Below are 57671 nucleotides of genomic sequence, written 5' to 3' on the forward strand. Positions count from 1 at the left end.
ATACGGTGTTGTATTTGGCGCACATGCTTTTGAGCATCGCGAAGCCGTGCAGGGAATGGGATTCCGGCAAGTACCGCTGCAAACCGGCGTCTTTCTTGAGCGCTTCGAACACTTCCGACTTGTCGAGAAACTTCTCGTTAAACACTTGTGCGCCGAAACGGCGCTTGATCTCTCCCATGAATTGCTGGACGATCGGACGATTTTCCAGCTTGCGGGAGGTGAGACGGTTGTTGACGACGTCCGGCGCCGGAAGCGTCATCCTGTGCCAGCCTTTGGCGTACACCCAGCCTTCCACGGAGGACATGCTCGATCCGATGGCGTTCGGAGTGAAAAAATACACATACGCGCCCTGGCTCCGACAAGCATCGGTCAACTCGCGGCAGAACATCGTGATGTCCCCGAACGGCCGATCCGGCTGATTGACGTGATCCCGGCTGACCAGCACGCCGATCAACGGACCGAGTGCGAGCGCTCGGGAGGCCGCCTGATAATGCAGGCGCAGCGGTGTGCCGGAGTAGATGCCCATTCGGCGCGCCAACGTCTGGCTGATGCGCAGCCCGTCGTACCGCGGGACCGGGACGACGGTAACGGAGTGACGGAAAGAACCGAATTGCAGGGCAAGATGCTGCTGGGCGGGTATCCTCAGCTGCTTCATCAGGGATTCCCCCAGCATCAGGACGTCGTCGGACAGAATGCCGGAGCTGACGACATGGACGTCGATTTTCGGGGTGGACATGATTCGTGCTCCTTCCACCTTTGCGAATGTCGTGGAGAAGGTTTCTAGGCTCCTTCCCGGGGGCTAGCGAGAATACTCCATCATATGAGGACATCTATCTATCGGTGATTGCCCCGATCGGATTAGGACTTGCGCGCAGGGGATGTTATGATGAAAACGTCGAACGATGAACAGGCTGGGGAGATGCGAGTTATGAACGAACGGATCGTGGAGTTGGACGAGGGTTGGCTGCAGGTGAAAGTTCCGCTCCCGTATTCGTTAAAATGGGTGAACGCCTACGTGCTGCCGGAGGCCGGCGGGCGCTGGACGGTGATCGATCCGGGGCTGCGGCTGGAGGAGACGGAAGCGTTCTGGGAAGAGGTCGCGCGAAGCCGGAGCCTGGCATGGGACCGCGTGGCGAACATCGTCGTCACCCATCACCATCCCGATCATTACGGGCTTGCCGGATGGTTCCAGGAGCGCACGGGCGCCCCGGTCTGGATGTCTCCAGTCGCGCTGGACAACGCGAACAGGCTGTGGGGGGACGGAGAGACGTTTTCGGACGAGCTGACGGCGGCATTCCTGCGCCACGGATTGGACGACCGGCTGGAGCAGCCGATGCGGATGCATCTGGGCGGGTTCAGGGATAAAGTGTCGCCGCGTCCAAGCGGCGTGCGGCTGATCACGCCGGGAGAGACGTTCGCGATGGGGGGCGTCGAATGGGAAGTGCACGGGGGAGAAGGCCACGCTCCGGGGCATCTGCTCTTCTACGATCGCCCGAGCGGCCGGCTGCTTGCCGGTGATCAGGCGCTGCCCGACATTACGCCCAACGTCGGGTGGATGCCGGGAGGGGACCCCGATCCGCTGCTGTCGTTCCTGGACAGCCTGCGGCGGCTTAGAGCCTTGGAGGCGAGCCAAGTGTTTCCGGGGCATCGGGCTCCGTACGCCCGCTTCCGCGAGCGAATCGACGAAATTGTCGACCATCACGCACGCCGATTAAAGAAGATGGCGGAGTTGATCGGCGATCGGGAGCCGACCGCCTTCGAGGTGTGCGAGTGGACGTTCGGAACGAGGCTGCGGGACAATACGCACAATTTGCGCTTTGCGCTGGCCGAGACGATCGCCCATCTCGTCCGGATGGAGGCCGAAGGGAAGCTCGCCCGATTCGAGCGAACGGCCGCATCGGGCGAAACGATCGTGCGTTGGCGTCTGCAGGAAAACGGCTGATCTCTCGCGGGATCTGCGCATAACGCTCCGTCGTTCCATATAAAAGAAGGGCCTGACCCCTAAGCAAGGGCGTACATCGTACTGTACGACTCTTTGTACTTAGGGGACAGGCCCTAGCTTTTGGAATTATTCGTCGTTATGCGAAGCGTTCTGCTCGGACTCCTCGCGTTCCGCCTGCTTGCGATGCGCGATGCGGCTCGAGGCGGATGCCGCGATCGCTCCGACGATATCGTCCAGGAAGGTGTGGGTTTCCCCGCTGCTCTTGTCGTTGAGCTTCTTCAGCACCCCGGGCTTCAGCTTGTCGACGTAGCCGAAATTGGTCAGGCCGATGCTGCCGTAGACGTTCACAATGCTCAAAGCCAATATTTCATCGCATCCGTACAGGCCTTCGTCGTAGGCGATCATATCCTGCAGCGGCGGCAGCAGCTTGCCCTCCTCGGCAAGCATGTCCAGCTGAATGCCGGTCAATACCGCGTTCTGAACCTCCCTTTTGGACAATACCGCCTCCACGTTGAGCACGCATTCCGCAAGCGTCAAGTCCGGAAAGTAATCTTTTTGCAGCAGCATGACAAGTTGACCGATTTGCTCCTTGGTCACTCCGCGCTTCGTCAACCATTCTTCGGTCGCTCTGGCGACCTCTTTGCTGTTAAGCCGATAAATATGCGGCTGGGACATCAACAACACCTCTTTCCGAAGCCTGCCGGCCTCCGTCTGAACTCGATTGGGACAAACTAACATATTTAGATCGAGGGCTCGTATACATAGTACTACAAATAAAGTTTCGGTGGAACGGCGGCCTATTCGACGGACCCGATTATGAGGGAGGATTAATTTTATGAAGACGTACCCGCATGGCCTGGCAAAGCTGAGCAAATGGGCGCTGCTGCTGGCGCTCGTTCCCCTGATGTCCGCCTGCAGCGTATGGGGCGGAAGCAAGGAGGACAAAGCTTCGACGACGAGCATCGACCCTCCGCCGAGAAATCTGGAAGAGGTCTGGATACAGGGCGCGGAGGAGCCCGCCGCGGCGGACCAGGGCGAGATGATTACGGTCTATCTGCTGGACCGCAACGAATACTTGGCCCCGATGTCTCTGCGGGTCGATCGGGAACCGGCCTCCCCGACGGCCGGCGCGGAGACGGCGCTTGCCTGGATGACGGCCAACCGGCAGCTTGCCGACCAACTGCCGCCCGGCTTCGCGGCCGTGCTGCCGGAAGGGACGAAGGTGAATACGGTAACCGAAAATGCCGAGGAGCGGACGATATCCGTCGACTTTGCGGCGCCGTTCCCGGGAATCCCCGCCTCGCGGGAGCGCACGGTGATCGAAGCGCTCGTCTGGACGCTGACGGAGCTGCCCGGCATCGACAAGGTCAAGCTGTCGATCGCCGGCAAACCGATCCGCTCGATGCCTTCCTCGGGTCTTCCGGTCGACACCGTCTTGACGCGAGGGCTCGGCATTAATCTGGAGAAAATCAAGGATGTCCAACCGACCTACGCGATGGGCGTGACGCTGTATTTTGCCTCTCAGACCGCCGAGGGAGAGGGTTATTTTGTCCCCGTTACGCGGCTCGTCCATCGTCAGGAAGACGCCGCCAAAGCGGCGCTCGAGCAGCTGATCGCCGGCCCGCAGGATACGAAGTCGCTGCAGGCGGTGCTGGAGCCCGACATATCGGTCGAGAAGCTTGTGCGGATGGCCGATACCGTTAACGTCGCATTGAAGGACGCCGACGGAATGCCCAAGCCGGAAGTGCCGTCCCGCATGATGGAAGCCCTTGTGCTGACGCTGACCGAAGCGGCCGGTCTGCCACAGGTAAGCGTGGTTATGAACGGCGACGACTCTTTCCTGGACTCGGAGCAGCGGTCTTACGACCGACCGGTTGCCCGCCCGCTGCATATCAACGCGCTGCCTCAATAACGGCGCGAGGGCTTTCGTAAAGGATGGCGGCCGCGGATTCGTTTGGCGGATAGGTGGAAAAGCTGCGTCTCCCAGAGTAGGGGGAACGCAGCTTTTGCTTGCGCAGGCATGGCCATCCTAAACCCGTTGAACGACCGGCGCACAGTCGACTTGATCGTTCCTTGATTTTCCATCCTCCTCTGTATGTTGCCCGTCGGCCTTCCGTTCATACGCTTGTTTCCAACTGCCATGGGGGATGCGATTAAGGCGGGATCGGGCTTTCTCGACGTTTCAGAAATTCGTTATCCTTGTCTGAATCGTTTCCGGCAAAAATGCGTTCGCCGTCCTATGGTTGGCGCAGGCGTTTTTGCTTGGACGGTTTTGGGCGCATTTGTTCCGGGCGTTCGGATGCTTTTGCGTGCAACCTCTGGTAAAATAGGTGAGATTGAGTAGTTGGGAGGTTGTTCAATGAGATCCGATGGCAGACAAGAAGGCGATTTGAGACCGTTCTCGGTCGTGCTTCACCCGAATAAATACGCGGAGGGCTCCGTGCTCATCGAAGTCGGGAATACGAGGGTGTTATGTACGGCATCCGTGGAAGAGAGAGTGCCTCCGTTTCTGAAAAATCAGGGCAAAGGCTGGGTAACGGCGGAATACGCCATGCTTCCCCGGGCGACGCATACCCGCAACCAGCGGGAATCGGCCAAGGGCAAGCTGACGGGACGGACAATGGAAATTCAGCGCCTGATCGGGCGGGCTCTGCGCTCCGTCGTCGACCTGCACGCGCTCGGCGAGCGGACGATTACGCTCGATTGCGACGTGCTGCAAGCGGACGGAGGAACGAGAACGACCTCCATTACGGGCGCTTACATTGCGCTTGCACTGGCGATACATAAGCTGTCGGGCACGGTCGCTTTCGAGAAATATCCGTTAACGGACTACCTGGCCTCGGTCAGCGTCGGAGTTATTCATAATCAGCCCGTCGTCGATCTGAACTACGAGGAAGACTCGAAGGCCAAGGTCGACATGAACGTCGTGATGACCGGAGCGGGCGCTTTCGTCGAGGTTCAAGGCACGGGCGAGGAAGCTCCTTTCACGAGGCAGGAGCTGGATCGGATGCTGGGTCTGGCGGAAGCGGGCATTCGGCGGCTGATCGAGCTGCAGAAGGAAGCGCTGGGAGAGGCCGGCGCCCGGATCGGCGGAGGAAAGCTATGATTCGCGTAGGAGATACGCTGCTGATCGCGACGAGAAACCGGGGCAAAACGAAGGAGTTTCGCGAGGCGTTTCAGCAGCTTGGAATAGCCGTGAAGGACTTGAACGAGATCGAAGGCATTCCCGATATCGAGGAGACGGGAACGACCTTCGAGGAGAACGCGACGATCAAGGCGCAGGAGGTCGCCGCGCTTGTCGGATTGCCGGTGCTCGCCGACGATTCCGGCCTGTGCGTGGACGCTCTGGACGGAGCTCCCGGCGTCTACTCCGCGCGTTACGCCGGCGAGCCCGCGAACGATGACGCCAACAACGAGAAGTTGCTGCGCGAGCTGGAGCGGATCGGAGCGCCGTCCGTCCTTTTGCCGGAAGCCGGCGAAGGGTTCGCGGCGCTGAGCGGCGCCCGGTTCGCCTGCTCGCTCGTGCTGTACGATCCGACGGACGGAAGCAAGCTGGCGGCCGAAGGCTACGTCGAGGGGCGCATATTGAACCGGCCTCGCGGCGACGGCGGATTCGGCTACGATCCGCTGTTCTGGCTGCCGTCGCTGCGGCGCGGCATGGCCGAGCTGACGCCGGAGGAGAAAAACGCGATCAGCCACCGCGGCCAAGCGCTGAAGAAGCTGCTGGCGCTGCTCGGAACCGGGGCGTAAATAATAGGAGCCAATCTTCCGGATGTCGGAGATTGGCTCCTATTTTTGATAGAGCCCCATTAGAGCGCCGATGTACGAATTTTTCGAGTATCGTGACCCGTTAGAGCCCCATCGGAGTGCCAATGTGCGATTTTTTCGAGTATCGTGGCCCGTTAGAGCCCCATCGGAGCGCCAATGTACGATTTTTTCGAGTATCGTGGCCCGTTAGAGCCCCATCGGAGCGCCAATGTACGATTTTTTCGAGTATCGCCGCCCGCTAGAGCCCGATTGGAGCGCCAATGTACGATTTTTTCGAGTATCGCCGCCCGCTAGAGCTCCATCGGAGCGCCAATGTACGATTCGCCCGCGCCCCATCCCCGCTACAAAACCAATTTTACCTTATAGTGTCTCAGCCAGAAGTCGACTTGCAGCAGGTAGGCGAACAGTTGAGGGCCGGACATGAGCTGGCCGAACCACGGGATGTGGGAGCTGGCGTCGCTCGCCGCGGCGAGCTCGCGGATGCGCGCGGCGTCGACGAGCGGAAGCAGCGGGGAGGACGGATCGTCCAGCCTCTCCAGCAGCCGGCCGCGCACAGCCGCCAAGTAGTTCGGATTGTGCGTTTTCGGATACGGACTCTTTTTGCGGTAGAGCACGTCGCTGGGCAGGACGTCCTCGAGCGACTTGCGGAGGATGCCTTTTTCGCGCATGCCCGCCGTCTTGATTTCCCAAGGGATGTTGAACACGTACTGAACGAGCCGATGATCGCAAAACGGCACCCGAACCTCGAGGCCGACGGCCATGCTCATTCGGTCTTTGCGGTCGAGCAGCGTCGGCATAAACCGGGTAATGTTCAAATAGGACATGCGCCGCATCCGACGGCGGTCCTCGTCCTCGCCGGGGAGCTGAGGTACCTCGGCCACGGCCTGTGCGTAGCGGTCGGCCAAGTAATCCTGCGGCCTGAGCTTCGTTCTGAGCTCCGGGGATAACAAGTCGGCCCGCAGGCCGGTGGCAAGCGACCAGGGGAACGTCTCCGCCCTCAGCGCGTCCTCGCGATGAAACCACGGATAACCTCCGAAAATTTCGTCCGCGGCCTCGCCGGAGATCGCCACCGTCGCTTCCTTCTTAATCTCCCGGCAAAACAAATACAAGGAGGCGTCGATATCCGCCATGCCGGGCAAATCCTTGGCCAGCACCGCGACGTCGAGTGCCTCCGCCAGCTCCGGCGTATCGAACTGCTTCGGATGATGGACCGTCGACAAGTAGTCGGTCATCCGCTTGATCCATGGCGCGTCCGCGTTCGGCTGAAAATCGTGCGCCTGAAAATGCTTGTCGTTATCGACGTAATCGACGGAGAACGTATGAACCTGCCCCTGCCCCGTCCGCTTGTAATAGTCGACCGCGAGCGCGGTCAAGGCGCTGGAGTCGAGGCCGCCGGACAGCAGCGTGCAGATCGGCACGTCGGAGACGAGCTGCCGCTCGACCGTGTCCGCGAGCAGCTCGCGAACCGCTTCGGCCGTTCCCGCGACATCCTGCTCATGTTCATGACTCTCAAGCTGCCAGTAGGCGTACGTCTTCATCCCGTTGCGGTCGTACAGCAGGCCGTGTCCCGGCTTTAATTCGTACATGTCCTTCCAGACGCCGTGCCCGGGCGTGCGGGCCGGGCCGATCACGAACAGCTCCGCCAGCCCTTCCGCATCGACCGCCGCCTCCACGTCGGGATGGGCCAGAATCGCCTTCGGCTCCGAGCCGAACAGCAGCCGGCCTTCCTCCCGGCGATAGAACAGCGGCTTGACGCCGAGCCGGTCTCTGGCCATGAACAATTTTTGCTCCGCCGTATGCCATACCGCGAATGCGAAAATGCCGTTGAGCCTGTCGACGCAGTCCGGCCCCCACTCCACGTACGCTTGAAGCAGCACCTCCGTGTCGCACGTCGTGCGAAAGCGATAGCCCAGCGATTCAAGCTCCTTGCGAAGCTCCGGCGCGTTGTACAGCTCTCCGTTATACACGAGCACGCAGTCGTGACTGTCCGAATCCTTGGCCGGGCGAATCATCGGCTGGGCTCCGCCCGCGGGGTCCATTACGGACAATCGGCGATGACCGAAAGCGCAGTGGCGGGACAGCCACGTGCCGCTCGCATCCGGTCCGCGCTGTTCGAGCGTCTCGGTCATTTTCTCAATCGTATCCGCCTGTTTCGTCGAATCCGCGTTCCAGTCCACCCATCCGGTAATACCGCACATCGTTTTCCCCTCTTTTCCCTAAAACAGATCATTTAAGATGGATATGCGAAAAAAGGCATAAGATGTATGTCCTTAGGGAGAAAATACGTGAAGACCAGGCCCGTCAGCGGGAGAAAGGAGTCCGATGCCGCGTGTATGACGCCGATGCTCCGGAAGAGAGAAGGACCTATTACATCTCGGTGGGACCCGGACAAATTTTGGAGGACTCCGAGGCGGCCGCCTTCGAGTTCGCGATTCACGCCACGGAAGCGGAGATCGACAAGCTCGAGGAGCTGTTCCAGGAAGCCCAGGATGCGGATACGGATGAAATTTTCAACTACAGCGGTTCTCCGCTCGTATCCGACTCCCCCGAGAACGAGACTTATGACGCGCTGTTTAAGGATATTTACCGTATGCTGCACGAGCTCGGCACCGACGAGACGAAGCGCCATATCGAATCGATGAACATTTTGTAGCGGGGAGGTGAACCAGCGGTGTCCGATCAATTCAAGAAAAACCTGGGCAATCAGATCGCCAAAAAAGGCGAGGAGTTTGTCGAAGAAACCCTTAAGAACAACATCGCCCATCCCGCCATGAACAATCCGGCAAGACCCAATCGCATCCGGCGAGGCTAATGAGATTGAAGCCGCTCCGCCCCCTCGGGCAGGGCGGTTTCTTTGCGTTTGGCGATTTACAGCCCTTGCCGAGTGATGTACGCTTTAAATAGCCTTAACGCCCGCGTTGTTGGACGGGAAGGAAAAGCTTGACGGATGGAGGGGAACCGATGTCATTGATTGGCGAAGAACGCAAAGCGTACATATTGCGGCAGTTGAATCTGGAAGGCAAGGTCAGAACGCACGATCTCGTTGCCGAGTTGAAGGTATCGTCGGAGACGATTCGCAAATATATGGAGGAATTGGAAGCCGAGAACAAGCTCAAGCGCGTGTACGGCGGAGCGATGAAGCCGGACGCGGCGAGGGAGGAGCCGGCTTATCTGAAACGGGAGACGATCCATTCCGAGGAGAAGCGCCGAATCGGACGGACGGCGGCGACGCTTGTCGAAGACGGAGACGTCGTGTTTATCGACGACGGCACGACGACGCTGGCCATGATCGAAGGCATACTGGGCAAAAAAAATATCACGGTGCTGACGATCTGCGTCGCCGGAATGTGCAAGCTGATCGACTATGCGAACCGGGGATTGTTCAGCGGTAAAATCTACTTTATCGGCGGCGAGATCGACGCCTCGCAATCTCGTTCGACAGGGACGGTGGCGGTGCAGATGGCAGAGCTGTTCTACTCCGACAAAGCGTTCATCTCCGTCGACGGCCTGACGGCGGAACGCGGGCTGACCGGCTTCGACGCTCCGAGAGGCGTGCTCGCCCGCAAAATCATCGAGCACGCCAAGCAAACGATCGTCGTCGCCGACAAGTCGAAATTCGGACAAGCCCAACTGTTCAAAATCGCCGACTTGCAGGAGGTCGATCTCGTCATCAGCGACGTCGCCGCGCCTCCGGAATGGAAAGCCGCTCTGAAGGCCAAACAGGTAACCTGGATCGAGGCGGAATAAAGGCGCGTCAGGCCAAGCTTTTTACCATGTGCCAGAACGGTTTGCGATGTATCGATATCTCTTTGTCCGCGAGGAACCCCAGTTTGGCATAGAGCGCACGCGCGTCCTCGTTCGTTAGATCGACGTTTAGCGCGATTTTGTCGCAGCCCAGCTCCCTGGCCCTGCTTTCGGCCGCCGCGATGAGCTGCTTGGCGTATCCTCTGCCTTGAGACGACGGATCGACGGCAAGAGCGTCTATGTAATACTCGTCCTCATCCGCTTCCTTGTCGATCGTCACGGTCGCATTTCCGCTTTTACGGCGAAGGTGCAGCAGAACGGGCTCGTACAACCGTTCGGCTTCGCTGCCCAGATAACACAGAATCATGCCGACGGGTCGTCCGTCCTCCTCCTTTACCAGAATGCACGATCGGCTGAATCGATTGCCCTCGGCGCCGATGAACTTCTCCAATCTTCTCAGGACGTCTCGCTCGTCCGTTGCTCCCGTGAGCTGGCAACCGATATCCCCAATCGCCAGCAATACAAGGCGGGCCACGGAGGACGTGTCGCGTTCCTCGGCTGGTCTGATTGTCATGTCTAATCACCTCGTTCAAAATGCGACTCTACTTGATCTTAGCCTGCAGGAGGAGCGAATTCAAATCGCGGACGAAAAACATATTGCGCGGCATCGCGTTATGTGCTAATATACTTTTTGCGTGTCTCAGTAGCTCAGCTGGATAGAGCAACGCCCTTCTAAGGCGTCGGTCGGGGGTTCGAATCCCTCCTGGGACGCCATTTAAACGAATGCATCCCTAATGGACGATAAACGAAAAAGCCCATTCTCCGCACATAGAGGAGGATGGGCTTTTGTCCGCAATTTGCTTGCATACCGGCAACCCGGCAGCCGGTTAATCTTTCATTCGATCCGGCTCGGACATGAACCAGGAGATGTGCGTGCATCGCTGGCATACGAGAATCGTGGCGTTGCGGTTCGCCCAGTCCAGTCCGAAGAAGGTCGCCCCTCTGGAGTTCAACTGCCGGTAATCTTTATCGAAGGTGTCGTTGCGGCAGCAAAGACAGACGATTGCCGCTCCTCCGGCGCTAAATCTCATATTCAACAGCTCCTTGTCGGGAATGTCGGTTACAAGTATGTACGAAAAGGCCGGCAAATAGTTCCGATACAGGAGCAAATCCCCGCCGCAGCCACTCGCCGCGACGGGGATTCCCAGTTAATCACATTCGCCATCTAGCCAAGATTTCGGGATTGTCGTCTGCTGCGAATAGGGAGGTGTGGTTTTTACCAGATGCCAGCGCCGGCACGCAAGATAATTACGAGCAGGATGAACAGAACCAGTGCGAATGCAGCTGCGCCCATTCCACCGCCGCCGCCATAGCAAGGGCCAACTCCTGCGCCTCCAACCGGATAACTCATGCAATCACCACCCAACTGCGAAGATTGAAGTCATGAGATAGCTTATGTAGAGGCCAATATACGGCCAGTGCATACGCACAGATTGCGAACAATCCGCGCCAGCCCACGCCAATTCGGCGGACTCGTCATATAGCGGACTGGGCGATTGATTTTCTGTGAATTTCCATGTTATGATAAATGCCGAGGCCGCGATAAAGCGATCCGGATTTGCGCGCTGCACGCCAGCCGTCCAAACTTCCAATACGCGGGTGTAGTTCAATGGCAGAACGCTAGCTTCCCAAGCTCGAGGCGAGGGTTCGATTCCCTTCACCCGCTCCATGATTGAATATGAAGAGGTTGAGTATTCCCTTCACCCACTCCATATGGTATCCAATTTCACCCTTATCGGTCGTTCCGGCGGCCGTTTTTTTATTTTGGAAGACGTTCATGCTATAATTTCACAGACGATATGCGATTCAAATGCCGGTACAGGTGGAGGGGAACTGCCCACATGACGGATCGACCGAAAGATAATCTGGTGCTGTTTCCGAAAACGCTGGATTATTATCAAATACAATTGACGAAAATGCTGGAGACGGAACGGTACGGCGAAGCCAAAGGCTTGCTTGCTTTCCTGCTGCAATGCGGAGGGGAGGCGGAGCGGCACCATACGGAGTGGCAGGCGCTGCTCGGCTGGCTGGACGCGGCGTTCCCTTCGGCCGAAGGGAATCTGGACTACGACTCGCTGCTGGGCGCCGACGACGGGGACGACGAGAACGAGGGAGATCTGTTCAAACGCAGATTATCCGAGCGCACCCAGTCCGACGCCAATTACATACCGGAGCTGCTGGCTTCCCTGCACAACGGCGACGATCCGGGACAGCAGATGCTTATTCTGGGGCAGCTGCAGCATCTGTTTCATCCCGATGTCGACAGCTCTCTCAGGCAATGGCTGGCCAGGGAGGAATATATTCCTCCGCTGCAGTTTCGCGCTTTGCAGGCGATCAGGAAGCAGGGAGGCAGCGGGCCGGTCTCGTTCTGGAGAGACGGGGAGAGCCTGACGGTGGAGGCGGCGGATACGCCGCTCAGCTTCTCGGAGTTTCCCCAGGGGGCGCATCAAGTGCTCGACAGGGTGCGGCAATCGGCGGAGGTGTCCGACCCGACGCTGTCGTATTTTGCGGAAGAGACGTGGAAGGATTGCGTCGAGCTGGCATATGGAACGCCGATGTACAAAAGCATGACCGAGGACGACGACGGCTCGTCGGACGTCTGGGCCGCGGCTCTTCATCAACTGCTGATGGAGAGGCTGCACGCCAAGCAAGGAGACGAAGGCGTCCGCGAGCAGTACGGCATTACGGAGGAGCTGCGTTTTCGCTACGAACAGGCGCTGCGATGGCTGAGAAGCTACGCGATTGAGCCGAGAATTTCCGATGCGTAGTCAGATTGCAACGATTTCGCCTTGAACCGGGCGAGATGTTGTTCTATAATGGAATGGTTTATGTGAATTGTCGCAGAGTGGCGGCAAGACGTTACGGAGGGGAAAGCATAAAATGACAGCAAACTGGGAAAAGATAGAGAAGAACCTTGGCGTTCTTGAAGTCGAAGTGGATGCGGAGCAAGTAGCCCACGCCCTGGACAAGGCATTCCGCAAGGTCGTTCAGAAAGTAAACGTTCCAGGCTTCCGCAAAGGCAAAGTGCCGCGCGCGATTTTCGAAGCGCGTTTCGGCGTGGAGAGCCTGTATCAGGACGCCATCGACATCCTGCTTCCGGAAGTGTACACGAAAGCGATCGACGAAACCGGCATCGAGCCGATCGATCGTCCCGAGATCGACGTGGAGCAGTTCGGCAAAGGCCAGTCCTTCAAGTTCAAAGCGAAGGTTTCGGTGAAGCCGGAAGTGAAGCTCGGCGAATACAAGGGCTTGGTCGTTCCCGCAGAAAGCGCGGAAGTGACGGAAGACGAAGTGAAGGCGGAGCTCGAGCGCCTGCAGCAGCGCCATGCGGAGCTGGTCGTCGTCGACGAAGGTCCGGCGCAGATGGGCGACTTCACCTCGATCGATTTCGAAGGCTTCCTGGACGGCGAGCCGTTCGAAGGCGGCAAGGGCGAGAAGCATTCTCTGGAGCTGGGCTCCGGCTCGTTCATTCCGGGCTTCGAGGACCAAGTCGTCGGCTTGAACATCGCCGAAGAGAAGGACATCAACGTTACGTTCCCGGAAAACTACCAAGCGGAGGACCTGGCCGGCAAAGCGGTCGTGTTCAAAGTGAAGCTGCACGAGATCAAGCGCAAAAACCTGCCTGAGCTCGACGACGAATTCGCGAAGGACGTCAGCGAGTTCGACACGCTCGACGAGTTCAAGGCCGATCTGTCGAAGAAGCTGGGCGAGCGCAAGGAGAAAGACGCCGAAGCCGCCCGCGAGACGGCGATCGTCGACAAAGCCGCGGAAGCGGCCGAGCTGGAGCTCCCGGAAGTGATGATCGAGACCGAGATCGACGCCATGCTGAAAGATTTCGAGAACCGTCTGCGCCAGCAAGGCATGACGCTGGACTTGTATTATCAATTCAGCGGCCAGGACGAAGCGGCTCTGAAGGGACAAATGCGCGGCGACGCCGAGAAGCGCGTACGCAGCAACCTTGTGCTGGAGGAAATCGCCAAAGCCGAGAATCTGGAAGTATCCGACGAGGACGTGAACGAGGAGCTCGAGAACCTGTCGAAGCTGTACAACCGTCCTGCCGAAGAGCTTCGCGGCATCTTCGCTGCGAACGGCTACTTGGAAAATCTCGGCGCGGATCTGAAAGTTCGCAAAGCCGTGAAATTCCTCGTAGAAAACAGCAAATCCGAGTAAGCTGCGCAACAAAGTCAAGGCACGTGTTATCCGCGTGCCTTATTTTTCACCCCGAATACATATGAAGCAGGACGAATCGCGCGCCAGACCCGCGATCGCCCGAAAACGGCTCGTCAACATGACATTCCGATTTGAACGTGTTAAACTATTACCGAGATTCGAACGTCTAATGAGAAAAGGGGTTGGTAACATGCTAGTACCTATGGTCGTCGAGCAAACGAATCGCGGAGAACGGTCGTACGACATTTACTCCAGGCTTTTGAAGGACCGCATCATATTTCTCGGAAGCGCGATTGACGACGATGTCGCCAATCTCATTATCGCTCAACTGCTGTTCCTGGCAGCGGAAGACCCGGAGAAGGATATTCATCTGTACATCAACTCCCCGGGCGGCTCGGTAACGGCCGGCATGGGAATTTTCGATACGATGCAGTACATCAAGCCGGACGTTTCCACGATCTGCGTGGGAATGGCCGCCAGCATGGGGTCTTTGCTCCTGACGGCGGGAGCGCCGGGCAAGCGCTTCGCGCTGCCGAACAGCGAGATCATGATTCACCAGCCGCTGGGCGGGGTAAGAGGTCAGGCATCGGATATTAAGATTCATGCCGACTGGATCGTCAAGACGAAGCAGAAGCTCAACCAGATTTACGTCGATCGTACGGGTCAGCCCTACGAGAAGATCGAACGGGACACCGACCGCGACAATTTCATGAGCGCGGAAGAGGCGGTCCAGTACGGTCTGGTCGATCGGGTGATTACTCACCCTACGGCGGTCGACAATCCGCAAGCTTAACAAGCAACAACGTCCCGCGACTAGAAGCGCAAGTTCAACCAAGTCCGGTTTGCAGCACCGAGGCCGACTTTTTGAACCAACCTCTAAAAGCGGTTGAATAAGGAGGGTTTATATGTTTAAGTTCAGCGACGAGAAGGGCCAACTGAAATGCTCGTTCTGCGGCAAGTCGCAGGATCAGGTCAGAAAGCTGGTTGCCGGTCCCGGCGTCTATATATGCGACGAGTGCATCGAGCTGTGCACGGAGATCGTGGAGGAGGAGCTCGGTCACGAGGAAGAGCTGGATCTGAAAGACATTCCGAAGCCGAAGGATATTCGCTCGATTCTGGATCAGTACGTCATCGGCCAGGAGCAGGCGAAGAAATCTTTGTCCGTTGCCGTATACAACCATTACAAGCGGATTAATTCGCAGACGAAGATCGAAGATGTCGAGCTGCAGAAGAGCAACATCATGCTGGTAGGCCCTACGGGCTCCGGCAAGACGCTGCTTGCGCAGACGATGGCCAAAATCCTGAACGTCCCGTTCGCGATCGCGGACGCGACTTCTCTGACGGAAGCCGGGTATGTGGGCGAGGACGTCGAAAATATTTTGCTTAAGCTGATTCAGGCTGCGGATTACGACGTGGAGAAGGCGGAGCGCGGCATTATCTACATCGACGAGATCGACAAGGTGGCGCGCAAATCCGAGAATCCTTCGATTACGCGCGACGTGTCCGGAGAAGGCGTGCAGCAGGCGCTGCTGAAAATTCTCGAAGGCACGGTCGCTTCCGTTCCTCCGCAAGGCGGACGCAAGCATCCGCATCAAGAGTTTATCCAGATCGACACGACGAACATTCTGTTCATTTGCGGCGGCGCGTTCGACGGTCTGGAGCAAATTATCAAACGCCGGATCGGCAAAAAAGTGATCGGTTTCAGCTCCGTGCTCGAAGGGCAGAAGGATATGAAGCCGGGCGAGTATTTGTCGCTCGCGCAGCCCGAGGATCTGCTGAAATTCGGCTTGATTCCCGAGTTCGTCGGCCGTCTGCCGGTTATCTCCACGCTTGAGCCGCTTGACGAGCCGGCGCTGGTCCGCATTCTGTCCGAGCCGAAGAACGCCCTTGTCAAGCAGTTCCAGAAGCTGCTGGAGATGGACAACGTCAAGCTCGAATTCGAGAGCGGCGCGCTGGAAGAGATCGCCCGCGAGGCGATCAAGCGGAACACGGGCGCGCGCGGACTTCGGGCGATCATCGAGAGCGTGATGCTCGACGTGATGTACGAAGTGCCTTCGCGCGACGACGTCGTCAACTGCGTCGTGACCGCCAAGGCGATCAAAGACAAGATGGCGCCGGAGCTCACGACCAAAAAAGGCAAGAAAAAAGAAGAAAGCGCGTAAACGGGAGCAGGACGGAAGCCGCCGCAAGGCCTTTCGGCCGCCGCGGAATTCGCCTAGTTTGCCGGTTCCACCCCGCGACCATGCGGGGTGGACTTTGGCGTATACAGGGGAGAAACCAATATGTATAAACGCACGGATACCGTTGCCGTCCAGGTCGGGAACCTGACGATCGGCGGCAATAACAAGGTGATACTGCAGAGCATGTGCACGACGAAAACCGCGGATGTCGAGGCCACCGTCGCCGAAATCAAACGGCTGGAGGAAGCGGGCTGCCAGCTCGTGCGCGTGACCGTCAACAACAAGGAAGCGGCGGAAGCGATCAAGGAGATCAAGAAGCGGATCAGCATTCCGCTGGTCGCCGATATTCATTTCGATTACCGGCTCGCCCTGCTGGCGATCGAGAACGGCATCGACAAAGTCCGGATCAACCCGGGCAACATCGGGCGGCGCGAGAAGGTCGAGGCGGTCGTCAAGGCATGCAAGGAGCGCAGCATTCCGATCCGGATCGGCGTAAACGCGGGCTCGCTGGAAAACCATCTGCTGGAGAAGTACGGTTACCCGACGGCTGACGCGATGGTCGAGAGCGCGCTGTTTCATATCGGCATTCTCGAAGAGCTCGATTTCCACGATATTATCGTTTCTCTTAAAGCCTCCGACGTGCCGATGGCGATCGAGGCGTATACGAAAGCGGCGGAAGCGATCCGTTACCCGCTGCACCTGGGCATCACGGAGGCCGGCACGCTGTTCTCCGGCACGATCAAGAGCTCGGCAGGGCTTGGTGTCCTGCTGAACCATGGCATCGGCAATACGATGAGAATTTCGCTCAGCGCGGACCCTGTCGAGGAGATCAAGGCGGCCAGGGAGCTGCTCAAGGTGTTCGGACTGATTACCGACGCGCCGACGCTTATTTCCTGCCCGACCTGCGGGCGTCTCGATATCGATTTGTTCGCGGTCGCGAACGAGGTCGAGGAGTATTTGTCCAAGCTTAAGGTGCCGATCAAGGTATCCGTTCTCGGGTGTGCCGTCAACGGCCCGGGGGAAGCGCGCGAAGCCGACATCGGCATCGCGGGCGCTCGCGGGGAAGGCATGCTGTTCCGCTACGGGGAGATGATCCGCAAGGTGCCGGAAGCGGAGCTGGTCAGCGAGCTGAAAAAAGAAATTGACCAGATCGCGGCGGCGTACGCCGAGACGGGAGTTATACCAGGACGGAGACATGGCTAAATTTGCACAACTATTCAACCGGACAGGCCAGGCCGCGGACGCGTCGTTGTCTGCGGCGGGAGCGGGCGACAGCGTCGCCCGTCCGGTTCAAAGGACGTGAAGGAATTCGTCTTCGATAAGCAAACGATCCGGGAAATGAGCGGCGAAGCGACGTATTTGCGCGGGGAAGCCTACTATCGATCGGGTCAGGTTCTGTCTCTCAGGACGGAAACGGGCAGCAGCGGCGCCGGCCATAGAGGCGTGGTCAAAGGGACGGGAGGCGAGCGATACGAAGTCGAGGTCGAGCTCGGCAAGGACGGAGAGCTGAGGGCGTCCTGCACCTGCGAAGCTTATTCGCCTTTATCGTATTGCGAGCACGTTGCCGCCGTTCTGCTGAAGCTGGCGGACGAACGGGAGGAGAGAGCGCCTGCGGCGGAGGAGGAGATGTCCGGGAAGGACGTCCATCTGACGAAGCAGGTGATCTTTTTATTCGACCGGGCCTTGAGCCGCAGGACGGAAAACGCGCTGCAGACGTTGGAAGAGGAGGCGTGGGAGAAGCGCCGGCTGGGGGTCGAGTTCGGCTTTAAGCTGGTGAAGAGCTTCGGCGGCCGCATGATGTTCGCCGTCTCGATGAAAATCGGACTCTCCCGCATGTACGTCGTCCAGAAAATCAAAGATTTCCTGCGGCATGTCGAGAACGGCACGCAGATGGCGTTCGCCAAGCATTTCTCGTACGATCCGTCCGAGCATGGGTTCGAGAAGCGCGACGAGGCGCTGATCGGGCTGCTGACGGAAGCGATGCACGCCGAGGATACGTACAAGGATTTGCTCCATTCCTTGTCTTCGTATTCCTACCGGGAAGAGAGAATACTGGCCGTCCCTCCCGACGTATGGGAGCGGATGCTTCCTCATCTGCAGCAGGCGAACGTCAGCTTCGAGGACAAGCACGGCGTACACCGGATGGAGCTGGTCGAAGGGGAGCTGCCGATCCGCGCCCGTCTGGACAAAGCGGGAAGCGGCGGCTATCAGCTCGTGTTCGAGGGGCTGAGCAGCGCCGTTTTTCTGGACAACTACGGCGTAGCCGTCACGGGAGGGCTGCTCTTCCGGGGCGATCCCGAGCAGCTGAGGCGCCTTGCAGAGCTGAAGGATATGTTCCAATACGAGTCGGGCACAAGGCTGCTGATTGCCGCGGACCAGCTCGAGACGTTTATCGATCGGGTCGTTCGCGAGCTGAGGACGATGATCCGGGTGGAAATTTCGCCGCATATCGCCGATCGGATCATCAGCCCGCCGCTGGACGCCCGGCTTTATTTGGACATGGAGAAGGACCGGCTGCTCGCGCGGCTGGAATACGTCTACGACGATATCGTCATTACGCCGCTGCCGCAGAAGGCGATCAAGAACGCCAGGGAAGACGTCCTGCTCATGCGCGACCTCGAACGGGAGAATCGCATCATGGCGCTGATCGAACGGGCCGCCTTCAAGTTTAACGGCAAAGAGGTGTATCTCGACCAGGAAGACGAGATGTACGATTTTCTGTACGGCATTCTTCCCCAACTCGGCGACGATGTGGAGGTCTATGCGACCGAAGCGGTCCGCGCGGTTATGCGGGACGCGGAATACGAGCCCCGGGCCCGTCTGGACGTCGACGCGGAAACGAATTGGCTGGAAGTGTCGTTCGACATGGAAGGGCTGGACGAAGACGAGATTCGCAGCCTGATGCGCAACCTGATGGAGCGGAAGAAATATTACCGGCTGCCGGACGGCCGCTTCCTGTCGCTGGAGCAGGAGAGCTTCCGCGACATTAGCCGGCTGTTCGAGGATCTCGATTTCCACAAAACCGAGATGAACGGCGCGCGCATGCGCCTGCCGGCCGTTCGCGGCTTCCAGCTCATGGATCGCTTCGGCGACGCCTCCCGGGGAGTTCAGGTCGGGAAGACGCTGCGCCGGCTGTGGGACAATCTTCGCCACCCCGACAATCTCGATTTCGAGATTCCTCCGGGGCTGGAGCCGATTTTGCGCGATTACCAGAAGTTCGGGTTTCACTGGCTGAAGACGTTGTCCTATTATCGGCTCGGCGGCATTCTGGCCGACGACATGGGCTTGGGCAAGACGATCCAGAGCATCGCGTATATCGTCTCCGAGACGGCGAGTCCCCCGGAAGAAGGGGCTTCCCCGCCGCCGGTGCTGATCGTCTGCCCGGCTTCGCTCATCTACAACTGGGAGAGGGAGATCAAACGGTTCGCGCCTTCGCTCAGAACGGTCGTCGCTGCAGGCGATCCGCAGGAGCGCGAAGGGCTGATGGACGACGGCTTGCAGGACACGGACGTGTGGATTACGTCCTATCCGCTGCTGCGGCGGGACATCGATTGGTACGAGAGGCGGACGTTCCGCGCGCTGTTCCTCGACGAGGCGCAGGCGGTCAAGAACCACGCCTCCCTGACCTCCCACGCGGTAAGACGGCTCCAGGCCGGCCAACGGTTCGCGCTGACGGGAACGCCGATCGAGAACTCGCTCGAAGAGCTGTGGTCGATCTTCGAAGCGGTGTTCCCCGGTCTCTTCGGAAGCCGCAAAGCTTTCGCTGAGCTGCCAAGGGACAAGGTCGCCAGAATGGTCCGCCCGTTCATTCTCCGCAGACTGAAAGGCGACGTGCTGAAGGAGCTTCCCGACAAGATCGAAAGCGTGCAGCCCTCCGAGCTGTCCGCCGATCAGAAGCGGCTGTATCTGGCTTATCTGCAGCGGCTGCAGTCGGACGTCGCCCGGGATCTGTCCGCGGACGGCGGCTTTCAGCGCAACCGGATGAAAATTTTGGCCGGCCTGACCCGCTTGCGGCAGCTCTGCTGCCATCCTTCGCTGTTTCTCGAAGGCTACGAAGGCGGCTCCGGCAAGCTGGAGCAGCTGCTCGAGCTGGTCGAGGAATGCCGGGGAAGCGGCAAGCGGATGCTGATTTTCTCCCAATTCACCTCGATGCTGGACATTATTCGCCAAGAGCTGGACGGCCGCGACGTTCCGTATTTCTACCTCGACGGGGCCACGCCTTCCGCTCGCAGGGTCGAGATGTGCGACGCGTTTAACGGAGGGGAACGGGATCTGTTTCTGATCTCGCTGAAGGCCGGGGGAACGGGGCTGAACCTGACCGGGGCGGATACGGTCGTTCTGTTCGATCTCTGGTGGAACCCGGCCGTGGAGCAGCAGGCGGCGGACCGGGCCCATCGCATCGGGCAGAAGAAGGTTGTTCAGGTGTTCCGGCTGGTGGCGCAAGGCACGATCGAAGAAAAAATGCTGCAGCTTCAGCAGCGCAAGAAGGATCTGATCGAAGAGATCGTGCGTCCGGGAGAAACTTCCCTGTCCGCGCTCACGGAAGAAGATATCCGCGAACTGCTGGAGATCACATGACTATAGGAGCCGACATTCGGGCAATACTACCAAGTATAGCCTGGGTGTCGGTTTTTTTGTTCTGTGGCCGAACGGGGATAACCGGGGTCCGAAGCAGGAACGGGAAGGATGATCGCAAATGAACTTAAGCATGATTCTGATGCTGATTCAAGTTTTTTTCGCCGTCGTGATCGGCGTTTATTTCTGGAACCTGCTGCGCAATCAGAAGAGCAACCGCAGCGCGGTGGACCGCGAATCGCGGAAGGAGATGGACAAGCTGCGGAAGCTGCGGTCGATCTCCTTGACCAAGCCGCTGGCGGAGAGAACGCGGCCGGTGTCGATCACCGACATCGTCGGCCAGAAGGAGGGGCTGCGGGCGCTTAAGGCCGCGCTGTGCAGCAGCAACCCGCAGCACGTGCTCGTCTACGGCCCCCCGGGGGTCGGCAAGACGGCGGCCGCGCGCGTTATTCTGGAGGAAGCGAAGAAGAACAAGCTGTCGCCGTTCCGGCTGGACGCGAAGTTCACCGAGATCGACGCCACGACGGCCCGTTTCGATGAGCGCGGCATTGCCGACCCGCTGATCGGATCGGTTCACGATCCGATCTACCAGGGCGCCGGTGCGATGGGTGTGGCCGGAATTCCGCAGCCCAAGCCGGGAGCGGTGACGAAGGCTCATGGCGGTATTCTGTTCATCGACGAGATCGGGGAGCTTCATCCGATTCAGCTGAACAAGCTGCTCAAGGTGCTGGAGGACCGCAAAGTGTTTCTGGAGAGCGCGTATTATCATGCGGAGGATACGAACATTCCGCTGTATATTCACGACATTTTCCAGAACGGGCTGCCCGCGGACTTCCGGCTTGTCGGAGCGACGACGAGATCGCCGGGAGAGCTTCCTCCGGCGCTGCGCAGCCGGTGCATGGAAGTGTATTTCCGCCCGCTGCTGCCGGGGGAAATCGCCGAGATTGCCGAGAACGCCATTCAGAAGATCGGCTTCGCTCCCCTGCCGGAAGCGCTAGACGTGGTCAAAAGGTACGCGACGAACGGACGCGAAGCGGTCAACATCGTACAGCTTGCGGCCGGGCTGGCGCTTTCCGAGAATCGCGAGCAGCTGACCGGAGCGGACATCGAATGGGTCGTCAACAGCAGCCAGCTGCCTCCCCGCCCCGACCGCAAAGTGCCTTCGAAGCCGCAGGTCGGCTTCGTTAACGGCTTGGCCGTATACGGACCGAGCATGGGCGCCCTGCTGGAGATCGAAGTGTCGGCGATCCCGGCGCAGCGCGGCAAAGGGCAATTCAACATCACCGGCGTCGTGGAGGAGGAAGAGCTTGGCGGCGGCCAGCGGACGCTTCGCCGCAAGAGCATGGCGAAGGGTTCGCTGGACAACGTGCTGACCGTGCTGCGCAGCCACGGCTTCCAGCCGGAGAACTACGACCTGCACGTCAATTTCCCCGGCGGCACGCCGGTGGACGGTCCTTCCGCCGGCGTGGCGATGGCGGTGGCGATCGCTTCCGCGATGACCGGGCGGCCCGTCGATAACAAGCTGGCGATGACCGGGGAGATCAGCATCCACGGCGCGGTTAAGCCGGTCGGAGGCGTCGTCGCCAAAGTCGAGGCCGCGTTCCAGTCCGGAGCCGACACGGTGCTCATTCCGAAGGAAAACTGGCAGGCGATCTTCGACGGGCTCGAAGGCGTCAAAGTCGTTCCGGTCGACCGGATGGAAGATGTGTTCAGGCATGTGTTCGGCGAGACATCGCCCTGGATGGAGAATCCAAGCCAGACGATCGAGCTGCCTGTGGCGGCGGACGCCTTCGCCGCGGCTCCGGCCGGCTCGGTGCTGCACGCCGGAAAGCTGCAGCCCGGCGCCCGGCCCGTCGACGGAGCTTCTCGCGCGCTCGACCGTTAATTGCATTACCGCCAGTCAATTGGCAGCCGTCCCATCGGGGCGGCTGTTTTCGCGCCCGGCCGCCGCGAGGGGAGAGGGCGGCGGCTCCCGTTTTTTGCGGCGAGCGATTACATTTGATACAATGACGAAAGGTTTTGAAATCGTTCCAGAACAGCGAGGTGCGTCATTTATGGGTTCGAGCAAACAGAAGAGCCGTTCCATACCCCTGCTGCCTTTAAGAGGGCTACTCGTATATCCGAGCATGGTGCTCCATCTGGACGTCGGGCGGGAGAAATCCGTCAAGGCGCTGGAGCAGTGCATGATCGACGATCATATGATATTGCTTTGTTCCCAGTCGGAGGTCAACATCGAAGAACCGACGCAGGAGGATATTTACCGGGTCGGAACCATTGCGAAGGTCCGTCAGATGCTGAAGCTGCCCAACGGAACGATTCGCGTGCTCGTGGAGGGCGTAAGCCGGGCCGAGATCGAGCAATACTTGCCGAACGACGAGTTCTACGAGGTGCTGGCCGGCGAGCTTCACGAAACCCAGGCCAACGACTCGGAGCTGGATGCGCTCATGCGCGCCGTGCTCAGCCAGTTCGAGCACTACATCAATCTGTCCAAGAAAGTGACTCCCGAGACGCTCGCCGCCGTGTCCGATATCGAGCAGCCGGGGCGGCTGGCCGACGTCATTACGAGTCACTTGTCGCTCAAGATAAAAGACAAGCAGGAGATTCTCGAGACCGTCGAGATTCGTCCCCGCCTGGAGAAGCTTCTCGATTTTCTCGGCAACGAGCGGGAAGTGCTCGAGCTGGAGCGCAAGATCAGCCAGCGCGTCAAGAAGCAGATGGAGAAGACGCAGAAGGAATATTATCTTCGCGAGCAGATGAAGGCGATCCAGAAGGAGCTGGGAGACAAGGAGGGCCGGGCCAGCGAAATCGAGGAATTGCGCTCGCAGATGATCGAAGCGGACCTTCCGGAGAAGGTCGCGTCCAAAGTGGCGAAGGAGATCGATCGGCTGGAGAAAATGCCGGCTTCCTCCGCGGAAGGGGGCGTTATCCGCACCTACGTCGAGTGGCTGCTGGCGCTGCCGTGGTCGAAGATGACGGAGGACGATCTGGACATCGAAAACGCGGAGCGCATCTTGAACGACGAGCATTACGGTCTCGACAAGCCGAAGGAGCGCGTGCTGGAATATTTGGCGGTGCAGAAGCTCGTCAAGAAGCTGAAAGGGCCGATTCTCTGTCTTGTCGGGCCCCCCGGCGTCGGCAAAACCTCGCTGGCGAAGTCGATCGCCAAGTCGCTGGGCCGCGAATTCGTCCGCGTCTCCCTGGGCGGCGTGCGGGACGAGGCGGAAATCCGCGGACATCGCCGAACGTATGTCGGCGCGATGCCGGGACGCATTCTGCAAGGGATGCGCAACGCCGGCACGTCCAATCCCGTATTTCTGCTGGACGAGATCGACAAGATGGCGATGGATTTTCGCGGCGACCCGTCCTCCGCGCTGCTGGAGGTGCTCGATCCGGAGCAGAACGCGACGTTCAGCGATCATTACGTCGAGGTGCCGTTCGATCTGTCCAACGTCATGTTCGTGACGACGGCCAACGTCGTTCATCATATCCCCCGTCCGCTGCTCGATCGCATGGAGCTGCTGCAAATCCCGGGCTACACCGAGCTGGAGAAGGAGCAGATCGCCGAGCGCCATCTGCTGCCGAAGCAGAAGCGGGATCACGGGCTGGAGGAGGACCAGCTCGTCGTGGAGAACGACGCGCTGCTGTCGCTGATCCGCCACTATACCCGCGAATCGGGCGTGCGGAGCATGGAGCAGCAGCTCGCGTCTCTGTGCCGCAAGGCGGCCAAGGCGATCGTCTTCGATCCTTCCGCCGCGCCGATCGTCGTCGACGCGAAGAAGCTTAAGGAGCTGCTCGGTCCGCCCCGGTTCCGATACGGCATGGCGGAGCAGGAGGACCAGATCGGCTCCGTGACGGGCCTGGCCTGGACCGAGGTAGGCGGCGACACGCTCGTCATCGAGGTGACGATTATGCCCGGCTCGGGCAAGCTGACGCTGACCGGGCAGCTCGGGGACGTCATGAAGGAGTCCGCCCAGGCCGCGTTCAGCTATACGCGAAGCCGCGCCAAGGAATTCGGCATCGATCCCCTGTTCCACGAGAAGAACGACATTCACATTCATATTCCGGAAGGCGCGATTCCGAAGGACGGCCCTTCCGCCGGCATCACGCTCGCGACCGCGCTCGTCTCGGCGCTGACCGGACGCAAGGTGTCCCGCGAGGTCGCCATGACGGGCGAGATTACGCTGCGCGGACGCGTGCTGCCGATCGGCGGGCTGAAGGAGAAGTCGCTCGCGGCCCATCGCGCCGGCATGAAGAAGGTGCTGCTGCCCAAGGACAACGAGCGGGATTTGCGCGACATTCCCGATACCGTGCGGGCGAGCATGACGTTCGTGCCCGTCTCCCATATGGACGAAGTGCTGAGAGAGGCGATGGCGGAGCCTCTGGCGGTCGCGGGGGAATCGGGAGGAGACGAAGAACGTCTCGAAGCGCGCGAGCCGGCGGCCGGACTGGCGCAGCCGGTGGAGGACAAACCGGAGGAAACGCCGCCGCTGAGCACGCACTGAGAGGATAGGAGAACTTTATTTCCATGAAAATCAAGCAAACCGAATTCGTCATCAGCGCCGTAGGCCCGAGTCAATATCCGGAAGGCGATCTTCCGGAGGTGGCTCTAGCCGGGCGCTCCAACGTAGGCAAGTCGTCGCTGATCAACAAGATGCTGCTGCGCCGCAATCTGGCCCGCACGAGCCAGCAGCCGGGCAAGACGCAAACCTTGAACTATTACCGGATCAACGGGGAGCTGTTCTTCGTCGATTTTCCCGGTTACGGGTATGCGCGCGTATCCAAGTCGGAGCGCGAAGCGTGGGGCAAGATGATCGAGCGCTATCTGCGCGAGCGCGAGCCGCTCAAGCTCGTGCTCCAGCTCGTCGACGTGCGCCATCCGCCATCTGCGGAGGACGTAAGAATGTACGAGTGGCTGTCCCATTACGGCATACCGATGATCGTCGTCGCCACCAAGGCGGATAAAGTGTCGCGCTCCCAATGGCCGAAGCATCTGAAGGTGATCCGGACCAGTCTCGGAATGCCGGGTCACGTTCCGCTCGTTCTTTTCTCGTCGGAGACGGGGCAGGGAAGGGACGAATTATGGAGCATGATCGCGCAAGCGGCAGGAATCCCGCTTAATTCCCCCTCAGAACCCGCTAACAACGCGCAGGAAACAGAGAATAACGGGTAAATCTTCGTCTGGATCGCGCGAGGAATCGATTTTTAACCGATTTTTCCGTAAATATCGCGTTTGGATAGCAGGAAACGGCTTGCGATATCGCGTATAATAAAAAGAGTTAGCGCGTACACAATCGCAAGACAAGGGAATTGAGGAGATTTTATGGCTCAACGCGTAGCCACGGAGTATGTCAACGCCAATCTGCAGTTAACGGAAGCCGAAATGCCGAAATTATTCTCGATATGCGAAACCCAGCAGCTTCATTTGCAAGTTTTCGTGCTGGATAACGGCAATCAGGAAGTGGTGCTGGAGGACGAGAGCGTCGGGGAATCGATCCGCCTTACGTTCGAACGCATGGACGGTTGTCTCCGCTGCTCGCTAACGTGCCGTGTCGTCCATCCCAAGCTCGCCAACGCGCTGCGCAATCTTGTGGCGGCTTTCCGGGGAGACGCGGTCGTCAATCGAATTTACCAAGGTTTTACGATGATTTACCATTATATTCAGGGCAAGGTCGCTCGGATTGTGGAGAGCAAGGGCACGAGCCTGCGCACCGTATTCGAGCATCGGGACACGGCCGGAAGCTTGCAATCGCTGTTCGAGCTGGCGTCCGTCGAAGAGGAAATCAACCGGTTAAGGGGCTCGGTCAACGATCTGCTCGATCTGCGCAACGAGACGGCAGACCCCGGACTTATTCGCGAGATCGATCAAAGCTTGAATGATCATAGCCGCATCCTGTTCGCGCTGGAAGCCTGAGCGGAACGGCCGGCGTTCGGGGAGAGCCTTCAGGGCTCTCTTTTTTTGCACGATTCAGAATTTATAAGTTTCACCCTTATCCTTGTCCGTATCGTCTCCGACAAAAACGCGTTCGCCGTCCTAAGGACGCCGCAGGCGTTTTTGCTTGGCTTCGGAGGGCCTGTCCATCGTCGGCAGTCCCACTGTGAGCTTCTGCAGGGAACCCCGAAGGAAGCGATGCACGTTCATTGGCCGACCGCATACACTGGAGTGGCAGCCGTAGACTCTCCCCTATGCGCCGTAGGATTAAAATTCCTTGCAGGGCCGCGGAATGCAGCGATTTTTCCCCCTTTTTAAAAAACTATTGCATTTACCCAGGATAGATGTTATTTTTAGATTCGTTGACAACACAATACATTAGGAACCAGGATTCACTCAAGGAATGCGGTGAGAGCAAATTCCCTCCAAGTGAATGACGTAGGTCCTAGCGGATGAAATCAGTTTCACAATTTTATTCCTAGGAAGGGGGAACCGAAAGATGGAATACTCGACTTTCGGACGGCACGTTGCGGTGGATACATGGGGGGGCAACCTGGAGTTGCTGAACAGTGCGGAACTTCTCCAGTCGCACATGGTGGAAGCGGCGGAAGCATGCGGCGCAACCGTACTCTCGGTTCAAGCGAAACAATTCGAGCCTCAAGGCGCAACCGTACTGGTTATGCTCTCGGAGAGTCATCTCTCCATTCACACGTATCCTGAGAGAGGCTTTGCCGCGATCGACTGTTATACGTGCGGCGAAACCGTGGACCCGCAGCTGGCGATCGATTATCTCGTCGATGTTTTGAAGCCGGAGAAGACCTATGCCAAGAAGCTGGTTCGAGGGCTTGGCGAACTGCAAGTCGAAGAACCGGTCATCAAGCAGGTCGAGCTCGTAAAATAAGCATTCAAGCCATGAGCCGAAGCCGCTCGTGGCTTTTTCTTATGTCCGCATACGAACCGGACAAATCGCCTACAATAGGAAAAGAGCGGAGAAGCGGTTTTCATAAAGTATTCATAATTGGCGGGGAAGCGTCCTTGCAACTGTGCTATAATAAGCGTTGATATACAGGTTAGTCCTTACTTCTACGAAGAAAGCCGGGTGAGTTGCCATGCATCTGATCGTCGTCGGATTAAATTATCGTACCGCTCCCGTGGAGATCCGCGAAAGGTTCGCCTTGTCCGAACGGGAGATGCCGCTTGCTTTGCAAGCGCTCCGGCAGACGACCAGCATTCTCGAAGGAGTAATCGTGGCGACCTGCAACCGAACGGAAATTTACGCGGTCGTAGACAGGCTGCAGCTGTGCGGACATTACATTCGCTCGTTTATGGAGCAGTGGTTCAGCATTCCGCGGCAGCAATTCAACAATCATCTGTACATGTACGAGGACGATCGGGCGGTTCAGCATCTGTTCCGCGTTACCAGCGGCCTCGACTCGATGATTATCGGCGAAACCCAGATTCTGGGCCAGGTTCGCGACGCTTTCCTGCTGGCTCAGGAGGAGCGCGCTACCGGGACGCTGTTCAACCGTCTGTTCAAGCAGGCGGTCACGCTGGCCAAGCGGGCTCATTCCAGCACCTCGATCGGGGAAAACGCGGTCTCCGTCAGCTATGCGGCGGTAGAGCTGGGCAAGCGGATTTTCGGCCGGTTCGATAACAAGAAGGTCATGATCGTCGGAGCGGGCAAGATGAGCGAGCTGACCGCCCAGCATCTGCACGCGAACGGCGCGAAGGAAGTATTTGTCGTGAACCGCACCGTCGAGAAAGCGCATGAGCTGGCGGACAAGTTTCAAGGCGCGGCCATGTCGATGGAGCAGGCGATCGACCGGCTGGCGGAGATGGACATCGTGATCAGCAGCACGGGCGCCGACCGGTTCGTTCTGAACCGCAAGGTCGTGGAGCGGGCGATGGCGTCCCGCAAGAAGAAGCCGCTGTTCTTGATCGATATCGCGGTGCCCAGAGACATCGAGCCGTCGTGCGGGGATTTGCCGAACGTTTTCCTGTACGATATCGACGATTTGGAAGGGATCGTGGAGACGAATATGGCGAAAAGACGTCAAGAAGCGGCGATTATCGAAGAGATGATCGAGCTGGAGCAGGAGGCGTATCGCCAATGGTACGCGACGCTGGGCGTCAGTCCGCTGATCCGGGCGCTGCAGGAGAAGGCCGACGCGATTCACGACAGCACGCTGGAAAGCCTGACGCGCAAGCTTCCGGAGCTGGACGAGCGGCAAATGAAGGTCATTCGCAAGCTCACGAAGAGCATCGTCAATCAAGTGATCCACGATCCGATATTGCGTATTAAGGAACTGGCCGCGGAGAAGCGCAGCGACGAAGCAATGAAGCTGTTCGTGCAGCTGTTCGCGCTCGAAGAGGAAGTGGCGAGGCTGAAAGCGGAAGAGAAAGCCGAGGAGAAATCCCGCAAAGCAAGCTCCGCGCCCGTACTGGACGTCGACAAGCTGTTGACGCAGCTGGCGGGAGCGCTGCAATAAAGCAAGCGGAGGCTGGAGGCGCTGCCCTCATGATTACGCAAGATTGGTTAACCGATGCGGTTCTTTATATTTACGCCCTGAGTCTGCTGTTTTTCGTTTCCGACGCCGCTTCCGGCAATCGGAAGGCGAAAAAGGCAGGAACAGGGCTGCTTGTTTTTGTATGGATTCTTCAGGGGGCGTTCCTCTTAAGTTTCCTGATTGAGAGATTTTCCGTTCCGCAGCTGACAACGAAGGATTATTTGTTTTTCGTATCCTGGATGCTCGTGTCGGTCTCCTTCGTTCTTAACCGGCTCATTCGCGCGGAGCTGCTCGTGCTGCTGGTGAACGTCGTCGGCTTTGCGGTGCTGGCGCTTAACCTGATTCAGCGGCCGAAGCACACCGCGGCGCTGGAGCCGTGGGAGGTGGCGAGAAGGCTGCTGATCATGCATGTCAGCCTGATTACGCTCTCCTTCGCGCTGCTGACGATCATGGCGCTGCTCGGCGCGATGTACCTCTTCCTGCACCGCAAGCTGAAAACGAAAAAGTGGACGCACGTCATGCGCAACATGCCAAGCCTGGAATGGATCGACCGCTACGCGTTCCGGCTGGGGGCGATCGGGGTTCCGCTGCTGCTGCTGTCCCTGTCCACCGGAACGGCGGCGCTGATTCTGGACCACGACCCGGGCAAGCTGTTCGACGGACGGGTGGTGCTGTCGTTTATGGCCGGACTGGTCTATATTTTTTATCTGCTGCGCAAAATGGGCGCCAAGGACGACGGGAAAAGGCTGGCGATCTGGAATCTGCTCGGCTATGCGCTGCTGGTTGTCGGATTTTTCATCGGCTCCTCGTCTTCCTTCCACCAGGTCGTATGAGCCGGGGCAGGGAAATTATCCGGAAAGAGGGAGCGCCGATGGCGAATTGGTATCCGCTGCTGCTTAAGCTGGAAGGGCGCAAATGCGTCGTGTTCGGAGGCGGAGCGGTTGCGCAGCGCAAAGCGGGAGGCCTGCTGGAGACGGGGGCCGACGTTCTTGTCGTCAGCCCGCGGCTTACGCCGGAGCTGCTCGAATGGTCGAGACGGGGCCGGCTGCGCTGGACCGCGCGGGAAGCGGAGGAGAGCGACCTGGACGGGGCCGCGCTGGCATTCGCCGCGACGGATCGTCCCGACCTGAACCGGCGCCTTGCCGAAGCTGCGGCCGGAAGGGGAATACCGGCGAATGTGGCGGACGACGGCGAGAGCGGAGACTTTATCGTGCCGGCGGTTCTGCGAAGAGGGGGCCTCGTATTGACGGCGAGCGCATCCGGAGCCGGGCCGGCGCTGCCCGTCCGCATTATCGGCGAGCTTGCCGAAAGGTACGGGCACGACTACAATGAGAACGTCGAGATTTTGAGAACGATTCGCCGCATCGTCAAGAGCAGCGTCGCCGATCCGGCGGAACGCCGGGCGCTGCTCGGCGCGGCGGTGACGGACGAAGCGCTCGCCGAATGGCGGGCGGCTTCCCGTCTGGACGATGCGGACGGGCTTGTCGCGCGATTGCGGCAGCTCGCGAAACGAACGGAAGGGACGGATACTTCATGCGGAACATAATGGTCGGCTCGAGGCAGAGCGCGCTTGCGCTGACGCAAACGAACCAAACGATTCAATTGTTGAAAGAGCTGTGCGAGAGGGAAAACTTGCCTTATACGTTCGAGGTGAAGCCGATTGTGACGAGGGGCGACCGGATTCTCGACGTCACCTTGTCCAAGGTCGGCGGCAAAGGACTGTTCGTCAAAGAAATCGAGGAAGCGCTGCTGAACGGGGAGATCGACATGGCGATCCACAGCATGAAGGATATGCCGTTCGAGCTGCCCGAAGGGCTCGTGATCGGCGCGATTCCGCGCCGCGAGGACCCGCGGGACTGCATCGTAAGCCGGGGGAACAAGCCGCTCGCGGAGCTTCCCCAAGGAGCGAGAATCGGAACGAGCAGCCTGCGCCGTGCGGCGCAGCTGCAGGCCTACCGGCCGGACTTCCGCATCGAATCGATTCGCGGCAACATCGATACCCGGCTGCGCAAGCTGGAGGACGAAGGCTTCGACGCGATTCTGCTGGCGGCGGCGGGCCTGCACCGGATGGGCTGGAAGGACCGGATTACGGAATACTTGTCTCCGGAAATTTGTCTGCCCGCCGTCGGACAGGGCGCGCTGGCGATCGAGTGCAGAGGCTCGGACCGCGAGCTGCTGGATGTGCTGGATCGCTTGAACGATACGGCGACCGCGCGGGCGGTCGAGGCCGAGCGGCGTCTGCTCGGGCTGCTTAACGGCGGCTGTCAGGTGCCGATCGGCGCGTATGCCCGCCTGGAGACGGAAGATCCCGCCGGCGCTCTGGTGCTGGAAGGGCTGGTCGCTTCGCCGGACGGAAGCCGGCTGCTGCGGGAATCCGCTTCGGGCGGCGAGCCGCTAAAGATCGGTTCGGATACGGCGGAAGCGCTGCTCGGCCGCGGCGCGGGCGATCTGCTGGCGGAAGCGAGGGAATAGACGGGGATGGCTCAAGGGAAAGTCTATTTGGTCGGCGCCGGTCCCGGCGATCCGAAGCTGATTACGATTCGCGGACTCGAAGCGCTGAAGCGCTCCGACGTCGTCGTATTCGACCGGCTGGCCGGGCCCCATCTGCTTAATTACGCGCGGCCCGACGCGGAGAGAATTTACGTCGGCAAGCTTCCGGACCGCCATACGATGAAGCAGGAGGAAATCAACCGCCTGCTGGTCGACCTGGCGCTGCAAGGCAAAACGGTCACCCGGCTGAAGGGCGGAGATCCGACCGTGTTCGGGCGCGTCGGCGAAGAGGCCGAGCTGCTTAGAAAAAACGGCATCGTTTATGAGATTGTTCCGGGCATCACATCGGCGATCGCGGTTCCGGCGTACGCGGGCATTCCCGTCACCCACCGGGATCTCGCCTCGTCTTTTTCCGTCATCACGGGTCACGAAAGTCCGGACAAGCTCGATCATTCGATCTATTGGGACAAGGTGACCAACGCGACGGGGACGCTTGTCTTCCTGATGGGCGTGGCCAAGATCGGATATATCAGCGAGCAGCTGATCAAGCACGGCCGAACGCCGGAGACGCCGGTGGCGCTCGTGCAGTGGGGAACCAGAGCCGAGCAGCGGACCGTCGTCGGAACGCTGGGCGACATTGAAGCGAGGGTGAAGGCGGCGGGCCTTCAGCCTCCCGCCGTCATCATCGTCGGCGATGTGGTCAAGCAGCGTGAGACGCTCTCTTGGGTCGAGAGCAAGCCGTTGTTCGGACGGCGTATTCTCGTTACGCGCGCGCGTTCGCAGGCGAGCGAATTGATGGAGAGAATCGACGAGCTGGGCGGGGAGCCGTACGAATTTCCCGTTATCGAGACGAAGCTGCCGGCGGGCGAGCAGGCCGAACGGGAGATCGAGCGGGCGCTGGCCCGCGCGGAGGAGTACGACTGGGTCATGCTGACGAGCGTGAACGGGGTCGATTATTTTTTTCGCTGGCTGGATCGGTTCGGGGTCGACGTTCGTCGGTTCCACCGGGCCCGGTTCGCGGCGGTCGGCCCGAAGACGGCCGAGGCGCTGGGACTTAGGGGAATCCGCGCCGATCTGCTGCCGGAGAGCTTTCACGCCGAGGGTTTGCTGGACAGTCTGGGGGATCAAGTGAAGGAAGGACAGACGGCGCTGCTGCCGCGAGGCGATCTGGCCCGGAAGGTTTTGCCGGAGGAGCTCGGGGCGAAGGGCGTGCGGACAGTCGAGATCGACGTCTACGACACGGAATTATCCGTTCCTCGCGATATTTGGCTGCCCGGCATGCTGGAGAACGGCGAGATTCACACCGTTACGTTTACCAGCTCGTCGACGGTGGTTAATCTGTTCGAGGCGCTCCGCCGCTTGGGCGTCGAGGATCCTCGGCAGGCGTTGTCCCGCTGCGAGATCGCGTGCATCGGCCCCGTCACGGCGAAGACCGCCGAGCGGCACGGCCTGAGCGTATCCGTCGTGCCGGACGATTATACGATAGACGGTTTGGTGCAAGCGCTGGTAGAGGCAAGGCGCCATACGAAGGGAGAATGAGATTTATGGCTTATCCGATTGTGCGTAATCGCAGATTAAGAGGCTCCGCCGGTTTGCGCGGTCTCGTCAGGGAGACTCAGCTAGATGCGGAAGATTTTATGATGCCGATCTTCATCACGGAGGGCGAAGGGGTGCGGGAGGAGATTTCCTCGATGCCCGGCGTCTATCATTGGTCGCTCGATACGATGGAGCGGGAGCTGGCCGAGCTGACGGAAGCCGGCGTCCGGTCGGTCATGGTGTTCGGCGTGCCGGATCGCAAGGATGCGCTCGGCACGTCCGCTTACGACGACAACGGCATTGCCCAGAGAGCGATTCGCAAAATGAAGGCCCTCTATCCGGAGCTGGTCGTCGCCGCGGATAACTGCCTGTGCCAGTATACCGATCACGGGCATTGCGGCGTCGTCCATACGACGGAATGCGGCGCGGAGATCGATAACGACGAATCGCTGGAGCTGCTGGCGCGCACGGCGGTGTCGCAGGCGCGCGCGGGCGCCGACATCATCGCTCCGTCCAATATGATGGACGGCTTTGTCCTGGCTATTCGCAAGGCGCTGGACGAGGCCGGATTCGAGAGCGTGCCGATTATGTCCTATTCGGTGAAATATTCGTCCGCTTACTACGGTCCGTTCCGCGAAGCGGCTCATTCCGCGCCGCAGTTCGGAGACCGCAAGACGTATCAGATGGACCCGGCGAATGCCCGCGAGGCGCTGCGCGAAGCGCAAAGCGATATCGACGAGGGCGCGGACTTCCTGATGGTCAAGCCGGCGCTGGCTTATCTGGACGTCATACGGATGCTGAGGGACAGATATGCGCTGCCGATCGTGGCGTACAACGTAAGCGCGGAGTATTCGATGGTCAAAGCCGCGGCCAAGATGGGCTGGATCGACGAGAAAGCGATCGTGCTGGAGACGCTGATCGGCATGAAGCGCGCGGGAGCGGATCTGATCATCACGTACCACGCCAAGGATGCCGCGCGCTGGCTTCGGGGAGATTAGTTAGGGGATCGTCGGGGACGGCTTAGCCGCGAAGCTTATCGAGGTTAAGCTTGTACTCTCCCAGATCGAATTGCAGGACGCCGCGCGTCTCCAATTCGCGGATGACTGCGGTCAGGACGGTCTTGCTTACGCCGGCCAGCTGGGCCAGCTCGTCGTAGTTCAGGGACATGGAGATGGCGATGACGTTGCCCTCGCGTTTGCCGCTGCGATTGGCGAGCGCGATCAAATTTTTGAGCACCCTCGTCCGGCCGTCCAGAAACGTCAAGTCGTTGACGTGCTCGTTGGTGGCCCGCAATCTTCGGCAGAGCTCAACGAGAATTGCCCGGGTAATATCGAAATGGGTCTCCAGCAAGCTCATGAACTGCTTGGAGGTCAGCTCCAGCACGGTCGTCTTCTCCAGCGTCTGCGCGGAAGCGGAGCGCGGCCCGCCGTCGAGCAAGGACAGCTCTCCGAAGCTCTCCCCGCCGTTCACGAGCGACAGCACCTTCTCCTCTCCGCCGGCGCTTCTTGTGAACAGCTTGATGGAGCCGCTTAGCACGACGTAGAAGGTAAGGCCCATATCTTTTTCATGGAACAGGGTTGTGCCGGCGTTGAACGTTTTTCTTTGGGAGATGCGCACGACTTGCTCCAATTGCTCGTCGTTCAGGTTGTCGAAGAGCGATACTTTTTTCAGCCATTCGATCATGAAACCGTCTCTCCTTCTCATTAAATGCGGCTTTCGTTCGGTAGGAAGGCATAACAGCCGTATCCAGTTTAACATAGCCTTTTCCAATTCTGATAGTAGGATGTGACGAAAATGAGCGAAAAACGGCGAATTCGCGTCGATTCCCGTTCCAAAACGGAGTTCGAGCGCGCCAAGCGCGTCATTCCGGGCGGGGTGAACAGTCCGGTGCGGGCGTTCAAGTCGGTGGGTCTGACTCCGCTTGTGATCGAGCGGGGGGAAGGAAGCCGCATTACGGACATCGACGGGCAGACGTATGTCGATTACGTGCTGAGCTGGGGACCTCTGATCGCGGGTCACGCGCATCCGGAAGTCGTCGAGGCGATCAAGCGGACGGCGGAAAAAGGCACGAGCTTCGGCGCGCCGACCGAATTGGAGACGCTGATGGCGGAGCTCGTCTGCGAGCGGGTGCCTTCCGTCGAGGTGGTGCGGATGGTCAATTCCGGCACGGAAGCGACGATGAGCGCCCTCCGGCTGGCGCGCGGCTATACGAAGAGAAGCAAAATCCTGAAGTTCGAAGGCTCCTATCATGGACATGCGGACAGCCTGCTCATTAAGGCCGGCTCCGGCGTCGCCACGCTGGGACTGCCGGACAGCCCGGGAGTTCCGGAGAGCGTAGCGTCTCACACGCTGACCGTTCCTTACAACGATCTGAATGCCGTGAAGCTGGCTTTCGAGCGTTACGGGGAGGACATCGCCGCGGTGATCGTCGAGCCGATCGCCGGCAACATGGGCGTCGTTCCGCCGCTGCCGGGCTTTCTGTCCGGTCTTAGGGAGGTAACGAGCCGCTACGGCAGCCTGCTCATTTTCGACGAAGTCATGACCGGCTTCCGGGTGCACCTCAATTGCGCGCAAGGCTTGTACGGGGTCACACCGGATTTGACCTGTCTGGGCAAAGTAATCGGGGGCGGACTTCCGGTCGGCGCCTACGGGGGCAAGCGGGAGATTATGGAGCGGATGGCTCCGGTCGGCCCAATCTATCAGGCGGGAACGCTGTCGGGCAATCCGCTGGCGATGGCGGCCGGCTACACGACGCTGAAGCTGATGACGCAGGAAGCTTACCAGCTGCTGGAGCGGCTGTCCGGCCGCCTGCAGGCCGGCCTGCAGCGCAATGCCGACGAGGCGGGCGTTCCGATGACGATCAACCGCGTCGGCTCCATGGTGTGTCCTTTCTTTACCGACAAGCACGTCATTAATTACGATGTCGCCAAGACGTCCGACACGGAGCGGTTCCGCGACGTGTTCCGCCGGCTGCTGGACAACGGCGTCAACATTGCCCCTTCCCCGTTCGAAGGATGGTTCGTGTCGATCGCGCATTCCGAGAGCGACATCGATTTTACGATCGAAGCGCATCGTTCCGCGCTTGCCAAGCTTTAGTTACCGCTCGTTGCGCGGCTGCAGCCTCTGCCATTCCCGGCAGAGGTTGTTTGTATTTTCAGTCATGCCCGCCCATCCCGGGCATATAGATAATTAATGAATTGCATAGGTGCCGGTCTTATCGGCCGGACGCCGATGCCGAAAGGAGGACTTCGTCGTGACGGACCAGTTGAACGGGTTGCGCTTCGACATTTACGAACGCGTGCATCTTCCTGACGATGTAGCCGCAATCGAAGAGCTGGAAGAAATCGAATTGGTACCTCATATGCAAGCTCTGCCTCAAGACGACCAAGTGCTGTTGAGAGGGCATTTGCTGTTGTCGGGGGTGTACCGCGCCCAAGGCGGCAGCGGCTTGTCCCAGCTCGAGCACTGGATTCCGGTGGAGATCGGCCTCCCCCTTAACCGGATTCAGAGCGTGGAGGAGCTGGCGGTGGAGATCGACAACTTTGACGTGGATCTGCTGACGACCCGCTCGCTGAACGTGACGGGGGTGCTGGCGCTGCGCGGGCTGCAGCTGCAATCCGCCCAGAGCCCGATCTGGCGGGACGACAGCTTTACGGTCGTGCATCAGGCGCAGCCGGAGGACGATGAGGATGCGGCGCAGCTCAGGTCGGCGGGGGAGCTCGCGCTTGAAAACGGGGTCGAGCGGGAGGCCGCAGGGGCGGACGCTGCCCAGTCCCTTGCAGCGGAGGGACCGGCCGAGCAGGAGCGCGTTGACGAATGGGGGCTGCAGCAGGAGACCGACGCGGCGCTCGCCTACGAGGCTTCGAAGGAAGCCAAGGAGGCGAAGGAAAGCAGCTGGCTGTCGATGTTCCAGCATCTGGAGGAATCGAGAAGCGATCAGGCCGATGCGCTGCAGGAGAAAATAGCGGAGGCGTCTCCCGATCCCGCCGGAGAGACTGTCCAATGGGGCGATCTGTCGAATGGGAGGATCGCGGCCGAGGAGCAGCTGGCCGATGCCGGCGCTGACGGCTCCTCGCTCGAAGCAAATGGAGCCGAGGCCGGAATCCCAGCCGATTCTGCGCCGGAGACTGCGGCCGAGCCTCCGGCGGCCGAAGAGAAGCCGGACCTTCGGGTCGCGCTGGGAGGCAAGCCTCTCGAATCGCCGGCGGAATATCCGTCCTCCGGAGTCGGTCTGCTCTCCCAGCTTGGAGAGAAGGGCGCGAAACGGGAGGCGCAGCTCCGCGACCAGGAAGCGGCGGCTCAGGCGGCGGAGCAGCTGGCGCAGTCGGCCAACACTCCGGCCCAGGGCAGCACGGGGGACGAAATCGAGTGGACGCGACTGTTCCTCAACAGCGGCTCGGAGGGACAATCGTTCCGCAAAGTCCGAATGTGCATCGTCCAGCGGGAGGAGACGCTCGAATCCATCGCCACCCGTTACAATCTCCAGACGCGCGAGCTTCAGCTCTACAACCGCCTGCAGGAGCCTTATTTGTCGGAAGGGCAAGTGCTTTACATTCCGTAACCGCATGGTAAAAAGGACGGCGCTGTTTGCTGTGCAGACAGCGCCGTACGATGTTCTAAGGAATCGGTTATCTGGCCCGGGAAATCGGCGATTTGGCGTCCAATGTTCTAAGGAATCGGTTATCTGACCCGGGAAATTGGCGTTTTGGCGTCCGATGTTCTAAGGAATCGGTTATCTGACCCGGGAAATCGGCGATTTGGCGTCCGATGTTCTAAGGAATCGGTTATCGTCCCGGGGAAATCGGCGTTTGGGCGTCAGATGTTCTAAAGAATCGGTTATCGTCCCGGGGAAATCGGCATTTTGGCGTCGGATGTTCTAAGGAATCGGTTATCATCCCGGGGAAATCGGCATTTTGGCGACTAATGTTCTAAAGAATCGGTTATCGCTATCGCCAACTGCAGGTTACTCCTCGGATGATCGACTCACCTCACTAATATTGATTTTAATTGCTCAAAACCCGCTCAAAGCTCCAATGTGGCACCCAATGCCTCACGAGAAACTCCAAAGTCCACCGCTAATCCGAGCAACCCCTCCGAGAAACTCCCTAAGCTACTTTTAAGTTCACCAATGTTCCGAGCCCCCAAGCTCCCACTAAGCCAACCAATGCCCTCCCAAGCCCCCCAAGCTCCCACTAAGCCGACCAATGCCCTCCCGAGCCCCTTAAGATACCGCTAAGCCCACCAATGCCCCCCAAGACTCCTAAGATACTGCTAAGCCCACCAATCCAGATTTTCCCCAAATCCCAACTCAGCCCGCCCAAATTGCTTCTAAAGCGCCTGTATTGACTCTATTCCGGGGGAAAGGTAAAATAAGTTACAATAACGAGGATAGGGAAGAGTAGTCAGATCGTCCGTCAGAGAGCGGGACCGCTGCTATGTCAGCGCTGAGAGGTTCCGCGGGAATGCGCTGCTGCGAGTCGCCCTGGAGTTTCCCGGTTCGAAGCCCGGCATATCCGTCGGGAGCGAGTAGAGCGGGACGGTAGCAACCGTTACTTTGCGTCGAGTGCCGTTACGGTCCCGTTTGATCGGTCCGTACGGAACGAAGGTGGTACCACGGAAGTTAACCTTTCGTCCTTTGCGACGGGAGGTTTTTGTTTTTTTACGATACAGATTCGATAGTCCGCGTTGAGCATGACCTGTATCGTCCCCGCAAAAGCTGCCCGGCGTCTGAGGATGCCGAAGGCTTTTTTGCCCGGACGGCTCGCCGAAGCTGCAAAGCCGACGCGGAGCCGCAAGTTAACCGCGAATCGATGTCTCTATGGAGGTAGTGCCACACATGTCCGAATCCACGAAAAGCCCGAACGTCGAAATGCCGACGACCTACGACCCGACGAGCGCCGAGCGCAAATGGTACGACCATTGGCTGAAGAGCGGGTACTTCCAAGCCGGACGTCGTCCCGACGCTCCCAAATACACCATCGTCATTCCGCCGCCGAACGTCACCGGAATGCTGCATATCGGGCATGCGCTCGATTTTACGCTGCAGGATATTTTGATCCGCTTCAAGCGGATGCAAGGCTTCGACGCCCTCTGGCTGCCGGGCACCGACCATGCCGGTATCGCCACCCAGACGAAGGTGGAGCAGAAGCTCCGCGAAGAAGGCAAGAGCCGCTACGATCTGGGACGCGAAGCGTTCCTGGAGAAGGTGTGGGAGTGGAAAGAGCTGTATGCCGGAACGATCCGCGACCAATGGTCGAAAATGGGGCTCAGCCTCGACTACTCGCGCGAGCGGTTTACGCTGGACGAAGGCTTGTCGAAGGCGGTGCGCGAAGTGTTCGTGCGCCTGTACGACAAAGGGTTGATCTACCGCGGCAAGCGGATTATCAACTGGGACCCGGCGGCGCGCACCGCGCTGTCCGATATCGAGGTCGAGTATAAGGAAGTCAACGGCCATCTGTATCATCTTCGCTACCCGCTCGCCGACGGAAGCGGATCGATCACGGTCGCCACGACGCGGCCGGAGACGATGCTCGGGGATACCGCCGTCGCCGTTCACCCGGAAGACGAGCGCTATAAGCACCTGATCGGCCGCACCATCCTGCTCCCGATCGTAAACCGCGAAATTCCGATTATCGGCGACGAATACGTCGACAAGGAATTCGGCAGCGGCGCGGTCAAGATTACGCCGGCGCACGACCCGAACGACTTCGAGGTCGGCGGAAGGCACGATCTGCCGCAAATTACGGTCATGGACGAAGGCGGCAAGATGAACGAGTTCGCCGGTCCGTACGAAGGCATGGATCGCGCCGAATGCCGCAAGGCGATCGTCAAGGATCTGCAGGAGCAGGGCGTCTGCATCGACATCGAAGACCACGTGCACCAGGTCGGCCATAGCGAGCGCTCCGGCGCCGTCGTCGAGCCGTACTTGTCGACGCAATGGTTCGTCAGCATGAAGCCGCTCGCCGAGAAGGCGATCGCCTCCCAGAAGTCGGGAGAGGGCGTCAACTTCGTGCCGGACAGGTTCGAGAAAATTTATCTGCACTGGATCGAGAACGTACGTGACTGGTGCATTTCCCGTCAGCTCTGGTGGGGACACCGCATTCCGGCCTGGTACCACGAGACGACCGGCGAGATTTACGTCGGCATGGAAGCGCCGGAGGGCGCGGAGCAGCCCGGTTCGCCGTGGAAGCAGGACAACGACGTGCTGGATACATGGTTCAGCTCGGCGCTGTGGCCGTTCTCCACGCTTGGCTGGCCGGAGGAAAGCGAAGATTTCAAGCGCTACTACCCGACCGCCGTACTCGTGACCGGCTACGACATCATCTACTTCTGGGTCGCCCGGATGATTTTCACCGCGCTGGAGTTTACGGATCGCATTCCGTTCAAGGACGTGCTCATTCACGGACTCGTCCGCGACGCCGAAGGCCGCAAAATGTCCAAGTCGCTCGGCAACGGCGTCGATCCGCTCGAGGTCATCGAGAAGTACGGCGCGGACGCGATGCGCTTTATGATTTCCACCGGCAGCACGCCGGGGCAGGACTTGCGCTTCCGCTTCGAGCGGGTCGAGCAGGCGCGCAACTTCGCGAACAAGATCTGGAACGCTTCGCGGTTCGCGCTGATGAACCTGGAAGGCTTCACGAACGACCGGATCGACCTTGGCGGCGAGCTGTCGACGGCGGACCGCTGGATTTTGCACCGGTTCAACGAGACCGCGCGGGACATTACCCGCTTGATGGAAGGCTACGAGTTCGGGGAAACCGGACGTCTGCTGTACAATTTCATCTGGGACGATCTGTGCGATTGGTACATCGAATTTTCCAAGCTTACGCTCTACGGCGAAAATGCAGAGGCCAAGCGCAGCACGCAGTCGGTGCTGGCCTATGTGCTGGATCGCACCTTGCGTCTGCTGCACCCGTTCATGCCGTACTTGTCCGAGGAAATCTGGCAGCATCTGCCGCACGAGCCGGGCGAGACGATCATGCTGGCGGCATGGCCGGAATACCGCCCGGAATTCGAAGCGCCGGGCTCCGTCAAGGAGATGGAGCTGCTGATGGAGGCGATCCGCGCCGTGCGCAACATTCGCGCCGAAGTGAACGTATCGCCGGGCAAGAAGGTCGAGCTGCTGCTGAAGCCGACGGGCGAGGCGGAGGAAGCGATTTTCTCGCGGAACGAGATTTACGTCCAGCGGTTCTGCAATACGTCCGCTTACACGCTCGACCGCGGACTGACGCCTCCGGACAAGGCGATGACGGCGATCGTGACGGGAGCGGAGCTGTACCTGCCGTTGGCCGGACTGATCGACATCGCGCAGGAGATCGCCCGCCTGAACAAGGAGCTCGACAACCTGAACGCGGAAGTGCAGCGCGTCGAGAAGAAGCTGTCCAACGAAGGCTATATCGCCAAAGCGCCGGCGCACGTCGTCGAGCAGGAGCGGGCCAAGGGGCAGGATTATCGCGACAAGCGGGACAAAGTGCTGGCGAGAATCGCGGAGCTGCAAGGATGACGGGAGGCGCAGGGAAACATGACGAATGACATACAGGCCGAGGAGGCCGCCTTCCGCACCGCGAAGGAGGCGATGGCGTGGATTACCGGGCTGACCGCCTTCGGCATCCGGCCGGGACTGGAACGGATCGGGCTGCTGCTGGAACGCTTCGGCCACCCGGAGCGCCGTCTGAAATTCATCCACGTGGCGGGCACGAACGGCAAGGGCTCGGTATGCGCCTACTTGACGAGCGTGCTGCTGAAGAGCGGATACGATGTGGGGACGTTTACGTCCCCGTATCTCACCTCTTACTCCAACCGCCTGCAATATAACGGACAGGACATCGGGGAAGAGGATCTTGTGCGGCTTGCGAACCGGCTGAAGCCGGCGGCGGATGAGCTGGCGGCGACCGAGCTCGGCTCGCCCTCGATGTTCGAGGTGACGACCGCCTTGGCGCTGCTCTACTACGGCACAGTAGCGTTCCCCGACTATGTCGTCTGGGAAACCGGCCTGGGAGGCCGTCTGGACGTGACGAATATCGTCACTCCGGTCGTCAGCGTCATCACGAACGTCGGTCACGATCATATGGACGTGCTCGGTCCGACGCTCGCCGATATCGCCCGGGAGAAGGCGGGCATCGTCAAATCGGGCGTTCCCGTCGTTACGGCGGTCGCCCAGCCGGAAGTCGTGCAGATTGTCGAAGAGACCGCCGGCTTGCGGCAGGCGACCGTGTACAGGGCGGGAGAGCAGTTCTCCTATCAGCCGCTTGCGATAGCCGAGGACGAGCAAAGCTTTTCCTTCCGCAGTCCGTTCCGGGCGATTCCTTCGCTGACGATTACGCTGAACGGGGAGCACCAGCTCGCGAACGCGGCGACGGCGGTGATGACGCTTGAGGTTCTTCGCCAATATTACGCGCTGATCGTCGACGACGAGCATCTTGAGGCGGGGCTGCGGGAGACGAAGTGGCCCGGTCGGCTGGAAATGGTGTCCCGCGACCCGCGGATTCTGATCGACGGAGCGCACAATCCCGAAGGGATGGAGGCGCTGGTCCGGGCATTGCGGAACCTATACGCATACGATCGTTTAAATGTCATGCTGGCGATGATGCCGAATAAGAATCATGAGCATTCGTTGAGGCATATACTACCATTGGTGGATACGCTTGTGGTTACGGAACCCGATTTTCATAAAAAAATGAACGCCTCCGAGCTTGCGGCCGTTGCCCGGCGGGTAGGGGCCGAGCTTGGACGGTCCCCGAACGTGATCGTCGAACCGGATTGGCGGCGCGCGCTGGAATTGCTGTCGGGAGCTTCGTCGTCCGCCGGAGACGGGAATACGCTGAACGTGGTGACCGGTACGCTGTACCTGATCGCGGACGTCCGTTCATGGCTGCTCCAAGGAACGAAATCTGAAAAAGGCTGGTGAAGCGTTGTTGCGGACCGCAGAGCATGTGCATTTTATCGGTATCGGCGGCTACGGCATGAGCGCCATCGCCCGGGTGATGCTGGAGATGGGCTATCAAGTGTCGGGCTCCGATGTGGCGAGCCAGGAGCTGACTGACAAGCTGGCCGCCAAAGGCGCGCAAATCTATATCGGCCATGAACCGGGGAACGTCAGGGGAGCCGACCTCGTCGTCTATTCGACGGCGCTGTCGAGGGACAACGTCGAGCGTCAGGAAGCGGAGCAGCTCAATATTCCCATTCTGCACCGGGCCCAGATGCTGGCCCGTCTTCTCAACGCCCGTACGGGCATTGCGGTTGCGGGCGCCCACGGGAAGACGACCACCTCATCGATGATCGCCCTCGTCATGGAAAACTGCGGTCTCGATCCGACCTATATTATCGGCGGAGAGATCGTGAACGTCGGCACGAACGCGAAAGCGGGCAAGGGCAAGTTCGTCGTGGCGGAGGCGGACGAGAGCGACGGCTCGTTCCTGCAGTACGAGTCGGCAATCGGCATCGTGACGAACATCGAAGCCGATCATTTGGAAAACTACGACGGCGACTTCAATAAGCTGAAGGCCGCTTACGTCTCGTTCCTGCGCAACGTCAAGCCGGACGGCTGCGCGGTCGTCTGCGCGGACGACGAGAATATCCGGGAGCTGCTGCCCCAGGTAAAAGACAGGCACGTGATCACGTACGGAGCGGAAGCGGACGACGCGGAATACCGGGCGACGGACATCGAGCTCGGCGACCGCTGCGTCTCGTTTACCGTCTACCATCGCGACCGGAAGCTGGGCCCCGTATCGCTGTCCGTGCCGGGACGCCATAACGTGTATAACGCTTTGGCTACCGTAATCGTGTGCCTGGAGGCGGGAGCGCCGTTCCCGGCGATCGCGGAAGCGATCCGGGAGTTCCGCGGCGCCAAGCGCCGGTTTCAAGTGCTTGGCGAAGTGAAGGACATGCTGGTCATTGACGACTACGCCCATCACCCGACGGAGATCCAGGCGACAATCCAGGCCGCGAAGGCGACCGGCAAGCGGATTATCGCCGTCTTCCAGCCCCAGCGGTACACGCGGACGTATTTCCTGCTGGACGCGTTCAGCAGGGCGTTCGCGGACGCCGACGAGGTGTTCATTACCGACATCTATTCCCCTGCCGGCGAGCAGCGAATCGAAGGAGTCAATTCGCGCAAGCTGGTCGAGATGATCGCGGAGAACAGCAATTCCAACGTGGCGTACGTTCCGACGAAGGAAGAGGTGCGGGACATTCTCGCCGGGAAGGTCTCGCCGGGCGATCTCGTGCTGACGATGGGGGCCGGCGACATCTGGAAGACGGCCGTCGAGCTGTCCCGTCTGCTCAAGGAACGCGAAACCGAATAATCGACAACCGTCCGGGGACAATGGCTCCCGGGCGGTTTTTTGTTCATATTTCTCTTTTGTCTCTCATATTCTATTTCATAGATTAAAGGGACAAGGAGAGACGCCGCATGCCATCCAATGCCAGAATGACCATCCGTTTCGAGCCGCCGGTCAAGCCCAAATCCAAAGCGGTCGAGACGCCCGCGGCCCGTCGGAACGAGCCGATAGATATTACGCCCCCGAAACAGGAGGAGCCCCCTGCCGCGCCGGCGACTTTCGAAGCGTGGGACAGCCCCTACCAGGACGATATTCGCGCGCTGGAAGAAATCATTCGAAAGCAGGATTCGCAGGAACGGCCGCTGCTGTCGGAGACGTCCTTCGCCTCTCGTCGGAAGCCGAAAAGCGATCGCGGCGGCCTGGAAGACATCACGATGCAGGAATGGCTGAAGGACGGAGGCGGCGAAGCGGCGGATCGGAACAGGGAAAGCTTCGTCGACTCGGGAAAATTCGGCGCCGACAACGGCTGGTACGATTCGATTACGACAACGGAAATCGTCCGGGAGCGCGGGCCGTCGTGGGGAAGAGTCGTCTTGTCCGTTGCCGGCGCCATCGCGACGGGCGTGCTGTTCGGTTATATGGTGCTCGGCCTGTTCACGGGCGAACCGCTGTTTCCCGGCCAGACGGCCGCCGAATCGCCGGCGCGGGCGGTGCAGGCCTCCGCAGGGTCGGACGGAGCCGAACCGGCCGGCGCCGACGGCGCGAAGGCCGGGGAAACGCCCGCGGCCGCGAAGACGAGCAGCGGCGAGGGTGCCTTGCCGACGACGGCCGAAGTTGCGGCGAACCGGTTTTACCTGCTGCAATACGGCGTGTTCCGCAGCGAGGAGAGCATGGAGGTCGCCGTAAGCCAGCTTAAGGATAAAGGGTACTCCTGGGGAACGGAGACGAACGAAGGCTACCGCGTATACGCGGCGGCTACGATGACGAAGGAGGAGGCCGAGCTGCTGGCCTCGCAGATGGCCGGGCTGGAAGTGTATATCAAACCGGTCGATGGACCGGCGCTGCAAGTCGGCCAGGGAAGGCTGACGAGCGAAGCGGCGGAGCTGGTCGAGGCGTCGGCGGGGATGATTCGCCAGCTTGTCGAGGTGTCGGGAGCCGGCCTGCAGGAGCGGCAGCCCGCCGCGCTCGGCGACAAGCGGCTCGCCGACTGGCAGGCGGCGCAGGAGCGTTGGCGGAAGGCGTCCGCCGGCGAAGCGACATTTGGAGGCGACGCCGCGAACGAAGCGGGAGCCATTGCGCAAGCCTTGAAAGCCGGAGAGACGGCGATGGCCGAGTATGTGCGCGAGCCTTCCCGGAAGCAGCTGTGGAACATGCAGACGGCGGCGATGACCGCGCTGCTCGCGGACCATCGTCTGCGCGCGCTGCTGCAGCAGGGAGAGTAGCGCGCCCGGACTGAAACCGCGCGGGCAGGCGTGCGCAGGTCCCCTGTTCCAGGACAACCTTCAGTCGATCGGGGGCGGCACAGGGACTTTAGAACGGGACAGCCTGCATCGCTGAGGCTGTCTTTCGTTTTATCCGTTGTGCGAGTTGTCCGGGGGACGTATAATGGAAGGACGGGTGTCAAAAAATGGTGGGAGACGGGGAAAAATGAAGAAAAACGGATGGATTCTGCTGCTGTTTCTCTTTCTCGGACTGCTGGCCGGCGCATTGCTCGCCAATTGGCTGAAAGAGGTTCCGGGGCTCTCGTTTTTGACGCGCGCGCTGGAGGTGAGTTGGTCGCCGGCCGCGGATTTGGCGGTGATCCGATTCAACCTGAATCTGGAAATCCGGCTCACCTTGCTTAGCGTAATCGGAGCGGCGGTCGCGATCTGGCTGTACCGCAAAATGTAATTCGAAAGGAAGCTGAAAGGAATGTCCTCCGTGACGCGCGCCAGAACTTCTCTCGTGTTGGCTTCTTCCTCTCCGCGCAGGCAGGAATTGATCTCGTTGCTCGGCTTGCCTGTGCGGATCATTCCGAGCGGAGCGGACGAACGCACGCCGGCGGAGTGGTCTCCAAGCAGGATCGTCGAGGAGCTGAGCAGGCGCAAAGCGCTCGCGGTCGAAAAAGAGCTAACCGAAGCGGCGGATGAATCGTCTATTATCGTGGGCAGCGACACGATCGTCGTGCTGAACGGTCAGATTATGGGAAAACCTAGAGACAGGCAAGACGCCGAACGCATGCTTCGGCAGCTCGCCGGCAACGTTCACGAGGTGTACACCGGCGTGTCCTGCGTGCGGCTCTCCGACGGCAGGACGGCGACATCCCACCGGGTAACGAAGGTCCGGATGAGGCCGCTGTCCGCGGAGCAAATCTCCCGTTACGTCGCAACGGGCGAGCCGATGGATAAGGCGGGAGCGTACGGCATTCAAGAGATCGGCTCCGTGCTCGTCGAGTCGATCGAAGGCGACTATTTCAACGTCGTCGGCTTGCCGGTGTCCCTCCTCGCCGTGCTGCTGGAGCAATTCGAGATTACGATTCCTTGAATGACGAAGCCAATTCCGCGGCCGACGCGGCATAACGAAAGCGGGTTATCCCATGGAACAAAGATCGTTTCGCCTGAGAGACCTTCCCTCCGGAGAACGTCCGAGGGAGCGGATGCAGCGGCACGGCGCGGAGGCGTTAAGCCATGCCGAGCTGCTGGCGATTCTGCTGCGGACGGGAACCTCGAACGAGTCCGCCGTGCATCTGGCCCAGCGCATTCTGAACGAAAGCGGCGGGCTGCGCAAGCTGGCGGAGAGCGGCTGGGAGGATTTGGTCCACATCCGCGGAATCGGCCCGGCCAAAGCGCTGCAGCTGCAGGCTTCCATCGAGCTCGGCCGGAGGGTCGCCCGCTCGAAGCTCCCGGAGACGGTCAAGATCACCTGCCCGCAGGACGCCGCCGATCTGCTCATGGAGGAAATGCGGCATTATCGGGAGGAGCATTTCGTCTGCTTGTTTCTGAACACGAAAAATCACGTCATCGGCCGTCAGACGTTATCGATCGGCAGCCTGAACGCGTCCATCGTTCATCCGAGAGAAGTGTTCAAGGCGGCCATCAGGCGCAGCAGCGCATCGATCCTTTGCGCGCACAATCACCCCAGCGGCGATCCGACGCCGAGCGCGGAAGACCTTCAATTGACGAAGCGGCTGGCGGAAGCGGGCCAATTGCTGGGCATCGAGCTTCTCGACCATTTGGTAATCGGTGACAGCCGCTTTATTAGTTTGAAGGAGATGGGCTGCATATAATATAATAAGAAAGATTGTCCCGACGACTGGAACGCAGCCCGAATTAAAGCGTCAACTTAGCAGTCGCGGTCATAGCAGGAGGTAGCAGAATGGTTGGAGGATTTACGCGGGATCTGGGCATCGATCTTGGAACCGCAAATACGCTGGTGTATATAAAGGGCAAAGGAATAGTAGTCAGGGAGCCGTCCGTGGTTGCTCTGCGTACCGATACAAAGAGAATCGAAGCGGTAGGCTCCGACGCGAAGAAAATGATCGGACGCACGCCCGGCAATATCGTGGCCATTCGTCCGATGAAGGACGGAGTCATCGCGGATTTCGAGACGACGGCGACGATGATCAAGTATTTCATCCGCAAGGCGCAGAAGCCGCGCGCGATGTTCCCGCGCCATCCCGACGTGATGGTATGCGTTCCTTCCGGCATTACGGCCGTGGAGAAGCGCGCGGTGGAAGACGCCACGAAGCAGGCCGGAGCCCGAGAGGCCCATATTATCGAAGAGCCCTTCGCCGCGGCGATCGGCGCGGACTTGCCGGTATGGGAGCCGACCGGAAGCATGGTCGTCGACATCGGCGGCGGCACGACGGAAGTGGCCGTCATCTCGCTCGGCGGCATCGTCACGAGCAAGTCGATCCGCATTGCGGGCGACGAGATGGACGACGCGATCATCGCGTATATCAAGCGCCTGTACAATCTGATGATCGGCGAGAGAACGTCCGAACAGCTCAAGATGGAGATCGGCTCCGCCATGCCGCTTGACAAGGTCGAATCGATCGAAATTCGCGGCCGCGACCTCGTGTCGGGACTGCCGAAGACGCTTGCGATCACTTCGGACGAGATCACGGAAGCGTTGTCCGACACGGTCAACTCGATCATCGAGGCGGTCAAGGCAACGCTGGAGAAGTGTCCTCCGGAGCTGTCCGCGGATATTATGGACCGCGGCATCGTATTGACCGGCGGCGGAGCGCTGCTTCGCAATTTGGACAAGATGCTCGCCCGCGAGACGGGCATGCCCGTTCTGGTGGCCGAAAATCCCCTCGACTGCGTGGCGATCGGAACCGGACGCGCGCTCGAGAACATCCATCTGTTCCGGTCCAAGGGCGGAGGGTCCCGGTCCGGCCGCTAAATTCACAGGACGGGAAAGCAGGTGAGCGCGATCTTTCGCTTGATGCGCAATAAGCGTTTGTTTATTCTCATGATCGGGCTGATCGTGTTTATCGCCCTCATGGGATTTACGTTAGGCCGGACCCGGCTGACCTGGCCGGAGAAATTCGTCAACGACGCTTTCGGGGCTGTGCAAGGAGTGCTCTACCGGCCGGTCGGGGCGGTCGCGGATTTCTTCCACGACCTCGGCCGGCTTTCCGATGTCTACAAGGAGAACGAGCAATTCCGCCAGACGGTCGCCCAGTATACCCAGGACCAAATCAGGTTCAATATGCTCGAAGCCAGAAACAAGGAGCTGGAGGAGCTGCTTGGCTTCACGGAGCGCCAGAAGAACATGGACAACTACCGCTATCTGGCCGCTCAAGTCGTCGGCAGCACCTCCAATCCGTACGAGAAGACGATTACGGTCAACCTTGGCAGCAAAAACGGGATCAAGCCGGATATGGCCGTTCGCACGTCCGACGGGCTGGTCGGGCTGGTCAGCAAAGTTAAAAATTTTACGTCCACCGTAACGTTGATCACGAACCTGGACCCGAGCTCGTCCAAAGGCACTCCCGTATCCGCGACCTTTTTAAGCAAGCCGGACTCTTTCGGAATTATCGAATACGACGAAGAAACCAAAACGCTGCTCATGTCCAAAATCGAGGAAAAAGACAAGCCCGCGGACGGCGACACGGTCATTACCTCCGGGTTGGGCAGCTTGTTCCCCAAAGGGATCATTATCGGCACGGTCAGAACGAGCCAGGTCGGCGATTTCGGATTGACGTATACCGCGGCGATCGAGCCGGCGGCCAAGTTCGAGCATCTCAGAGACGTGTTCATCATCGTTGTGCCAGAGGTGGATGAGCCGTGACCATGCGCATCAACTGGGCGATTCTGCTCGGGCTTGTACTCGTGATCGCGGAGAACGCGATCGTGCCCTGGCTGATTCCGCCGGGCTGGAGCGACAGGCTGCTGCCCCATCTGACGTTCATTCTTACGATCTTCGTGGCCGGCTATGCGGGACGTCATCCCGCGTTCCTGTTCGGTCTCGGCTTCGGACTTCTTCAGGACATGTTATCCTACGGGCATCTGATCGGGCCTTACGGCTTCGGAATGGGATTGATCGGATACCTTGCAGGCCTGCTGTCGGAGTACAAGAGCTATACGATCAGCCTGTTCTCGTGGGCCGTTCTTGTCTTCGGAGCGCTGCTCGATTCCATCGTGTACTCGATCTACAACCTGTTCCGGCTGACCGAATTGCCGTTCGCGCACGTGTTTTATTGGCAGGTGGCGCCGACCGCGCTCCTGCAGCTTCTGATCGCGCTGCTGCTGTACGTTCCGGTACGCCGCTACTTGGTCAAGGCTTCGCTGTCTCCGGGAGAAGACAATCCGGAATAGGACGTTGTTTACCCGGCAGGCAGGAATTCCGCTTCGCGAAGCCGAATTTCAATAGCGTAGGGAGGAGCGGGCATCGTGACGGGCAAATCTATCATTACGATTAAGGGCGTCAAGGAAGGATTGGTCTTCCTGCTGGACGACCGGTGCGATTTCGTCGAGCTGCTGGACGAATTAAACGCGAAATTGGATAAGCACGGCCAACAGTTCAACGGGCCTATCGTGCATATTTTCATAAAGCTTGGAGCAAGGCAACTAAGCGAAGAGGACAAGGAGCGGATCAAAGCGGTTTTCCGCAAGCAAGGCAATCTGCTCATTCAATCGATCGAGAGCGATTCGCCGGAGGTCGATCCGGCCGAGAAGCCGGTCCCGTTGCTGCACACGATGACCGGCATGGTCAGATCCGGCCAGACGGTCGAATACGACGGGCATCTGCTTCTGATCGGCGACGTCAATCCGGGCGGCACGATTCGCTGCAGCGGGGACGTGTACGTGCTGGGCGCGCTCAGAGGAACCGTGCACGCGGGAACCCTGGGCAACGAGGAGGCGATCATCGCCGCTTCGCTCATGAGACCGACCCAGCTGCGCATCGCCGACGTGATCAGCCGGCCTCCGGACGAATGGACGTCCTCGGAGCCGTGGATGGAGTATGCGTTTCTGCGCGAAGGAACGATGTCCATCGACAAGCTGACCAGCCTCGGGCGCCAGCGCAAAGAAGTTATGCTGTTCAAAGGAGTGTAGAGATCATGGGAGAAGCGATCGTTGTCACATCGGGCAAAGGCGGAGTCGGCAAAACGACGACGTCGGCGAATCTGGGCACCGCCCTGGCGATTATGGGCCAGAAGGTGTGCATGTTGGATACCGACATCGGGCTGCGCAATCTGGACGTGGTCATGGGGCTCGAAAATCGGATCGTATACGATCTGATCGACGTGGCCGAGGGGCGCTGCCGGGTCAATCAGGCATTGATCAAGGACAAGCGCTTCGATGAGCTGTATATGCTTCCCGCGGCGCAGACGAAGGACAAGAACGACATTTCTCCGGAGCAGGTTCGGCAGATCGTCGAGAGTCTGAAGCCGGATTTCGACTACATTATTATCGATTGCCCCGCCGGTATCGAGCAGGGCTTTCGCAACGCCATCGCGGGCGCATCTCAGGCGATCGTCGTGACGACGCCGGAGAATGCCGCCGTCCGCGATGCGGATCGCGTCATCGGCTTGCTGGAGAAGAGCAATTTTCCTTCTCCGAAGCTGGTCATCAATCGCATTCGCCCGGGGCTCGTTCGCAGCGGGGATATGCTTGAGGTGAACGACATCTGCCAAGTGCTCGCGATCGATCTGCTGGGCATCGTGCCGGACGACGAGACGGTCATCAAGGCGGCGCATTCCGGGGAACCTACCGTATTAAACGCGAATTCCCGCGCGGCGATCGCTTATCGCAACATCGCCAGACGCATTTTGGGAGAAACGGTCCCCCTGTCTCATCTGGACGAGAAGTCGGGCGTATTCAGCAAAGTAAAGAAGTTTCTTGGAATGGGATGATCGGGCTTGCTTAACCGATTGAAAAAAATGGACTGGATGATGCTGGCGATTCTCATGGCGTTCATGGGGATCAGTTTTTTTACCATCCGCAGCGCGACCTATAACAATCCGCTCCCGGCTTATCAGAATCTCGACATTCAGACGCTGGTTTTCTACGCTGCAGGGTTTGTCGTCATCGTGCTGTCCACCTTGGTCGACTATCGGCTGATCCTGAAGACGTGGTATGTCTGGTATGCGATCGGAATTGTCATGCTCCTGCTGATCTTCGTGCTGGTAGAGCCGAAGAACGGCGCGCGCAGCTGGTTCGAGTTCGGCTCGTTCTCGTTTCAGCCGGCGGAGATCATGAAGCTGTTCCTCATTATCGGGATTGCGGCCATCATGGGAAGACGGCAGGGCGATCCTCTAAGAATGCGGACCGACGTCATGACTGTCGCGGCATTCTCCTTCGTTCCCTTTCTGCTCGTTATGCTCCAGCCGGATCTGGGCAATGCGATCATCTACATTTTCATCGTGCTCGGCATGCTCTGGATCGGCAACGTTCGATATTCCTACGTCATGATCGGACTGATGGTCGTAGTGGGCGGCCTGGTGCTGTTCGTTACGCTGTTCAATTCCTATAATACCGAGATCGAATCTTATTTGAACGACCGCAAGCTGGGGCACTGGTACGAGAGAATCAATACGTACATCCATCCGGAGGAGGCGTCGGCCGACGCCAGGCGCCAGTCCGAATACGCGATGATCGCGATCGGGTCCGGAGGGCTGGCCGGAGACGGCTACCTGCAAGGCGAATCCAAAAATCGCAAATTCATCCCGTATACCTATTCGGATTCCATCTTCGTCGTCATCGGCGAGGAGTTCGGCTTTCAAGGCTCGGCGCTGCTGCTGCTGCTCTACTTCCTGTTCATCTACCGGATGATCTTGATCGCGTACCAGTGTTACGACCGACGAGGGTCGTTCGTCATTATCGGCATCGCGACGATGCTGGTGTTCCAGATTTTCCAGAACATCGGAATGATGCTCGGCATTATGCCGATTACGGGCATTACGCTGCCGTTCGTCAGCTATGGCGGCACGTCGCTGCTGCTGAACATGCTGTCGATCGGACTCGTCTTCAGCATCAAGGCGCATCAAGAGAAGTTTCCGTTGGATCAGTAACGAAATATCGGAACAGACCGGCCGAAGCGGGCCGTTCTCCCGTCATCCGAAGATGGCGGCGGGGACGGCCCGCTTCTTCGGCGTTCGCGCACCTCCGCCAGGTCTATTCCCCCCTTGTCCGCCATAAGGTAATAAAAGAAAGAGGACAAGGGAGGGGCTGGCGATGCAGATACGGGATAATGTGCGCGAGCGAAGACGGGAGAGGATTGCCCAACTGGTGGAACGGCAGACGGACCAGAAACGGCAATCCGCGCCGGCCGCTCCGCCTCGCGAAGAGACGGGACCGGAGCCGGTTCCGATTCCGCCGAACTTCTCGCGGCCGGCGGACAAGGGAGAGTCGTATGCGCCGCCTGCGTTCGAGCCCGCGAATTCCGAGCCGGAAAGGGAGCTTCTCCGTCGGAAGATGACGTTGTCCGACCCGGATCCGGAGCTCTGGTGGAGAGAACGGGAGAAACGGCTGAAGACGGGACAAGCTCCGGGATGGCAAGGCCTTAAGGGCATTCCACCGACCTCGGCTTCCGGGGGCGGAGGTTCTTCCGAAGAGCCTCGTTCGGGACGTTTCCTGCGCGGAGTCGGCATTCGGCTTGTCGTCTCGGCACTCGCTCTCGGCGGCTTCTGGGGCTGGATGAAGCTGGAGCTGCCCGGCAGCGCGCAAGCCAAAGACTGGATGGTCAGCTCGGTTACGCGGGATATGGATTTCCGCGCGATCGAGGTGTGGTACGGAGACACGTTCGGCGGCTCGCCTACGTTCTTGCCGTTCGGCCGCGGGGAGCCGAAGACGCTGGAGGCGTCCGCGCTGCTGGACCCGTCGATCACCTCGGCGCCGATCCGGGGGACGATCGTGGAGACTTACGCCGAGAACGGCCAGGGCGTGCGGGTAGCCGCTGCGGGGAACGGAGAGGTGTATGCCGTCTTTACCGGCAAAGTGCAGCAGGTGACGCGCGATTCGTCGGGCGGCGTTACGATACTCGTTCAGCATCAGAATCGCGTATTGACGGTATACGGCGGTCTGGCGTCCGCGGACGTCAAGCCGAACGATTGGGTGGAAACGGGACAAACGATAGGCCGGCTCGATCCCGCCGCGGACGGACAGTCCGGAGCGGAGCTCTATTTTGCGGTGCAGCACGACGGGAACGTACTCGATCCGGCGGAAGTGGTTACCTTTGATTAAATGGAAAGGGATCGCCTTCAGGCTCCATCCGCTGTTCGTGCTGATCATGATCGGCTCGGTCGCGACCGGACGCTTCGCCGAGCTTCTTGCCTTGTTTTTTATCGTCTTGTGGCACGAGCTGGGGCACCTGCTGACGGCGCTGCGCTTCGGCTGGAAGGTGAAAGAGGTCAAGCTGCTGCCGTTCGGAGGCGTGGTCGAGGTCGAGGACGCGGGCTCGGTACCCGTTCGCGAGGAGCTGTGGGTGGCGTTCGCCGGACCGGCCCAGAACGTCGTGCTGGCGGCGATCGGCATGCTGCTGGCCTACGTCGGCTGGATCGACAAAGCCTGGTCGGACGATTTTGCGCGTGCCAACGCGCTGATCGCCCTTTTTAATTTGCTGCCGATTCTGCCGCTGGACGGCGGGCGGATGCTGCAATCGTGGCTCAGCCTGAAGCTGCCGTATCATCGAACGCTGATGTGGAGCGTGAAGATCAGCATGGCCTTCAGCGCGCTGATGGTCGCGGCGTCGCTCTATCCGCTCGCTCGCGGCGGATTGCTTCATCTGAATCTGCTGGCCGTAGGCCTTTTTCTCTGCGTGTCGAACTGGACTTATTTCCGCAACGTTCCGTTTGTTTTTTTGCGTTTTCTCGTGCATCGCAGCGAGAGAGCCGAGCAGCATTTTGACCGGGGGAAGCTGTCCATGCCGATCGTCATCTCCGAGAACCGCCCGCTTACCCGTATTCTGAAGCTGTATATGAAAGAACAGTACCATCTGGTGTATGTGATGAAGCAGGGAAAAATCGTCGGTGTCGTTCCGGAGAAGGCGATTATCGACGGTTTTCTGGGGCGATTGACATCCGGGCATGCGGACTTGAAGTTTTTCATGTAAAATGAAAGGAGTGAAAATAAGCGGATCGAGATAAAGGGTTCCATTAGGGAGGTTGGCATGAAGCAGCTGTTTATCCATTGTTCGAATCAGGTGACTCAGTCGGCGCTGCTCGAGGACGGCATTCTGACGGAATTCGCCGTGGAGCGGACGGAAGGCGCCTCGCTGATCGGCAATCTGTACAAAGGGCGGGTCGTTAACGTCCTGCCCGGCATGCAGGCGGCTTTCGTCGATATCGGCTTGTCCAAAAACGCCTTCCTCTACGTGGACGACGTTCTGCACCCTCACCTGGACAAGCAGCCGAAGGAGAAGCCCTCGATCGACGAGCTGCTGAAGCCGGGAGACGAACTGCTCGTCCAGGTCATGAAGGAGCCGCTCGGAGGCAAGGGCGCCCGGGTGACGACCCATTATTCGATTCCCGGAAGATGGCTGGTTTACATGCCGGATGCGGATTACATAGGCATATCCAAGAAAATCGAGCAGGAGCAGGAACGAAGCCGGCTCAAGAGCTTGGCAGAAGCCGTTCGGGAAAATACGGAAGGCATGATCCTCCGGACGAACGCGGAAGGCGAGAGCCGGGAGGCGCTCGAGGAAGATTTGAACGGCCTGCGGCGAGTCTGGCGAAGCATCGTCGAGCGCAGCAAGCATGCGAGAGCGCCGTTCGAGCTGCACAGGGATACGGGGCTTGTGGGCCGGATGGTCAGAGACGTGATCACTCCGGATACCGAGTTGCTGATCGTCGACGACGAGGCGAGGGCCGAGGAAGCCAAGTCGTATTTGCGGCAGACCGCCCCGGCGCTCGAGGAACGGGTTCAGCTGTATCGGGAAGCGAGGCCGCTGTTCGAGAAGTTCGGCATCAAGGAGCAGCTCGACAAGGCTTTTCAGCCGCGGGTATGGCTGCCGAGCGGCGGTTATCTGGTCTGGGAGCAGACGGAGGCGCTCACGGTAATCGACGTCAACACGGGCAAATATACCGGATCGATCGATCTCGAGGAAACGGTATTCCAGACGAACGGGGAGGCGGCGGACGAGGTGGCGCGACTTCTCCGGCTGCGCGACGTCGGCGGCATCATCATCATCGATTTTATCGATATGGAGACCGAGGAGCACCGTCATCAGATCGCGCATCGGCTGGAGACGGGCATCAAGCGCGACCGCACGAAGTGCCAGGTCGTCGGCTGGACGCGGCTCGGGCTGATGGAGCTGACGCGCAAGAAGGCGCGGGAGAACGCGATGAACTACTTCTACGAGCCTTGCGCGGCCTGCAAGGGCAGCGGGAAGATTTATATTCGGTGAGCGGGCGCGGGTCGATGTTCTAAGAAATCGGTTATCGTGGCGTGAAAGGGCGAGAATGGCGGGTCGGTGTTCTAAGAAATCGGTTATCGTGGCGTGAAAGGGCGAGAATGGCGGGTCGGTGTTCTAAGGAATCGGTTATCGTGGCGTGAAAAGGTGCGGATGGTGGGTCGATGTTCTAAGGAATCGGCTATCGTGGCGTGAAATGGCGAGAATAATGCGGCGATGTGCTAAGGAATCGGTTATCGTCCATTGCGCATGATGGGGAACAAGCTGCGGGGGCAAGCGACGATTTTAATTTATAGAAAATTGCCGAAAGAGTTGCTAATCGTACGTGGTACATGCTATATTATGGCCAAATATAATTCTATTAAGCGTGAAGCACACGCCGTTTTCTCCCTCTGTGGGAGCAAGCGGCGTTTTTTTATTTTCTCTACATTTTGGAGGGATTCGGTATGGACGGATTTGAAGAGGAATTTGAGAGGTTTCTCGAAGCGCAGAAGGCAGCCGCAACGGGACAGCGAGGAGAAATGTTAAGTCGGAATTTGACCGGGACGAAGCTGCTCCTGAAACATCTGCTCCTTCCGGTATTCGGGAAGAGCGACGGGATGGTGTTGGAGTACGAAATGAAGGGTCCAATGGGAGTATCGGTTTTTGGAGATGTCGGTCTGCCGTGGCTGCGTTTGATTGTCGAAGAGGATTATTACATTACGCATGCGGAGAAAGTTACGCGTGATCGGTTCTCCTTTGAGAGGGCGCGGGCCCGCTCGGTTGCGGTGAACAGTTTTATCTATTTTCCGTACAGTCGGGACGAACTGGAGAAAAGGCCGGAAGAGTGTCAGCGCAGCTTGTATGAGCTGTTGGGGAAAATCGGCACGAAGGAAGGGACCGGTTTGATGAAGCTGCCCGTGTACGAACGGGAGGTGCTGAGGTGCGCGTGGCTGAGAAGAGAAACGTTTCGTCTGGGACATGTGAGCGAATGGCTGCTCCTTGGAAAAGAAACGAGCAGAAAGATCATCACGGAGATGCAGAAGAAGGAGCTTATTTGCTCCGTGGGCGGAAGCTCCAATCGCTGCTATGAATTTCACATTTCTGAGACGGCGCTGCAGCTTTTGATGAGGTTGATTTAACGTATGGAGGCCGCCATATCGAGCCAAGCAGCAATCGAGAATCTAAACATAGGAGGACAGACGAGAAGTCGAGCGATAATCGAGAAAACAAAAAACAGAAGAAGACAGCAGTAGAAATCAAGCAGCATCCCGAAAAAATAGGAGGGAGATAGCGGAAAGGCCCCGGAAAGGCCCAAGCAGCAATTAAATAAACAATTTTCTTGTGTTCCCGATGTCGGTGTGCTAAAATTCTATGGTGCGTGCAATCTGAGGATATGCAGGCTACAACCGCACTCCACCGGGTCGACAAGATCGGCGCTGCCCTGGCTTCCCTAAGCCGCGGCAACCGACACCCTATGAGGCGAGTCTTAGACATAAGGAGGTGCACCAGATGTACGCGATTATTCAAACAGGCGGCAAACAGTACAAAGTCCAAGCGGGCGACGTTATCTTCGTTGAGAAGCTTTCCGCTAATGCCGGCGACAGCGTAACGTTCGACCATGTGTTGGCCGTTTCCAAAGACGGAGGGCTGACGACGGGTTCCCCGACGGTT

General features: G+C 59.4%; 50 protein-coding genes, 2 tRNA genes and 1 other annotated feature (2 of these 53 running past the window's edge). Of the genes, 46 read left to right on the forward strand and 6 right to left on the reverse strand.

What is annotated here, in order from left to right; translation table 11 throughout:
- On the reverse strand, positions 1 to 736 hold the 5' portion of the coding sequence (locus tag ACFFT4_RS29640) for a YheC/YheD family endospore coat-associated protein (protein WP_378052738.1). The gene continues 632 nt to the left of window position 1, outside the view; the window shows 736 of its 1368 coding nt (coding positions 1-736); the start codon lies at positions 734 to 736; its stop codon lies beyond the left edge, outside the window.
- A gap of 192 nt (positions 737 to 928) precedes the next feature.
- On the opposite strand from ACFFT4_RS29640, the gene ACFFT4_RS29645 reads away from it, so the two are divergent.
- Positions 929 to 1942 carry an MBL fold metallo-hydrolase gene (locus ACFFT4_RS29645; RefSeq protein ID WP_378052739.1) on the forward strand — a complete coding sequence of 338 codons (1014 nt, stop codon included), beginning with the start codon at positions 929 to 931 and terminating at the stop codon, positions 1940 to 1942.
- Positions 1943 to 2068: 126 nt separating this feature from the next.
- Here ACFFT4_RS29645 and ACFFT4_RS29650 read toward each other — a convergent pair whose 3' ends face one another.
- Positions 2069 to 2617 (reverse strand): phosphatidylglycerophosphatase A family protein, encoded by a 549-nt coding sequence (locus tag ACFFT4_RS29650; RefSeq protein ID WP_378052740.1) that lies wholly within the window; start codon positions 2615 to 2617, stop codon positions 2069 to 2071.
- 160 nt (positions 2618 to 2777) lie between these two features.
- Between ACFFT4_RS29650 and ACFFT4_RS29655 the strand changes: the two genes are divergently transcribed.
- The 3 genes from ACFFT4_RS29655 (at position 2778) to ACFFT4_RS29665 (ending at position 5692) form a co-directional block, all read left to right on the forward strand.
- Positions 2778 to 3854, forward strand: a complete 1077-nt coding sequence (locus ACFFT4_RS29655; protein WP_378052741.1) for a GerMN domain-containing protein — start codon at positions 2778 to 2780, stop codon at positions 3852 to 3854.
- A 447-nt stretch (positions 3855 to 4301) separates the two neighbouring features.
- The gene (rph, locus tag ACFFT4_RS29660; protein ID WP_378052742.1) at positions 4302 to 5048 is read left to right on the forward strand and encodes a ribonuclease PH; all 747 of its coding nucleotides are present in this window, start codon (positions 4302 to 4304) and stop codon (positions 5046 to 5048) included.
- Positions 5045 to 5692, forward strand: a complete 648-nt coding sequence (locus tag ACFFT4_RS29665; RefSeq protein ID WP_378052743.1) for an XTP/dITP diphosphatase — start codon at positions 5045 to 5047, stop codon at positions 5690 to 5692. The genes rph and ACFFT4_RS29665 overlap by 4 nt, the downstream gene beginning before the upstream one ends.
- Before the next feature lie 359 nt (positions 5693 to 6051).
- Here the strand turns inward: ACFFT4_RS29665 and asnB are convergent, their stop codons facing one another.
- Positions 6052 to 7908, reverse strand: coding sequence for an asparagine synthase (glutamine-hydrolyzing) (asnB, locus tag ACFFT4_RS29670; protein WP_378052744.1), 1857 nt, complete (start codon positions 7906 to 7908; stop codon positions 6052 to 6054).
- A 131-nt stretch (positions 7909 to 8039) separates the two neighbouring features.
- Here asnB and ACFFT4_RS29675 point away from each other — a divergent pair, with 131 nt between their 5' ends.
- The 3 genes from ACFFT4_RS29675 (at position 8040) to ACFFT4_RS29685 (ending at position 9457) form a co-directional block, all read left to right on the forward strand.
- The gene (locus ACFFT4_RS29675) at positions 8040 to 8363 is read left to right on the forward strand and encodes a hypothetical protein (RefSeq protein ID WP_378052745.1); all 324 of its coding nucleotides are present in this window, start codon (positions 8040 to 8042) and stop codon (positions 8361 to 8363) included.
- Between the two features lie 18 nt (positions 8364 to 8381).
- The gene (locus ACFFT4_RS29680) at positions 8382 to 8522 is read left to right on the forward strand and encodes a hypothetical protein (RefSeq protein WP_378052746.1); all 141 of its coding nucleotides are present in this window, start codon (positions 8382 to 8384) and stop codon (positions 8520 to 8522) included.
- Between the two features lie 149 nt (positions 8523 to 8671).
- A complete protein-coding gene (locus ACFFT4_RS29685) occupies positions 8672 to 9457 on the forward strand; it encodes a DeoR/GlpR family DNA-binding transcription regulator (protein ID WP_378052747.1) in 786 nt (261 codons plus the stop codon).
- A 7-nt stretch (positions 9458 to 9464) separates the two neighbouring features.
- On the opposite strand, the gene ACFFT4_RS29690 is transcribed toward ACFFT4_RS29685, so the two are convergent.
- Positions 9465 to 10028, reverse strand: coding sequence for a GNAT family N-acetyltransferase (locus ACFFT4_RS29690; protein ID WP_378052748.1), 564 nt, complete (start codon positions 10026 to 10028; stop codon positions 9465 to 9467).
- A 123-nt stretch (positions 10029 to 10151) separates the two neighbouring features.
- On the opposite strand from ACFFT4_RS29690, the gene ACFFT4_RS29695 reads away from it, so the two are divergent.
- Positions 10152 to 10228, forward strand: a tRNA-Arg gene (locus ACFFT4_RS29695).
- Between the two features lie 113 nt (positions 10229 to 10341).
- Here ACFFT4_RS29695 and ACFFT4_RS29700 read toward each other — a convergent pair.
- Positions 10342 to 10545: a hypothetical protein gene (locus ACFFT4_RS29700; protein WP_378052749.1), complete on the reverse strand. Its 204-nt coding sequence runs from the start codon at positions 10543 to 10545 to the stop codon at positions 10342 to 10344.
- Between the two features lie 564 nt (positions 10546 to 11109).
- Between ACFFT4_RS29700 and ACFFT4_RS29705 the strand changes: the two genes are divergently transcribed.
- The 18 genes from ACFFT4_RS29705 to hemB all read left to right on the forward strand — a co-directional run bounded on the left by ACFFT4_RS29705 (position 11110) and on the right by hemB (position 33899).
- Positions 11110 to 11183: transfer RNA gene (locus tag ACFFT4_RS29705), tRNA-Gly, on the forward strand.
- Between the two features lie 172 nt (positions 11184 to 11355).
- Positions 11356 to 12282, forward strand: coding sequence for a hypothetical protein (locus ACFFT4_RS29710; RefSeq protein WP_378052750.1), 927 nt, complete (start codon positions 11356 to 11358; stop codon positions 12280 to 12282).
- Positions 12283 to 12394: 112 nt separating this feature from the next.
- A complete protein-coding gene (gene tig / locus ACFFT4_RS29715) occupies positions 12395 to 13684 on the forward strand; it encodes a trigger factor (RefSeq protein ID WP_378052751.1) in 1290 nt (429 codons plus the stop codon).
- Positions 13685 to 13874: 190 nt separating this feature from the next.
- Positions 13875 to 14477 (forward strand): ATP-dependent Clp endopeptidase proteolytic subunit ClpP, encoded by a 603-nt coding sequence (gene clpP, locus ACFFT4_RS29720; protein WP_378052752.1) that lies wholly within the window; start codon positions 13875 to 13877, stop codon positions 14475 to 14477.
- Positions 14478 to 14589: 112 nt separating this feature from the next.
- Complete coding sequence (gene clpX, locus ACFFT4_RS29725; RefSeq protein ID WP_378052753.1) at positions 14590 to 15846, forward strand: ATP-dependent protease ATP-binding subunit ClpX; 1257 nt, start codon at positions 14590 to 14592, stop codon at positions 15844 to 15846.
- A 120-nt stretch (positions 15847 to 15966) separates the two neighbouring features.
- On the forward strand, positions 15967 to 17067 hold the full coding sequence (ispG, locus tag ACFFT4_RS29730) for a flavodoxin-dependent (E)-4-hydroxy-3-methylbut-2-enyl-diphosphate synthase (protein WP_378052754.1): 1101 nt from the start codon (positions 15967 to 15969) through the stop codon (positions 17065 to 17067).
- Between the two features lie 96 nt (positions 17068 to 17163).
- Entirely contained in the window at positions 17164 to 20442 is a 3279-nt protein-coding gene (locus tag ACFFT4_RS29735) for a DEAD/DEAH box helicase (RefSeq protein ID WP_378052755.1), read from the forward strand.
- Between the two features lie 118 nt (positions 20443 to 20560).
- The gene (lonB, locus tag ACFFT4_RS29740) at positions 20561 to 22324 is read left to right on the forward strand and encodes an ATP-dependent protease LonB (protein ID WP_378052756.1); all 1764 of its coding nucleotides are present in this window, start codon (positions 20561 to 20563) and stop codon (positions 22322 to 22324) included.
- A gap of 169 nt (positions 22325 to 22493) precedes the next feature.
- Positions 22494 to 24941, forward strand: coding sequence for an endopeptidase La (lon, locus tag ACFFT4_RS29745; RefSeq protein ID WP_378052757.1), 2448 nt, complete (start codon positions 22494 to 22496; stop codon positions 24939 to 24941).
- A gap of 23 nt (positions 24942 to 24964) precedes the next feature.
- Complete coding sequence (gene yihA, locus ACFFT4_RS29750) at positions 24965 to 25609, forward strand: ribosome biogenesis GTP-binding protein YihA/YsxC (protein WP_378052758.1); 645 nt, start codon at positions 24965 to 24967, stop codon at positions 25607 to 25609.
- Between the two features lie 150 nt (positions 25610 to 25759).
- On the forward strand, positions 25760 to 26350 hold the full coding sequence (locus tag ACFFT4_RS29755; protein ID WP_378052759.1) for a non-ribosomal peptide synthetase module: 591 nt from the start codon (positions 25760 to 25762) through the stop codon (positions 26348 to 26350).
- A gap of 517 nt (positions 26351 to 26867) precedes the next feature.
- Positions 26868 to 27269 carry an adenosylmethionine decarboxylase gene (gene speD / locus ACFFT4_RS29760; RefSeq protein ID WP_378052760.1) on the forward strand — a complete coding sequence of 134 codons (402 nt, stop codon included), beginning with the start codon at positions 26868 to 26870 and terminating at the stop codon, positions 27267 to 27269.
- A gap of 208 nt (positions 27270 to 27477) precedes the next feature.
- The gene (gene hemA, locus ACFFT4_RS29765) at positions 27478 to 28857 is read left to right on the forward strand and encodes a glutamyl-tRNA reductase (protein ID WP_378052761.1); all 1380 of its coding nucleotides are present in this window, start codon (positions 27478 to 27480) and stop codon (positions 28855 to 28857) included.
- A gap of 29 nt (positions 28858 to 28886) precedes the next feature.
- Complete coding sequence (gene ccsA / locus ACFFT4_RS29770) at positions 28887 to 29708, forward strand: cytochrome c biogenesis protein CcsA (RefSeq protein WP_378052762.1); 822 nt, start codon at positions 28887 to 28889, stop codon at positions 29706 to 29708.
- Between the two features lie 38 nt (positions 29709 to 29746).
- The gene (locus ACFFT4_RS29775) at positions 29747 to 30421 is read left to right on the forward strand and encodes a precorrin-2 dehydrogenase/sirohydrochlorin ferrochelatase family protein (protein WP_378052763.1); all 675 of its coding nucleotides are present in this window, start codon (positions 29747 to 29749) and stop codon (positions 30419 to 30421) included.
- Positions 30409 to 31347: a hydroxymethylbilane synthase gene (gene hemC / locus ACFFT4_RS29780; protein ID WP_378052764.1), complete on the forward strand. Its 939-nt coding sequence runs from the start codon at positions 30409 to 30411 to the stop codon at positions 31345 to 31347. Before ACFFT4_RS29775 ends, hemC begins: the two co-directional genes overlap by 13 nt.
- 6 nt (positions 31348 to 31353) lie before the next feature.
- Positions 31354 to 32904, forward strand: coding sequence for a uroporphyrinogen-III C-methyltransferase (cobA, locus tag ACFFT4_RS29785; protein ID WP_378052765.1), 1551 nt, complete (start codon positions 31354 to 31356; stop codon positions 32902 to 32904).
- A 5-nt stretch (positions 32905 to 32909) separates the two neighbouring features.
- Positions 32910 to 33899, forward strand: coding sequence for a porphobilinogen synthase (gene hemB / locus ACFFT4_RS29790; protein ID WP_378052766.1), 990 nt, complete (start codon positions 32910 to 32912; stop codon positions 33897 to 33899).
- Positions 33900 to 33921: 22 nt separating this feature from the next.
- Here the strand turns inward: hemB and ACFFT4_RS29795 are convergent, their stop codons facing one another.
- Positions 33922 to 34584: a Crp/Fnr family transcriptional regulator gene (locus tag ACFFT4_RS29795; RefSeq protein WP_378052767.1), complete on the reverse strand. Its 663-nt coding sequence runs from the start codon at positions 34582 to 34584 to the stop codon at positions 33922 to 33924.
- A 111-nt stretch (positions 34585 to 34695) separates the two neighbouring features.
- Here ACFFT4_RS29795 and hemL point away from each other — a divergent pair, with 111 nt between their 5' ends.
- From hemL to rplU, 20 genes are all read left to right on the forward strand, one after another.
- On the forward strand, positions 34696 to 35997 hold the full coding sequence (gene hemL / locus ACFFT4_RS29800; RefSeq protein ID WP_378052768.1) for a glutamate-1-semialdehyde 2,1-aminomutase: 1302 nt from the start codon (positions 34696 to 34698) through the stop codon (positions 35995 to 35997).
- Between the two features lie 157 nt (positions 35998 to 36154).
- The gene (locus tag ACFFT4_RS29805) at positions 36155 to 37462 is read left to right on the forward strand and encodes a LysM peptidoglycan-binding domain-containing protein (protein WP_378052769.1); all 1308 of its coding nucleotides are present in this window, start codon (positions 36155 to 36157) and stop codon (positions 37460 to 37462) included.
- A 1275-nt stretch (positions 37463 to 38737) separates the two neighbouring features.
- Positions 38738 to 41404, forward strand: a complete 2667-nt coding sequence (locus ACFFT4_RS29810; protein WP_378052770.1) for a valine--tRNA ligase — start codon at positions 38738 to 38740, stop codon at positions 41402 to 41404.
- Positions 41405 to 41422: 18 nt separating this feature from the next.
- On the forward strand, positions 41423 to 42808 hold the full coding sequence (locus ACFFT4_RS29815) for a bifunctional folylpolyglutamate synthase/dihydrofolate synthase (protein WP_378052771.1): 1386 nt from the start codon (positions 41423 to 41425) through the stop codon (positions 42806 to 42808).
- Positions 42809 to 42815: 7 nt separating this feature from the next.
- Positions 42816 to 44204 (forward strand): UDP-N-acetylmuramate--L-alanine ligase, encoded by a 1389-nt coding sequence (gene murC, locus ACFFT4_RS29820; RefSeq protein ID WP_378052833.1) that lies wholly within the window; start codon positions 42816 to 42818, stop codon positions 44202 to 44204.
- Positions 44205 to 44311: 107 nt separating this feature from the next.
- Entirely contained in the window at positions 44312 to 45622 is a 1311-nt protein-coding gene (locus ACFFT4_RS29825; RefSeq protein ID WP_378052772.1) for an SPOR domain-containing protein, read from the forward strand.
- 205 nt (positions 45623 to 45827) lie between these two features.
- On the forward strand, positions 45828 to 46070 hold the full coding sequence (locus ACFFT4_RS29830; protein ID WP_378052773.1) for a DUF4321 domain-containing protein: 243 nt from the start codon (positions 45828 to 45830) through the stop codon (positions 46068 to 46070).
- Between the two features lie 21 nt (positions 46071 to 46091).
- Positions 46092 to 46703: a Maf family protein gene (locus tag ACFFT4_RS29835; RefSeq protein ID WP_378052774.1), complete on the forward strand. Its 612-nt coding sequence runs from the start codon at positions 46092 to 46094 to the stop codon at positions 46701 to 46703.
- 52 nt (positions 46704 to 46755) lie between these two features.
- Entirely contained in the window at positions 46756 to 47445 is a 690-nt protein-coding gene (gene radC, locus ACFFT4_RS29840; protein WP_378052775.1) for a RadC family protein, read from the forward strand.
- Between the two features lie 89 nt (positions 47446 to 47534).
- A complete protein-coding gene (locus tag ACFFT4_RS29845) occupies positions 47535 to 48566 on the forward strand; it encodes a rod shape-determining protein (RefSeq protein WP_378052776.1) in 1032 nt (343 codons plus the stop codon).
- Between the two features lie 21 nt (positions 48567 to 48587).
- Positions 48588 to 49457, forward strand: a complete 870-nt coding sequence (mreC, locus tag ACFFT4_RS29850) for a rod shape-determining protein MreC (RefSeq protein WP_378052777.1) — start codon at positions 48588 to 48590, stop codon at positions 49455 to 49457.
- A 2-nt stretch (positions 49458 to 49459) separates the two neighbouring features.
- A complete protein-coding gene (gene mreD / locus ACFFT4_RS29855; protein ID WP_378052834.1) occupies positions 49460 to 49984 on the forward strand; it encodes a rod shape-determining protein MreD in 525 nt (174 codons plus the stop codon).
- Between the two features lie 75 nt (positions 49985 to 50059).
- Positions 50060 to 50722, forward strand: a complete 663-nt coding sequence (gene minC, locus ACFFT4_RS29860) for a septum site-determining protein MinC (protein WP_378052778.1) — start codon at positions 50060 to 50062, stop codon at positions 50720 to 50722.
- A gap of 5 nt (positions 50723 to 50727) precedes the next feature.
- Positions 50728 to 51522 (forward strand): septum site-determining protein MinD, encoded by a 795-nt coding sequence (gene minD / locus ACFFT4_RS29865; RefSeq protein WP_378052779.1) that lies wholly within the window; start codon positions 50728 to 50730, stop codon positions 51520 to 51522.
- Between the two features lie 6 nt (positions 51523 to 51528).
- Positions 51529 to 52680 (forward strand): FtsW/RodA/SpoVE family cell cycle protein, encoded by a 1152-nt coding sequence (locus tag ACFFT4_RS29870; RefSeq protein WP_378052780.1) that lies wholly within the window; start codon positions 51529 to 51531, stop codon positions 52678 to 52680.
- Positions 52681 to 52843: 163 nt separating this feature from the next.
- Complete coding sequence (locus ACFFT4_RS29875) at positions 52844 to 53851, forward strand: peptidoglycan DD-metalloendopeptidase family protein (protein ID WP_378052781.1); 1008 nt, start codon at positions 52844 to 52846, stop codon at positions 53849 to 53851.
- Entirely contained in the window at positions 53844 to 54719 is an 876-nt protein-coding gene (locus tag ACFFT4_RS29880; RefSeq protein ID WP_378052782.1) for a M50 family metallopeptidase, read from the forward strand. Before ACFFT4_RS29875 ends, ACFFT4_RS29880 begins: the two co-directional genes overlap by 8 nt.
- A gap of 57 nt (positions 54720 to 54776) precedes the next feature.
- Positions 54777 to 56012 (forward strand): Rne/Rng family ribonuclease, encoded by a 1236-nt coding sequence (locus ACFFT4_RS29885; protein ID WP_378052783.1) that lies wholly within the window; start codon positions 54777 to 54779, stop codon positions 56010 to 56012.
- Between the two features lie 452 nt (positions 56013 to 56464).
- Positions 56465 to 57139 carry a hypothetical protein gene (locus ACFFT4_RS29890; protein ID WP_378052784.1) on the forward strand — a complete coding sequence of 225 codons (675 nt, stop codon included), beginning with the start codon at positions 56465 to 56467 and terminating at the stop codon, positions 57137 to 57139.
- Between the two features lie 255 nt (positions 57140 to 57394).
- Positions 57395 to 57497: a sequence feature (ribosomal protein L21 leader region), on the forward strand.
- A gap of 12 nt (positions 57498 to 57509) precedes the next feature.
- Positions 57510 to 57671, forward strand: partial view of a 50S ribosomal protein L21 gene (rplU, locus tag ACFFT4_RS29895; protein ID WP_378052785.1) — the 5' portion only. 150 nt of this gene lie beyond the right edge of the window; the window shows 162 of its 312 coding nt (coding positions 1-162); its start codon is at positions 57510 to 57512; the stop codon falls past the right edge of the window.

Source organism: Cohnella cellulosilytica (genome assembly GCF_042431195.1).
Lineage (GTDB): Bacteria > Bacillota > Bacilli > Paenibacillales > Paenibacillaceae > Cohnella > Cohnella cellulosilytica.

Bases quoted from the DNA above. Each gene is read 5' to 3' on its own strand.
- ACFFT4_RS29795 (WP_378052767.1), bottom strand. From the start codon at position 34,584: ATGATCGAATGGCTGAAAAAAGTATCGCTCTTCGACAACCTGAACGAC.
- ispG (WP_378052754.1), top strand. From the start codon at position 15,967: ATGTATAAACGCACGGATACCGTTGCCGTCCAGGTCGGGAACCTGACG.
- ACFFT4_RS29685 (WP_378052747.1), top strand. From the start codon at position 8,672: ATGTCATTGATTGGCGAAGAACGCAAAGCGTACATATTGCGGCAGTTG.
- speD (WP_378052760.1), top strand. From the start codon at position 26,868: ATGGAATACTCGACTTTCGGACGGCACGTTGCGGTGGATACATGGGGG.
- hemA (WP_378052761.1), top strand. From the start codon at position 27,478: ATGCATCTGATCGTCGTCGGATTAAATTATCGTACCGCTCCCGTGGAG.
- ACFFT4_RS29665 (WP_378052743.1), top strand. From the start codon at position 5,045: ATGATTCGCGTAGGAGATACGCTGCTGATCGCGACGAGAAACCGGGGC.
- yihA (WP_378052758.1), top strand. From the start codon at position 24,965: ATGAAAATCAAGCAAACCGAATTCGTCATCAGCGCCGTAGGCCCGAGT.
- ACFFT4_RS29690 (WP_378052748.1), bottom strand. From the start codon at position 10,028: ATGACAATCAGACCAGCCGAGGAACGCGACACGTCCTCCGTGGCCCGC.
- ACFFT4_RS29845 (WP_378052776.1), top strand. From the start codon at position 47,535: ATGGTTGGAGGATTTACGCGGGATCTGGGCATCGATCTTGGAACCGCA.
- ACFFT4_RS29775 (WP_378052763.1), top strand. From the start codon at position 29,747: ATGGCGAATTGGTATCCGCTGCTGCTTAAGCTGGAAGGGCGCAAATGC.
- asnB (WP_378052744.1), bottom strand. From the start codon at position 7,908: ATGTGCGGTATTACCGGATGGGTGGACTGGAACGCGGATTCGACGAAA.
- ACFFT4_RS29700 (WP_378052749.1), bottom strand. From the start codon at position 10,545: ATGAGATTTAGCGCCGGAGGAGCGGCAATCGTCTGTCTTTGCTGCCGC.
- mreD (WP_378052834.1), top strand. From the start codon at position 49,460: ATGCGCATCAACTGGGCGATTCTGCTCGGGCTTGTACTCGTGATCGCG.
- tig (WP_378052751.1), top strand. From the start codon at position 12,395: ATGACAGCAAACTGGGAAAAGATAGAGAAGAACCTTGGCGTTCTTGAA.
- lon (WP_378052757.1), top strand. From the start codon at position 22,494: ATGGGTTCGAGCAAACAGAAGAGCCGTTCCATACCCCTGCTGCCTTTA.
- ACFFT4_RS29755 (WP_378052759.1), top strand. From the start codon at position 25,760: ATGGCTCAACGCGTAGCCACGGAGTATGTCAACGCCAATCTGCAGTTA.
- hemL (WP_378052768.1), top strand. From the start codon at position 34,696: ATGAGCGAAAAACGGCGAATTCGCGTCGATTCCCGTTCCAAAACGGAG.
- radC (WP_378052775.1), top strand. From the start codon at position 46,756: ATGGAACAAAGATCGTTTCGCCTGAGAGACCTTCCCTCCGGAGAACGT.
- ACFFT4_RS29830 (WP_378052773.1), top strand. From the start codon at position 45,828: ATGAAGAAAAACGGATGGATTCTGCTGCTGTTTCTCTTTCTCGGACTG.
- ACFFT4_RS29835 (WP_378052774.1), top strand. From the start codon at position 46,092: ATGTCCTCCGTGACGCGCGCCAGAACTTCTCTCGTGTTGGCTTCTTCC.
- ACFFT4_RS29825 (WP_378052772.1), top strand. From the start codon at position 44,312: ATGCCATCCAATGCCAGAATGACCATCCGTTTCGAGCCGCCGGTCAAG.
- hemB (WP_378052766.1), top strand. From the start codon at position 32,910: ATGGCTTATCCGATTGTGCGTAATCGCAGATTAAGAGGCTCCGCCGGT.
- ACFFT4_RS29650 (WP_378052740.1), bottom strand. From the start codon at position 2,617: ATGTCCCAGCCGCATATTTATCGGCTTAACAGCAAAGAGGTCGCCAGA.
- ACFFT4_RS29655 (WP_378052741.1), top strand. From the start codon at position 2,778: ATGAAGACGTACCCGCATGGCCTGGCAAAGCTGAGCAAATGGGCGCTG.
- ACFFT4_RS29885 (WP_378052783.1), top strand. From the start codon at position 54,777: ATGAAGCAGCTGTTTATCCATTGTTCGAATCAGGTGACTCAGTCGGCG.
- ACFFT4_RS29645 (WP_378052739.1), top strand. From the start codon at position 929: ATGAACGAACGGATCGTGGAGTTGGACGAGGGTTGGCTGCAGGTGAAA.
- ACFFT4_RS29815 (WP_378052771.1), top strand. From the start codon at position 41,423: ATGACGAATGACATACAGGCCGAGGAGGCCGCCTTCCGCACCGCGAAG.
- ACFFT4_RS29710 (WP_378052750.1), top strand. From the start codon at position 11,356: ATGACGGATCGACCGAAAGATAATCTGGTGCTGTTTCCGAAAACGCTG.
- ccsA (WP_378052762.1), top strand. From the start codon at position 28,887: ATGATTACGCAAGATTGGTTAACCGATGCGGTTCTTTATATTTACGCC.
- ACFFT4_RS29810 (WP_378052770.1), top strand. From the start codon at position 38,738: ATGTCCGAATCCACGAAAAGCCCGAACGTCGAAATGCCGACGACCTAC.
- clpX (WP_378052753.1), top strand. From the start codon at position 14,590: ATGTTTAAGTTCAGCGACGAGAAGGGCCAACTGAAATGCTCGTTCTGC.
- ACFFT4_RS29890 (WP_378052784.1), top strand. From the start codon at position 56,465: ATGGACGGATTTGAAGAGGAATTTGAGAGGTTTCTCGAAGCGCAGAAG.
- rph (WP_378052742.1), top strand. From the start codon at position 4,302: ATGAGATCCGATGGCAGACAAGAAGGCGATTTGAGACCGTTCTCGGTC.
- hemC (WP_378052764.1), top strand. From the start codon at position 30,409: ATGCGGAACATAATGGTCGGCTCGAGGCAGAGCGCGCTTGCGCTGACG.
- minD (WP_378052779.1), top strand. From the start codon at position 50,728: ATGGGAGAAGCGATCGTTGTCACATCGGGCAAAGGCGGAGTCGGCAAA.
- cobA (WP_378052765.1), top strand. From the start codon at position 31,354: ATGGCTCAAGGGAAAGTCTATTTGGTCGGCGCCGGTCCCGGCGATCCG.
- clpP (WP_378052752.1), top strand. From the start codon at position 13,875: ATGCTAGTACCTATGGTCGTCGAGCAAACGAATCGCGGAGAACGGTCG.
- ACFFT4_RS29875 (WP_378052781.1), top strand. From the start codon at position 52,844: ATGCAGATACGGGATAATGTGCGCGAGCGAAGACGGGAGAGGATTGCC.
- lonB (WP_378052756.1), top strand. From the start codon at position 20,561: ATGAACTTAAGCATGATTCTGATGCTGATTCAAGTTTTTTTCGCCGTC.